Source organism: Luteimonas rhizosphaericola, assembly GCF_029888045.1.
In the GTDB taxonomy this organism is placed as follows: Bacteria; Pseudomonadota; Gammaproteobacteria; order Xanthomonadales; family Xanthomonadaceae; genus Luteimonas; species Luteimonas rhizosphaericola.
Map to the genome: position 1 here is coordinate 503,903 of NZ_JARXRN010000021.1, position 52,852 is coordinate 556,754.

General features: G+C 72.6%; 46 protein-coding genes and 1 tRNA gene (1 of these 47 only partly in view). 30 read left to right on the top strand and 17 right to left on the bottom strand.

Features of this window, described 5'->3' with window-relative positions; all coding sequences use genetic code 11:
- Window positions 1-387, top strand: the 3' portion of a protein-coding gene (locus QFW80_RS08645; RefSeq protein ID WP_280601292.1) for a DNA-formamidopyrimidine glycosylase family protein. Its footprint begins 342 nt before the window's first position; 387 of the gene's 729 nt are visible here — the last part of the coding sequence; its start codon lies beyond the left edge, outside the window; its stop codon occupies window positions 385-387.
- 136 nt (window positions 388-523) lie between these two features.
- Here QFW80_RS08645 and QFW80_RS08650 read toward each other — a convergent pair.
- The 4 genes from QFW80_RS08650 to dtd form a co-directional block, all read right to left on the bottom strand.
- Window positions 524-599: transfer RNA gene (locus QFW80_RS08650), tRNA-Ile, on the bottom strand.
- Between the two features lie 224 nt (window positions 600-823).
- Window positions 824-1,204, bottom strand: coding sequence for a hypothetical protein (locus tag QFW80_RS08655; protein WP_280601293.1), 381 nt, complete (start codon window positions 1,202-1,204; stop codon window positions 824-826).
- A 203-nt stretch (window positions 1,205-1,407) separates the two neighbouring features.
- Window positions 1,408-3,276 carry an RNA polymerase sigma factor RpoD gene (gene rpoD / locus QFW80_RS08660; RefSeq protein WP_280601294.1) on the bottom strand — a complete coding sequence of 623 codons (1,869 nt, stop codon included), beginning with the start codon at window positions 3,274-3,276 and terminating at the stop codon, window positions 1,408-1,410.
- Window positions 3,277-3,444: 168 nt separating this feature from the next.
- Window positions 3,445-3,885, bottom strand: a complete 441-nt coding sequence (dtd, locus tag QFW80_RS08665; protein WP_280601296.1) for a D-aminoacyl-tRNA deacylase — start codon at window positions 3,883-3,885, stop codon at window positions 3,445-3,447.
- 215 nt (window positions 3,886-4,100) lie between these two features.
- Between dtd and QFW80_RS08670 the strand changes: the two genes are divergently transcribed.
- From QFW80_RS08670 to QFW80_RS08680, 3 genes are read left to right on the top strand one after another with little or no spacing between them, the layout of a single operon-like run.
- A complete protein-coding gene (locus QFW80_RS08670) occupies window positions 4,101-5,090 on the top strand; it encodes a lauroyl acyltransferase (RefSeq protein WP_280601298.1) in 990 nt (329 codons plus the stop codon).
- On the top strand, window positions 5,087-5,641 hold the full coding sequence (locus tag QFW80_RS08675) for a PH domain-containing protein (RefSeq protein WP_280601300.1): 555 nt from the start codon (window positions 5,087-5,089) through the stop codon (window positions 5,639-5,641). The genes QFW80_RS08670 and QFW80_RS08675 overlap by 4 nt, the downstream gene beginning before the upstream one ends.
- On the top strand, window positions 5,625-7,142 hold the full coding sequence (locus QFW80_RS08680; RefSeq protein ID WP_280601302.1) for a PH domain-containing protein: 1,518 nt from the start codon (window positions 5,625-5,627) through the stop codon (window positions 7,140-7,142). The genes QFW80_RS08675 and QFW80_RS08680 overlap by 17 nt, the downstream gene beginning before the upstream one ends.
- A gap of 19 nt (window positions 7,143-7,161) precedes the next feature.
- Here the strand turns inward: QFW80_RS08680 and QFW80_RS08685 are convergent, their stop codons facing one another.
- Window positions 7,162-8,175: a glycosyltransferase gene (locus QFW80_RS08685; RefSeq protein WP_280601304.1), complete on the bottom strand. Its 1,014-nt coding sequence runs from the start codon at window positions 8,173-8,175 to the stop codon at window positions 7,162-7,164.
- Between the two features lie 172 nt (window positions 8,176-8,347).
- On the opposite strand from QFW80_RS08685, the gene QFW80_RS08690 reads away from it, so the two are divergent.
- Complete coding sequence (locus tag QFW80_RS08690; protein ID WP_280601305.1) at window positions 8,348-9,388, top strand: glycosyltransferase family 9 protein; 1,041 nt, start codon at window positions 8,348-8,350, stop codon at window positions 9,386-9,388.
- A 5-nt stretch (window positions 9,389-9,393) separates the two neighbouring features.
- Here the strand turns inward: QFW80_RS08690 and QFW80_RS08695 are convergent, their stop codons facing one another.
- The 4 genes from QFW80_RS08695 to def all read right to left on the bottom strand — a co-directional run bounded on the left by QFW80_RS08695 (window position 9,394) and on the right by def (window position 13,315).
- Window positions 9,394-10,260 (bottom strand): glycosyltransferase family 2 protein, encoded by an 867-nt coding sequence (locus tag QFW80_RS08695; protein WP_280601307.1) that lies wholly within the window; start codon window positions 10,258-10,260, stop codon window positions 9,394-9,396.
- 136 nt (window positions 10,261-10,396) lie between these two features.
- Complete coding sequence (gene rsmB / locus QFW80_RS08700) at window positions 10,397-11,710, bottom strand: 16S rRNA (cytosine(967)-C(5))-methyltransferase RsmB (protein ID WP_280601308.1); 1,314 nt, start codon at window positions 11,708-11,710, stop codon at window positions 10,397-10,399.
- A gap of 1 nt (window position 11,711) precedes the next feature.
- Window positions 11,712-12,638 carry a methionyl-tRNA formyltransferase gene (gene fmt, locus QFW80_RS08705; RefSeq protein ID WP_280601310.1) on the bottom strand — a complete coding sequence of 309 codons (927 nt, stop codon included), beginning with the start codon at window positions 12,636-12,638 and terminating at the stop codon, window positions 11,712-11,714.
- A gap of 161 nt (window positions 12,639-12,799) precedes the next feature.
- Window positions 12,800-13,315 (bottom strand): peptide deformylase, encoded by a 516-nt coding sequence (def, locus tag QFW80_RS08710; protein ID WP_280601312.1) that lies wholly within the window; start codon window positions 13,313-13,315, stop codon window positions 12,800-12,802.
- Window positions 13,316-13,459: 144 nt separating this feature from the next.
- On the opposite strand from def, the gene QFW80_RS08715 reads away from it, so the two are divergent.
- The 11 genes from QFW80_RS08715 to QFW80_RS08765 all read left to right on the top strand — a co-directional run bounded on the left by QFW80_RS08715 (window position 13,460) and on the right by QFW80_RS08765 (window position 29,325).
- A complete protein-coding gene (locus QFW80_RS08715; protein ID WP_280601392.1) occupies window positions 13,460-14,623 on the top strand; it encodes a LysM peptidoglycan-binding domain-containing protein in 1,164 nt (387 codons plus the stop codon).
- A 93-nt stretch (window positions 14,624-14,716) separates the two neighbouring features.
- Entirely contained in the window at window positions 14,717-15,844 is a 1,128-nt protein-coding gene (gene dprA, locus QFW80_RS08720) for a DNA-processing protein DprA (protein ID WP_280601314.1), read from the top strand.
- Window positions 15,845-15,876: 32 nt separating this feature from the next.
- Window positions 15,877-16,350 (top strand): DUF494 family protein, encoded by a 474-nt coding sequence (locus QFW80_RS08725; protein ID WP_280601315.1) that lies wholly within the window; start codon window positions 15,877-15,879, stop codon window positions 16,348-16,350.
- A gap of 201 nt (window positions 16,351-16,551) precedes the next feature.
- A complete protein-coding gene (locus QFW80_RS08730; protein WP_280601316.1) occupies window positions 16,552-16,956 on the top strand; it encodes a pilin in 405 nt (134 codons plus the stop codon).
- Window positions 16,957-17,009: 53 nt separating this feature from the next.
- Window positions 17,010-17,975 (top strand): RDD family protein, encoded by a 966-nt coding sequence (locus QFW80_RS08735; protein WP_280601318.1) that lies wholly within the window; start codon window positions 17,010-17,012, stop codon window positions 17,973-17,975.
- A 178-nt stretch (window positions 17,976-18,153) separates the two neighbouring features.
- Entirely contained in the window at window positions 18,154-20,703 is a 2,550-nt protein-coding gene (locus tag QFW80_RS08740) for a DNA topoisomerase I (protein WP_280601320.1), read from the top strand.
- A gap of 317 nt (window positions 20,704-21,020) precedes the next feature.
- On the top strand, window positions 21,021-21,587 hold the full coding sequence (gene tsaC / locus QFW80_RS08745; RefSeq protein ID WP_280601322.1) for an L-threonylcarbamoyladenylate synthase type 1 TsaC: 567 nt from the start codon (window positions 21,021-21,023) through the stop codon (window positions 21,585-21,587).
- A gap of 177 nt (window positions 21,588-21,764) precedes the next feature.
- Window positions 21,765-26,222, top strand: a complete 4,458-nt coding sequence (gene gltB / locus QFW80_RS08750) for a glutamate synthase large subunit (protein ID WP_280601323.1) — start codon at window positions 21,765-21,767, stop codon at window positions 26,220-26,222.
- Between the two features lie 157 nt (window positions 26,223-26,379).
- The gene (locus tag QFW80_RS08755) at window positions 26,380-27,861 is read left to right on the top strand and encodes an FAD-dependent oxidoreductase (RefSeq protein ID WP_280601324.1); all 1,482 of its coding nucleotides are present in this window, start codon (window positions 26,380-26,382) and stop codon (window positions 27,859-27,861) included.
- Window positions 27,862-27,964: 103 nt separating this feature from the next.
- Window positions 27,965-28,666 (top strand): DUF4124 domain-containing protein, encoded by a 702-nt coding sequence (locus QFW80_RS08760; RefSeq protein ID WP_280601325.1) that lies wholly within the window; start codon window positions 27,965-27,967, stop codon window positions 28,664-28,666.
- Window positions 28,666-29,325 carry a DUF4124 domain-containing protein gene (locus tag QFW80_RS08765; protein WP_280601326.1) on the top strand — a complete coding sequence of 220 codons (660 nt, stop codon included), beginning with the start codon at window positions 28,666-28,668 and terminating at the stop codon, window positions 29,323-29,325. The genes QFW80_RS08760 and QFW80_RS08765 overlap by 1 nt, the downstream gene beginning before the upstream one ends.
- A gap of 6 nt (window positions 29,326-29,331) precedes the next feature.
- Here QFW80_RS08765 and QFW80_RS08770 read toward each other — a convergent pair whose 3' ends face one another.
- On the bottom strand, window positions 29,332-29,766 hold the full coding sequence (locus QFW80_RS08770) for a VOC family protein (RefSeq protein WP_280601327.1): 435 nt from the start codon (window positions 29,764-29,766) through the stop codon (window positions 29,332-29,334).
- Window positions 29,767-29,904: 138 nt separating this feature from the next.
- On the opposite strand from QFW80_RS08770, the gene QFW80_RS08775 reads away from it, so the two are divergent.
- The 9 genes from QFW80_RS08775 to QFW80_RS08815 all read left to right on the top strand — a co-directional run bounded on the left by QFW80_RS08775 (window position 29,905) and on the right by QFW80_RS08815 (window position 38,117).
- A complete protein-coding gene (locus QFW80_RS08775; RefSeq protein ID WP_280601329.1) occupies window positions 29,905-30,534 on the top strand; it encodes a sigma-70 family RNA polymerase sigma factor in 630 nt (209 codons plus the stop codon).
- Window positions 30,531-31,208 carry a ChrR family anti-sigma-E factor gene (locus QFW80_RS08780; RefSeq protein ID WP_280601330.1) on the top strand — a complete coding sequence of 226 codons (678 nt, stop codon included), beginning with the start codon at window positions 30,531-30,533 and terminating at the stop codon, window positions 31,206-31,208. The genes QFW80_RS08775 and QFW80_RS08780 overlap by 4 nt, the downstream gene beginning before the upstream one ends.
- 210 nt (window positions 31,209-31,418) lie before the next feature.
- A complete protein-coding gene (locus QFW80_RS08785) occupies window positions 31,419-32,351 on the top strand; it encodes an acyl-CoA desaturase (protein ID WP_425603530.1) in 933 nt (310 codons plus the stop codon).
- The gene (locus tag QFW80_RS08790; RefSeq protein WP_280601332.1) at window positions 32,348-33,637 is read left to right on the top strand and encodes an NAD(P)/FAD-dependent oxidoreductase; all 1,290 of its coding nucleotides are present in this window, start codon (window positions 32,348-32,350) and stop codon (window positions 33,635-33,637) included. Before QFW80_RS08785 ends, QFW80_RS08790 begins: the two co-directional genes overlap by 4 nt.
- Complete coding sequence (locus tag QFW80_RS08795) at window positions 33,634-34,398, top strand: DUF1365 domain-containing protein (RefSeq protein WP_280601334.1); 765 nt, start codon at window positions 33,634-33,636, stop codon at window positions 34,396-34,398. Before QFW80_RS08790 ends, QFW80_RS08795 begins: the two co-directional genes overlap by 4 nt.
- Window positions 34,395-35,666, top strand: a complete 1,272-nt coding sequence (locus QFW80_RS08800) for a cyclopropane-fatty-acyl-phospholipid synthase family protein (RefSeq protein WP_280601336.1) — start codon at window positions 34,395-34,397, stop codon at window positions 35,664-35,666. Before QFW80_RS08795 ends, QFW80_RS08800 begins: the two co-directional genes overlap by 4 nt.
- An 8-nt stretch (window positions 35,667-35,674) precedes the next feature.
- A complete protein-coding gene (locus QFW80_RS08805; RefSeq protein ID WP_280601396.1) occupies window positions 35,675-36,472 on the top strand; it encodes a DUF1295 domain-containing protein in 798 nt (265 codons plus the stop codon).
- A complete protein-coding gene (locus tag QFW80_RS08810; RefSeq protein WP_280601338.1) occupies window positions 36,469-37,566 on the top strand; it encodes a cyclopropane-fatty-acyl-phospholipid synthase family protein in 1,098 nt (365 codons plus the stop codon). The genes QFW80_RS08805 and QFW80_RS08810 overlap by 4 nt, the downstream gene beginning before the upstream one ends.
- Entirely contained in the window at window positions 37,563-38,117 is a 555-nt protein-coding gene (locus QFW80_RS08815; protein WP_280601339.1) for a lipocalin family protein, read from the top strand. Before QFW80_RS08810 ends, QFW80_RS08815 begins: the two co-directional genes overlap by 4 nt.
- Here QFW80_RS08815 and QFW80_RS08820 read toward each other — a convergent pair.
- Together QFW80_RS08820 and QFW80_RS08825 are read right to left on the bottom strand one after the other, a co-directional pair.
- Window positions 38,105-38,881: an SDR family oxidoreductase gene (locus QFW80_RS08820; protein ID WP_280601341.1), complete on the bottom strand. Its 777-nt coding sequence runs from the start codon at window positions 38,879-38,881 to the stop codon at window positions 38,105-38,107. The two genes, QFW80_RS08815 and QFW80_RS08820, sit on opposite strands and share 13 nt — an antisense overlap.
- Before the next feature lie 119 nt (window positions 38,882-39,000).
- Complete coding sequence (locus QFW80_RS08825; RefSeq protein WP_280601342.1) at window positions 39,001-40,050, bottom strand: LacI family DNA-binding transcriptional regulator; 1,050 nt, start codon at window positions 40,048-40,050, stop codon at window positions 39,001-39,003.
- Window positions 40,051-40,256: 206 nt separating this feature from the next.
- Between QFW80_RS08825 and QFW80_RS08830 the strand changes: the two genes are divergently transcribed.
- Window positions 40,257-41,282 carry a sugar kinase gene (locus QFW80_RS08830; protein WP_280601344.1) on the top strand — a complete coding sequence of 342 codons (1,026 nt, stop codon included), beginning with the start codon at window positions 40,257-40,259 and terminating at the stop codon, window positions 41,280-41,282.
- A gap of 205 nt (window positions 41,283-41,487) precedes the next feature.
- Here QFW80_RS08830 and sppA read toward each other — a convergent pair whose 3' ends face one another.
- Window positions 41,488-43,374, bottom strand: a complete 1,887-nt coding sequence (gene sppA, locus QFW80_RS08835) for a signal peptide peptidase SppA (RefSeq protein ID WP_280601345.1) — start codon at window positions 43,372-43,374, stop codon at window positions 41,488-41,490.
- A 54-nt stretch (window positions 43,375-43,428) separates the two neighbouring features.
- Window positions 43,429-44,820: an MATE family efflux transporter gene (locus tag QFW80_RS08840; protein ID WP_280601347.1), complete on the bottom strand. Its 1,392-nt coding sequence runs from the start codon at window positions 44,818-44,820 to the stop codon at window positions 43,429-43,431.
- 139 nt (window positions 44,821-44,959) lie between these two features.
- On the opposite strand from QFW80_RS08840, the gene QFW80_RS08845 reads away from it, so the two are divergent.
- Window positions 44,960-46,171: a DUF3667 domain-containing protein gene (locus QFW80_RS08845; protein WP_280601349.1), complete on the top strand. Its 1,212-nt coding sequence runs from the start codon at window positions 44,960-44,962 to the stop codon at window positions 46,169-46,171.
- Between the two features lie 19 nt (window positions 46,172-46,190).
- Complete coding sequence (locus QFW80_RS08850) at window positions 46,191-46,496, top strand: DUF4286 family protein (protein WP_280601351.1); 306 nt, start codon at window positions 46,191-46,193, stop codon at window positions 46,494-46,496.
- 62 nt (window positions 46,497-46,558) lie between these two features.
- On the opposite strand, the gene QFW80_RS08855 is transcribed toward QFW80_RS08850, so the two are convergent.
- Together QFW80_RS08855 and QFW80_RS08860 are read right to left on the bottom strand one after the other, a co-directional pair.
- A complete protein-coding gene (locus QFW80_RS08855; protein ID WP_280601353.1) occupies window positions 46,559-47,158 on the bottom strand; it encodes a DUF3106 domain-containing protein in 600 nt (199 codons plus the stop codon).
- Window positions 47,145-48,065 (bottom strand): hypothetical protein, encoded by a 921-nt coding sequence (locus QFW80_RS08860; protein WP_280601354.1) that lies wholly within the window; start codon window positions 48,063-48,065, stop codon window positions 47,145-47,147. Before QFW80_RS08860 ends, QFW80_RS08855 begins: the two co-directional genes overlap by 14 nt.
- 453 nt (window positions 48,066-48,518) lie before the next feature.
- On the opposite strand from QFW80_RS08860, the gene QFW80_RS08865 reads away from it, so the two are divergent.
- Window positions 48,519-50,735 (top strand): primosomal protein N', encoded by a 2,217-nt coding sequence (locus tag QFW80_RS08865; RefSeq protein ID WP_280601356.1) that lies wholly within the window; start codon window positions 48,519-48,521, stop codon window positions 50,733-50,735.
- On the opposite strand, the gene QFW80_RS08870 is transcribed toward QFW80_RS08865, so the two are convergent.
- Window positions 50,729-51,499, bottom strand: a complete 771-nt coding sequence (locus tag QFW80_RS08870) for an NYN domain-containing protein (RefSeq protein ID WP_280601357.1) — start codon at window positions 51,497-51,499, stop codon at window positions 50,729-50,731. The two genes, QFW80_RS08865 and QFW80_RS08870, sit on opposite strands and share 7 nt — an antisense overlap.
- Window positions 51,500-51,718: 219 nt before the next feature.
- Here QFW80_RS08870 and tal point away from each other — a divergent pair, with 219 nt between their 5' ends.
- On the top strand, window positions 51,719-52,666 hold the full coding sequence (gene tal, locus QFW80_RS08875) for a transaldolase (RefSeq protein WP_280601359.1): 948 nt from the start codon (window positions 51,719-51,721) through the stop codon (window positions 52,664-52,666).
- Window positions 52,667-52,852: the final 186 nt, after the last annotated feature.

A 52,852-nucleotide genomic window follows, 5' to 3' on the forward strand; every position in this document is an offset into this window, starting at 1 on the left:
GTGCTGTCTCCGGATTGGAACCCGGGGCTGGCACGCAGAACGCTCAAGCACGCTCTTGATGTCCTGGCCTGCGACGCGCTGCTCGACCAGGACGTGTTCGCCGGCGTCGGTAACATCATCAAGAACGAGGTGCTATTCCGTATCCGCGTCCATCCGTTGACGCCGGTTGGCGAGCTGCCGCCGCGCAAGCTCGGACAGCTCGTCGCGCAGGCGCGCGAGTACAGCGTCGACTTCCTGGAATGGAAACGCCAGGGCGTCCTGCGCCGGCACTGGCAGGTCCACCGGCAACGCAACTGCCCCTCCTGTGGCGGACGCCTGGAGAAGGCCAGGCTGGGCGAGCGGGAGCGCTGGGCGTACTTCTGCCCGCATTGCCAGCCGGGCGGCTGACGCGCGCAGCGCTGCGCGGAACAAGCCATGCCGGGCGGTCCAGACGCACACTCCAGCGTGCAGCAGGCCTGACCTGCAGCGAGAACGAGTGGAGGGCGAGCCGGCGGTCCCGCGGAGCGGCACCGTCGACGGGAGATGGTGGGCCCACCAGGATTCGAACCTGGAACCAAGGGATTATGAGTCCCCTGCTCTGACCGTTGAGCTATAGGCCCCGCGCGGGGCCCATTATCGCCGCGGACGGTGCGGCCGCGCAGTGGCGGTGTCCGGCGCGGCGGTCGTGACACTCGGGAGAAGCGGCGCAAACCCGTGGCTGTCAGGCCGCGCAGCGATCCGCAACGCAAGATCGCGCAGCCGCAGCCGTTCGACGAGGTACCGGCTACGACCGCGCGACACGAGCCGGGCGGCGCGGGGCCGCCCGGTCCGTCGGGGTGACGACTTACATGCCGTCGGTGTTGTTGTCGCCGTCGGCGGCCGCATTGGCCTCCTCGGCGGCGTCCTGCGCCTGCTCGGCGGCGTCGGCGGCCTTCTCGGCGGCGTCGGCCAGATCCTCGCGACCGGTCGCGTCGTCGCCCGAACCCACCTGGCCGGCGATCTGCGAGGTCGCGTCGGCGGCGGCATCGGCGGCGCCCGCGGCAGCCTCGGCGGCCTGCGTGGCAGCCACGTCGCCGGTCGCGGCGGCGTTGGCGGCGGCCTGCTGCGCCTCGGCGGCCGAATCGGCGGCTTCCTGGGCGGAATTGGCGGCCTGGTCGGTGTTGGAGCAGGCGCTCAGGCCGGCGGCCAGGGCAAGGGCAAGCAGGGTCTTGGCAGTCGTCGTCATCGAAAAATTCTCCTGGTTCGGGCGCACGGTGCGCCGTCGGGACGCAACTCTGCCGCGACCGATGTGGGCGCCGTGCGAACGCCGCGCCAAGGCGGCGTGTAGCGTTCAGGTCGGCGCCGCACAGCGAAAAGCCCCGGCGCGCGGGGCGTGCCGGGGCTTTTCGAGGGCGGGACGGGCGTTCGCGATGCCCGGCATCCGCACCGTCAGTCGATGTCGAGGAACGAACGCAGCTGTTCGGAGCGGCTGGGGTGGCGCAGCTTGCGCAGCGCCTTGGCCTCGATCTGGCGGATCCGCTCGCGGGTGACGTCGAACTGCTTGCCCACTTCCTCGAGGGTGTGGTCGGTGTTCATGTCGATGCCGAAGCGCATGCGCAGCACCTTGGCCTCGCGCGGGGTCAGCCCCGCCAGCACGTCGCGCACGGTCTCGGACAGGTTGATGTTGGTGGTGGCCTCGATCGGGGACTCGACGTTGGTGTCCTCGATGAAGTCGCCCAGGTGCGAATCCTCGTCGTCGCCGATCGGGGTCTCCATGGAGATCGGTTCCTTGGCGATCTTCATGACCTTGCGGATCTTGTCCTCGGGCATGTCCATCTCCTTGGCCAGCTCCTCGGGCGTGGCCTCGCGGCCGTACTGCTGGAGCATCTGCCGGGAAATGCGGTTGAGCTTGTTGATCGTCTCGATCATGTGCACCGGGATGCGGATGGTGCGCGCCTGGTCGGCGATCGAGCGGGTGATCGCCTGGCGGATCCACCACGTGGCGTAGGTCGAGAACTTGTAGCCGCGGCGGTACTCGAACTTGTCCACCGCCTTCATCAGGCCGATGTTGCCCTCCTGGATCAGGTCCAGGAACTGCAGGCCGCGATTGGTGTACTTCTTCGCGATCGAGATCACCAGGCGCAGGTTGGCCTCGACCATCTCCTTCTTGGCCTTGCGCGCCTTGGCCTCGCCATAGGCCATCGCGCGGTTGATCTCCTTCAGGTCGGCGAGCGTGACCATCATCGCCTTCTCGACGGAGATGGTGGCTTCCTGCTCGGCGATGATCTGGTCCTTCACCTCGCGCATGCCGGAGGACCACTTCTGCTTGCGCTTGAGCACGTCGTCCACCCAGCCCAGGTTGGTCTGGTTGCCTTCCCAGGCGCGGATGAAGTCCTTGCGCGGCATCTTCGCCACGCGCGTGGACAGGTCGAGGATGCGGCGCTCGTGGTCCTTGATCTCGCCCACCACGTCGCGCAGCTTCTTGACCAGCACGTCGGTCAGCGGCAGCGGCAGCTTGAAGGTGGTGAAGATCGCGGCCATCTCCTCGCGCAGCTTCAGCACCGGCTTGGCCTCGGCGCCGTTCTTGGCGTAGGACTTCTGGAACTTGGCGTACAGCGCGCCTAGCGCTTCCATGCGGCGGCCGACCTCGGCAGGATCCGGGCCGGTGGGGCCGGCGTCCTCGGAGTCGCCGTCGTCGTCGCCGTCGTCGTCGCTGTCGTCGCTGTCGCTGTCGTCGGCGGCGGAGACGTCGCTGTCGGCCGACGCGGCCGCGTCGTCGCCGGACTCGTCCAGGTCGTTGAAGCCGACCACGATCTCGGCCAGACGCTTCTTGCCCGCCTTGTGCAGGTCGTAGTCCTCGAGCAGCAGCTGCACCGACCACGGGAAGCTGGCCAGCGAGGACAGCATTTGGTTCAGGCCTTCCTCGATGCGCTTGGCGATCGCGATCTCGCCCTCGCGGGTGAGCAGCTCCACCGTACCCATCTCGCGCATGTACATGCGCACCGGGTCGGTGGTGCGGCCGCCCTCGCTGTCGAGCGCGGTCAGGGTGGCGGCGGCTTCCTCGGCGGCGGTGTCGTCGACGTCGCGGTTGCCGGTGGAGTCGCCCGTGAGCAGCAGCGACTCGACGTCGGGCGCGATCTCGTGCACCTCGATGCCCATGCCGTTGATCATGCCGATGATGTCCTCGATCTGCTCCGGATCGACGAGATCGTCGGGGAGGTGATCGTTGACTTCGGCGTAGGTCAGGTAGCCCTGCTCCAGCCCCTTGGAGATCAGGAGCTTGATGTCGGACTGTTCGGCTGGACGTTCGTTCGCCATGAGGCGCGCACCGGGGAGAAAAGTGAACCCGTAATTATACCATCGCCCCCGGTCCGGGTCCCGGCCGGGGGCATGCGGCCCGGGCTTCTCCACCGGGGCTGGAGACCATATGGGGGCCCGCGGTGCGGTTTCCACCCGGCCCCGCGGATCGGCGCCGGGGAGGCCCGGTCAGGCGCGCAGCAGGAACGTCACCGGCCCGTCGTTGGCCAGCCGCACCACCATGTGGGCGCCGAAGCGGCCACTGGCGACCGGTCCGGCATGGCGGGTCCGGCATTCAGCCAGGAGTCGGTCGAACACGCGCTCCGCCTGCTCCGGCGCCGCCGCGGTGCTGAAGCCCGGGCGCATGCCCGAGCGCGTGTCCGCCGCCAGGGTGAACTGGCTGACCAGCAGCAGCCCGCCCCCGGTGTCGGACAGGGAGCGGTTCATTCGGCCGGCCTCGTCGGCGAAGACGCGGTAGCCCAGCAGGCGCGTGACCATGCGGCCCACCTGCGCCTCGCCGTCGCCGGGCTCCACCCCGACCAGGGCCAGCAGGCCGGCATCGATGCGGCCGACCACCGCGTCGTCGACCGTGACGCTGGCATCGCTGACGCGCTGGATGAGGCTGAGCATGGAATCGGGCCGGACCGCGTGGTGGACAGCGCAGGAGCCTAGCCCGGTTTCGCCTGCCGGCACACCGGGCCCGCCGCCCACCGGCGCCCGGATCGCCGCGCCTGCCCCCCCGCGGTCTCTCGCGCCGTGAGTCGGGAGGTGGGCTGCCGGATGACTGCACGCGCCGCGCCCGCCTCCCGGCGGTGGCGGGTCAGCGGTGATCGGTGGCCGCGAGGATGACGCCCGCGATCCGCGGAGTCCCCGGCAGGACCGGCTGCGCGCAAGGCGCCCTCGCTACACTGCAACCGATGACCGATGCGCTCGCCCGCCTGCTGCATGCCCTCGCTGCCCTGGCCGGCCGCCTGCCCTGGCCGGTGCTGCGCCGGCTCGCCGATGCGCTGGCCTGGGGCTGGCTGCGGACCGGTGCGCGCGAGAGCGTGGTCGCCCTGCGCAACCTCGAACTGGCCTACCCGGACTGGACGCCGGCCGAGCGCGACGCCTGCCGCCGCGCCATCCTGCGCGCGACCGCGCTGCAGACGCTCGACACGCTGCGCCTGTGGACCCGGCCGCACGCCGAAAACCTGGAGCGGCTGCGGGAGATCGATGGCGAAGCGCTGTTCGACGCGGCGCTGGCCTCCGGCCGCGGGTTGATCGTGGCCGCGCCCCATTTCGGCAACTGGGAGCTGCTCAACCAGTGGCTGGCGGCGAAGACGCCGCTGGCGATCCTGTACAAGCCGCCGGAATCGGCGATCGGCGAAGCCTTCCTGCGCCGGGTGCGCGCCGATACGGATGCCACGCGCGTCACCCAGGTGCGGGCCGAGGGCGCCGGCGTGCGCCAGCTGTACAAGCGCCTGCAGGCCGGCGGCGTGGTCGGCATCCTGCCCGACCAGCAGCCCAAGGGCGGCGACGGCGAGTTCGCGCCGTTCTTCGGCGTGCCGTCGCTGACCATGACCCTGCTCGGGCGCCTGGCCGCGCGCAGCGGCGCCACGGTGCTGTTCGCCTGGTGCGAGCGGCTCGGCGACGGGCCCGACTACGCGCTGCGCATCCAAGCCGCGTCGCCCGGGATCGCCGATCCCGACCCGGCCGTCGCCACCGCCGCGCTCAATGCCGACGTCGAACGCATTGCACGGCGCGACCCGGCCCAGTACCAGTGGACGTACAAGCGGTTCAAGGCGCGCCCGCCCGGCAGCACCACGCATCCCTACGCGGACCTGGAAGGCCGATGACCGGACCCGAGCCCGTCCCGCCCCCGGCACCCGATCCAGCCGCAGCCGACTCGGTCGACCCGGCGGGCGCGTCGATCGGCGACGGCTGGCGTCCGCTGCCGCTGCGCGCACGCTGGCTGTTCGTGCTCGGGAACCTGTTCGGCCTGGGCGCCCTGGCGATCGGCCTGCTGGTGCCGATCGGGCTGTTGCTGCGCGACACGCCGTTCGCGCTGCCGCTGGCGCTCGCGGTGCTGGTGGCGCTGCCGGCCTGGGGCGCGTGGCTGGCGGTGCGGCAGTACGCGTGCACCCGCTGGCGCCTGGACGCCCACGGCTACACCCTGCGCCGCGGCCGGCTGTGGCAGCGCGAGACCTTCGTGCCGCGCAGCCGGGTGCAGCACCTGGACCTGCAGCGCGGACCGCTCGAACGCCGCTTCGGCCTGGCGACCCTGGTCGTCCACACCGCCGGCACGCGCCACAACGCGGTGTCCACGACCGGCCTGGGCGAGGACGACGCCGAGTGGTTGCGCGACCAGCTGGCGCAGTGGATCGAGGCCGATGACGACGACGCCTGATCCGGGCGCCGCCGGCGACGATCGCCGCCTGCATCCCTGGTCGTGGCTGTTCGTGCTGATCGGCTCGGTGCGCCAGTTCCTGGTGCCGCTGCTGGTGCTGGTGATCTTCGGCGGCCGCCGCGAGGACGGCGTGCAGCTGGCCGTGGCCGGGGTGGCGGTCGCGGTGCTGGCGCTGCTGGCGGTGTGGCGCTACTTCACCTACCGCTACCGGATCGAGGGCGACAGCCTGTTCATCCGCAGCGGCCTGCTCGAACGCAGCCTGCGCCAGGTGCCGTTCTCGCGCATCCACAACGTCGAACTGCGGCAGACGCTGCTGCACCGGCTGTTCGGCGTGGCCGAAGTGACGCTCGAATCGGCCGGCGGCAGCAAGCCCGAGGCGCAGATGCGCGTGCTGCGCATGGGCGAGGCGCTGGCGCTCGAGCGCCTGATCCGCCACCGCGGACACGCCGCCGGCGACGCGACGGCGCAGGCGCCCGAGGAGGACGCGCAGACGCTCCTGGCGCTGCCCACCGCCGAGATCGTGCGCCTGGGGCTGGTGTCCAACCGCGGCATGATCGTGGTCGGCGCCGCACTGGCGCTGGCCTCGCAGGTGATGCAGGACAACCTGTTCCGGCGCGCGTTCGACTTCGTGCGCGGCGAGGCGTCCGGCTACGTCGCCAGCTTCGACTGCGGCGGCCCGTCGCTGGCGCTCGCGGCGATCGCCCTGGTGCTGCTCGCGCTGGCCCTGCTGCGCGTGTTCTCGGTGCTGCTGGCGCTGGTGCGCTACCACGGCTTCCGCCTGCAGGCGCACGGGCGCCGGCTGACGGTGGAGCGCGGGCTGCTGGCGCGCGTGCGCAGCAGCGTCTCGCGCCGGCGCATCCAGGCCTGGACGCTGCGCGAAAGCGTGTTGCATCGCCTGTTCCGGCGCCGCTCGCTGGCGATCGACACCGCCGGCGCGCAGCTGCAGGGCGGCGAAGGCGGGCAGTCGCGCGAACCGCCCGAGCTCGCGCCGATCGCGACCCCGGCTGCGTGCGACGCGCTGCTGCAGGACCTGCTCGCCGACGCCGCCTGGCCGCCACGCGACTGGCAGCCGCTGCATCCGCGCGCGTGGCTGCGGCTGTGGCTGGGCGACCTCGTGGTCGCGGCGCTGCTGGCGGCGGCCCTGTGCTGGCATTTCGGCGCGTGGGGCCTGCTCGGCCTGCTGTGGCTGCCCTGGGGCGGGTGGCTGGCGCTGCGGCATGCGCGCTTCGCCGGCTGGCATGTCGACGCACGCCTGGTGGCGGTCCGCGAGGGCTGGTGGTCGCGGCACTGGCGCTTCGCCGAGATCGACAAGCTGCAGGCGCTGCAGCTGCGCCAGTCGCCGCTCGATCGCCGCTTCGGCATGGCCTCGGTATGGCTCGACACCGCCGGCGCCGGCGCCGCATCGCCGCCGCTGCGCGTGCGCCACCTGCCCGAGGCGCAGGCGCGCATGCTGTACGTCGACCTGGGCCGCGAGATCGCGCGACGCCGGCTGCGCTGGTGAGCGCGTGCCCGGGTCGTAGTCAGTCCCGGGCGAAGCTTCGGTAGAACGCGTCCAGTTCGCGCACCTTGTGCTCGACCCGCATCGACGCCAGCGCGTAGTCCCGGCGCGGCGCGCGCGCCGTGCCGGCCTGACGGAGCGCGTCGGCCATGGCGCCCACGTCGCCAGCGGCGACCAGCGGGGTGCCGATTAGCCCGGCGAGGTGGCGCGCGCCGCCGGTGGCGGTCGCGACCACGGGCAGCCGCGCCTGCATCGCCTCCAGCATCACCAGGCCGAAGGGCTCCTCGCGCGACGGACTGACGAAGCAGTCGAACGCGGCCAGCCAGTCCTCGGGCGTTTCGACGAAGCCCGGCAGGGCCACGCCGGTGCCGGCGCGCGCGCGCAGCGCCTCCAGCTCGCGGCCGCCGCCCACGATCGCCAGGCGCGCGCCGGGCACGGCGGCGGTCGCGAACGCCTCGAGCAGGACGTCCATGCCCTTGCTGGATTCCATCCGGCCCAGCGCGCCGAACAGATACTCGTCCGGGCCGACGCCGATCGCGCGGCGGATGCGCTCACGCGCCCCGGGCGCGGCATCGCGCGGCAGCACCCAGTTGTCGATCTGCACCGAGCGCGCGCGCAGCGGCGCGGGGATGCCGGGCAACTGCCACGGGGCGATCGCGACCAACCCGTCCAGGTGCGCGTGCTGTTCCGGGACGTAGTCGATATGCAGCGTCGCCAGGCGCGGGATCCCGCGCACGCCGCGCAGCGCGCGCGAGGCCGAACCCAGGTGCGCATGGGCGATGTCCGGCCGCAGCCGGCGCACCAGGGCGCGCGCATGCACGATCGCCGGCCAGCGGTCCACCAGGTCGTGTGTCAGCACCACCTCCACCCGCGGGTCGACGCGGTGCGCGATCGCGTCGGCGCGCGCCTGCGCCGCCTTGCGCCGGAGGATGAGCGTGACCCGATGCCCCATCGCCGCCTGCGCCGCGGTGAGCTCGAGCACGTGCCGTTCGGTGCCCGCGAAACGTTTCGTCAACAGCAGGTGGGCGATGTGCATGCATCGGCGGGCGCGGGCGGGACGGCCATTCTCCCGCATCGGCGCGGGCGGTCCACCGGCCCCGGGCGCGCGTTCAACCGCCGCTGGGGTACGCTGGCGCGCCCCGCCAGGACCCGCCGCCGATGCCGCACCTCCGCCCCCGCCGACGCCGCGCCCGCGCGAGGGCGGGCGCATGAGCGCACCCCCGCTCATCGTCCGCTGCGGCGCGTTCGGCGACATGGTGATGCTGACCACGCTGATGCGGGTGGTGTCGGCGCGCTACGGCAGTCCGGTCGACGTGGTGAGCTCGGGCGGATGGACGCCGCCGGTGCTCCAGCGCGAACCGACGCTGGGCCACCTGCAGATGGTGACCAGCCGCAAGACGCCCTACCTGCTGTGCCCGAGCCAGTGGGCCCTGGTGCGCTGGCTGCGCGCGCGCGGCCGCGGCCCGGTCTACCTCGGCGACACCGACCCCGAGATGCGCGCCCTGCTCGCGCGCGGCGGCGTGCGCGAGGAGGACATCGTCGCCCGCGATCCCGCGGGCGAAGACGCGCCGGTCCTGTGGCCCGACCGCTGGCTGGCCATGGGCATGCGCGACCCGGTCGCGCGCTATCCGGTGCGCGACGTCGACCCCGTTCCGCTGCGTCTGCCGCGCCTGGTGGTGCGCGACGAGGAACGCGCCGAGGCGGCGGAATGGCTGTCCTCGCGCGGGCTCGCCGGACCGCTGGTGCTGCTGCAGCCGGGCAACAAGCGCACCCACAAGCGCGGACGCCTGCTGACCGCCGACCATCCCAAGCACTGGGATGCGGCGAACTGGGCGGCGCTGGCGCAGGCGGTACTGGCCGACCTGCCCGACGCGCACGTGCTGCTGTGCGGCTCCCCGCCCGAGCACCCGCTGCTGGAGGACATCCATGCGGCGGCCGGGCGCCACCCACGCGTGCTCAACGCTGCCCGCGACCTGCCGATCCCGCGCCTGCTGGCGCTGCTGGAACGCGCGCACAGCATGGTCTCGGTGGACACCGGGCCGGCGCACGCGGCGGCCGCACTCGGCTGCCCGCTGGTGGTGCTGTTCGGCGCCGCGTCGCCGGACAAGTGGCGGCCGATCGGGCCGGGGCCGATCGCGGTCCTGGGCGGCACGCGCGGGCCCGCCAGCCGCGTCGCCGACCTGTCTCCGCCGGAGGTGATCGCCGCCTGGCGCAGCCTGCCCGCACGCGAGGCGCCGGCGCGCGGCTGATCGGCTCAGCGCGACGCCGCTGCGCTGGACGCGAGGGGCCGGGCGTCGTCGTTCGCCGCCCGCTTGACGATGCCGTGTGGCGTCCAGACGCGGCGCTGCGCGCGGGTCTCGGCCCGGATGGCGAGATTGGCGCGGATCGACTCGTCGGTGCGATAGCCGCGCGCGTGGTCCAGGTGCACGCAGATCGCGCGGTGGCGGATCTGCCTGCCGCGCACGCCGGCGTTCTCCAGCCGCTCCCCGAGCTCGCGATCGGGCCCGCCGTACTTCATGCGCTCGTCGTAGCCGTTGACCGCGATCAGGTCCGACTTCCATGCCGACGAGTTGCAGTTGTTGAACGTGGCGCCCGCGGTGGTGATGGCATCGAGCATGCGCGCGGCCACCGGGCCGGCGCCCAGCTTGCGCCGGTTCGACCCGCTCAGACGGCCCGCCGCCGCCAGCCAGGCGGGATCGAAGCAGCGGCCGCTGGCGATGTCGTCGGCGTCGATGCGGGTGCTGGTGTCCATGTCGAGCTTGCAGTAGCCGCCGGACAGGAACCGTCCCGGTTCGGCCAGCCGTGCATGGGTGGCGACGAAATCGCGCCGCGGGATGCAGTCGCCGTCGGTGAACAGCACGTAGCCGTGCGTCGCCAGCGGGATGGCCCGGTTGAGGATCTCCTGGCGGCGGTAGCCCTGGTCCTCGTGCCAGACATGCCGCAGGGGCACCGGAAACGCCGCCGCGGTGCGCGCGACCAGGTCGGCCGTCGCCGGGCCGGATCCGTCGTCGGCCACGATCACTTCGAACGCAGGATGGGTCTGCAGGGCGTACCCGGCGAGCACCTTCTCCAGCCAGGCCTCGGCGTTGTAGGTACTGACGATCACCGTGATGGGCAGCATGCGGGCCTCGGGCGGGCACGGTTGCAACGGGACCGGCGGCGCCGGCGTCGCGCGCATGGTCGTGCGGGACGGATTGCGTCCGTGTGACGACGGCTGCGACCGGCCGTGACGACTCCCGACCCGGCGTTCCGGCGGCTTAGCCGGGCGCGTGCCCGAGCGCGGCGTAGAAGAACCCGTCCATCCCCTGTTCGCCCGGCAGCCGCTGGCGGCCGTGGCCGGTGTCGCGACCGAACGTGTCGTCGAGGGGCAGCGCGACCGCGTCGGGCGTGCGCGCCAGGAAGCCGGCCACCTGGTCCTCGTTCTCCGCGGCGAGGATCGAGCAGGTGGCGTAGACCAGCCGCCCGCCGGGCGCGAGCAGGGGCCACAGTGCATCGAGCAGGCGCGCCTGCAGCGCGACCAGCGCGGCGACGTCGGACGGGCGGCGGTGCAGCAGCACGTCCGGCTGCCGGCGGACGATGCCGGTCGCCGAGCACGGCGCGTCGAGCAGGATCGCGACGAACGGCACGCCGTCCCACCAGGTCGCCGTCGCGGCGGCATCCGCGGCGCGCAGGTCCGCGTCCTGGCCCACGCCCAGGCGCGCATGGGTCTCGGCCACCCGCCGCAGGCGCCGGGGGTCGAGGTCGATCGCGGTCATCCGCAGCGAGGGATCGCGTTCGAGCAGGTGCGCGGACTTGCCGCCGGGCGCGGCGCAGGCGTCTAGCACGCGCGCGCCCGGCGTCGGCGACAGCACGTCGGCCACGCGCTGCGCGGCCGCGTCCTGCACCGACGCATCGCCCGCGGCGAACCCGGGCAAGGTGGCGGGCGCGACGGGCGCGTCGATGCGCAGCGCGTCGGGCAGTCCGTCGCAGGCCTGCGCGTCGACCCCGGCCTCGCGCAGCCGCGCCGCATAGCCGTCGACGCTCTCCCGCCGGCGGTTGACGCGCAGCCAGGTGGGCGCCTGCGCGGCGCCGGCGGCGAAGATCTCCGTGGCGGTCGCATCGCCCCAGTCGGCGCGCACCTGCGCGCGCAGCCACTCCGGCCACGCAGCATCGGGCGGAGCGGCCGGCAGTCCGTCGCGCTGGGCGCGGCGCAGCAGCGCGTTGACCAGGCCGGCCTGGTGCTGGCGTCCGCTGGCGCGCGCGGCTTCCACGGTCGCGGCGAGCGCGGCGTGCGCCGGCAGCGCGAGCGGATCGAGCTGGGCGAAGCCCGCGTACAGCAGGGCGCGCAGCGACGCGTCCCGGCGCGGCAGCGGCCGCGGCATCCACGCCGCGAGCGCGGCCTCGTAGCGCGGGCGATGGCGCAGCGCGGCGAAGCAGATCGCTTCGACCAGGGCGCGGTCGCGGGGATCGGACAGCCCGGGCAGCGCCGTCGCCAGCTCGGCCTTCAGCGAGCGTCCGCGATGCAGAACCGCGTCGAGCACGCCGGCCGCGCAGACGCGTACCGCGACGCCGGGCGGCAACGGGCCGGCCATGTCAGCTGCGTCCCGTGCGCAGGTCGCTGCGCGCGTTGAGGTAGTCGGCCGCGGTCACCACCTTGCCCCCCGCGCGCTGCAGCGCGCGGATCCGCAATGCGCCGTCGCCGCAGGCCACGTCGATGCCGTCGCGGCCGGCATGCAGCACGCTGCCCGGCACCATCGCGTGCGCCAGCGGCAGCGCGACCGCGCCGTGGACGCGCACGCGCTCGCCGGCGAGCTCGGCCTCGGCCACCGGCCACGGATCGAACGCGCGCACCTTGCGCGCCAGTTCGTCTGCCGGGCGTGACCAGTCCAGCCGGGCCTCGGCCTTGTCGAGCTTGCGGGCGTAGGTGACGCCGGCCGCGGGTTGCGGCCGCGGCGCCGGACGCATGCCCACGCGCAGCAGCGCCAGGCCGTCGGCCAGCACCTGGGCGCCGAGGTCGGCCAGGCGCGCGTGCAGCTGGCCGCCGGTTTCCTGCGGGCCGATCGGGGTCGACTGCGACAGCAGCACCGGACCGGTGTCCAGGCCCTGCTCCATCTGCATCAGGCATACGCCGGTCTCGGCATCGCCGGCCTCGATCGCACGCTGGATCGGCGCCGCGCCGCGCCAGCGCGGCAACAGCGAGGCGTGCACGTTCCAGCAGCCCAGGACGGGCGTCGCCAGGATCCTGGGCGGCAGCAGCAGACCGTAGGCCACGACGATCATCAGGTCCGGCTGCAGCGCGAGCAGCGCGCGGCGCGCCTCGACCGTGCGCAGCGTCTGCGGTTGCAGCACCGGCAGCCCCAGCCGCTGCGCCTCCTGCTTCACCGGCGAGGCGGCCAGCCCGCGACCGCGTCCGGCGGGCCGGTCGGGCTGGGTGTAGACCGCGACCACCTCGCCGCGCGACGCGGCGACGCGCAGCGAGGGGACGGCGAATTCGGGGGTACCGGCGAAGACGAGGCGCATGGGAGGGGGTCGGTAGGCAAGCGGTGTGGGAGGGGCCGGGGCGCGCGCGCTTGCGCGGCGAGGTCCGGTCAGCGGCTGCGGATACGCCGGCGCCGCATCCGCAGGCCGTAGGCCCGCAGGTCGCGGAACGGGGCGTCGGCGAAGCGGCGCGTGCTGCGTGCCTAGTCCCGCCCCTTCCTCAGTTTGTCCAGCTTCTTGATCGCGCGGTCGCGCTTGAGCGCCGAGAGGTGATCGATGAACAGCTTGCCGTCGAGATGGTCGACCTCGTGCTGCACGCAGGTGGCGAGCAGGCCGTCGACGCGCAGCTCGAACGGCTTGCCGTGGCGGTCGAGCGCCTCGACCACGATGCCGTCGGGGCGGGTCACGTCGGCGAACACGCCCGGGATCGACAGGCAGCCCTCCTGGTGCAGGCGCAGGTCCACCGAGCGTTCGCGGATCACCGGGTTGATGAAGGCCAGCGGCTGCTCGCGTCCTTCGGTGACGTCGATCACCATGAAGCGCTGGTGGGTGTCGACCTGGGTCGCGGCCAGGCCGATGCCCGGCGCCTCGTACATCGTCTCGAACATGTCGTCGAGCAGGCGCTGGAACGCGGGGTCGTGCAGCTGGTCGACGTCCACCGGCCGGGCGACGGTGCGCAGCCGGGGATGGGGATACTCGAGGATCGGGAGCAGGGACATGGGCGCAAAGGGAGGCGGCGGTCACAACCGCGCGGAACGGCCTGTCATTGTAGCCCCGGGCGGCTTGCAACCGGTCGCCCCTTGTAGGCTATAGTGCCGGCGCTGCACGGGGAAATCTTCAAGGGGAGCAATTAGATGGCCCGCATGCTTGAGCGCCTTTCTCAGGGGCTTCGTACGACGTGCGTCGTCGCATTGATGACGGTGGCCACCTACGCCACCGCCCAGACCATGCGTGGCGACCATCCCGACACCTATGTCGTGCAGCGCGGGGATACGCTGTGGGACATCGCCGGCAAGTTCCTGCAGCGTCCATGGCTGTGGCCGGAAATCTGGCAGGCCAACCCGCAGATCAGCAATCCGCACCTGATCTACCCGGGCGACGTCATCAGCCTGGCCTACCTCAACCGCGTGACCGCCACGCCGGGCCCGCGCGAGGACGTCCGGCCGATCGACGCGATCCCGCTGTCGGACATCGAGGCCTTCCTCAAGGACCTGCGCGTGGTCGACCAGTTCGAGCACCTGCCCTACGTGGTCGGCCTCGAGGAAGACCGCCTGCGCACCACCCAGGGCCAGGTCGCCTACATCCGCGGCCTGCCCGAGGCGACCGCCGGCCAGCGCTACGCCGTCGTCCGGCCCACGGTGCGCTACACGCACCTGGACCGCAGCGGCCTGTGCTGTGACCTGTTCCACAAGGACGACCTCGACTTCCGCGGCAAGCGCACCGTCGACTTCCAGCAGTACTGGACCAACGTGGTCACGCCCGACAAGGGCCAGGAACTGCTGGGCTACGAACTGCAGCGCGTGAACGTGGGCACGATCACCCGCGGCGAAGTGGGCGGCATCCAGGCCAGCACCCTGCTGATCGACGAGACCGGGCGCGAGGTGCGCATCGGCGACCGCCTGATCCCGATCGACGCCCAGCCCTACGACCTGCAGTTCTTCCCGCACCCGCCGGCGCAGCAGCTCGAATACGGCCGCGCGCGCGTGCTGGCGGTGGCCGACACGCTGTCCCACGGCGGCCCGCGCGACGTGGTGGTGCTGTCGGTCGGCGCCCGCGAGGGCGTGGACAACGGCACCGTGTTCTCGATCTGGCGCGAGGGCACCAACACCGTCGACCGCGTCGAGAAGGGCCCCGACCGCGATGCAGACACCGTGTTCTACGAGAACAAGGTGCGCCTGCCCGACGAGTTCGCCGGCCACGTGATGGTGTTCCGCACCTTCGACAAGGTCAGCTACGGCCTGGTGATGAGCAGCGTCAAGCCGACCCGCATCGGCCACCACCTCAAGCACCCCGACGCGCCTTACTGAGCGGCGCACCGCGCCACGGCGCGGGGTTTTCCGACACGATCCGACGACGGCGCCCGAGGGCGCCGTCGTCGTCTGCGCGCCATGCTGGGCGGCATGACCGAAGACGATCTCGCGCTCCTGCGGCTGGTGGCTGCCGGAGGCCGCTCAGGACCGCGCCGCCGCCTGCTCGACGCCTGCGGCGGCCCGGCTTCCGCGCTGGCCGCCGGCCCGCCGGCGTGGCGCGAGGCGGGCCTGTCGGCGCTCCAGGTCCAGGCGCTGCGCACGGCCGCACCTCCCGCACATGCCTGCGACTGGCTGGCACAGCGGCGCCGACGCCTGCTCGGCTGGCACGACCCGGACTACCCGGCCCTGCTGCGGCGCATCGCCAGCCCGCCGCTGGCGCTGTTCGTGGCCGGCGACGTGGACCTGCTCTGGCATCCCTGCGTGGCGATCGTGGGCACGCGCGCGCCGACCGCCGGCGGGCGCGAGCACGCGCGCGGGTTCACGCACGCCCTGGTGCGCGCGGGGCTGGGGATCTGCAGCGGGCTGGCCGCGGGCATCGACACCGTCGCGCACACAGGCGCCCTCGCCGCCGGCGGCGCGACCGTGGCGGTGCTGGGCTGCGGGATCGACCAGCCCTACCCGGCCGCGAACGCCGGGCTGCTGGACGAGATCGCCGCACAGGGCGCGGTGGTCAGCGAGCACCTGCCCGGCACCCGCGCCCGCCGCGAGCACTTCCCCGCGCGCAACCGGATCATCGCCGGGCTGTCCCTCGGCACCCTGGTGGTGGAAGCGGCGCAGCGCTCGGGCGCCCTGATCACCGCGCGGCTGGCGGCCGACGCCGGGCGCGAGGTGTTCGCGCTGCCCGGCTCGATCCGCAACCCGATGGCCCGCGGCTGCCACCGCCTGATCCGCGACGGCGCGACCCTCATCGAGGCGCCCGGCGAGATCGTCGCCGCCCTGGCCCCGGTGGCGCAGGCGCTGGCCGACGCCTTGCGTAGCCGCTTGGCGGCCCCCATCGAGAGGGTCGAAGGCGTCGTCGCGGACGTCGCCGACACACCGTTGCCTGACGATCCCGACTACCAGCGCTTGTGGTCGGCGATCGGCCACGACCCAAGCCCTATGGATCAGCTGCTCGAACGATCCGGATTGACGACCGCGGTGGCCTCGTCCATGCTCCTGCTCATGGAGCTGGATGGCCGGGTCGTGCAGGCGCACGGCCGGTATTCCCGAAAGTCCTGACTCACCGCGCCCCCGGGCGCAGGCCGGGGGAAATGAAAGAAAGCATCCTGGACGTCCTGCTCTACCTGTTCGAACACTACTTCACCGAAGACGCGGACCTGGTCCGCGACCGCGACTCCCTCCAGGCCGGCCTGCTCCAGGCCGGGTTCAGCCCGGCGGAAATCAGCAAGGCCTTCGACTGGCTCGACGCCCTCGCCGAGCAGCGGCCGGCGGCCGGCCGGCCGCGTGCCGACGGCCCGACCCGCGTCTACTTCGGCCCCGAACTGGACAAGCTCGACGTCGAGTGCCGCGGCTTCCTCCTGTTCCTGGAGCAGCACGGCGTGCTCGACGGCGACCAGCGGGAACTGGTGCTCGACCGGGCGATGGCGCTGGACCAGGACGAACTGGACCTGGACGACCTCAAGTGGGTGGTCCTGATGGTGCTGTTCAACCAGCCCGGCAGCGAGGCTGCCTACGCCTGGATGGAGACCCAGATGTTCGCGGACGAGCCCGAGCCGGTGCACTAGCCGGCCGCGGCCGCTCCCGCCCGGACGTCCGTCCGGGCCCGTGCCGGCGGCGTCCGGCGGGTTCTCCATCCACGTCCGCACGGGACCGCACGCGTGACCTCCTCCGCCCCGGGCGCGGCTCCACCGCCGCTGCCCCCCAGATCCCGCCCACCCGCGCGCCCAACCGGCCGCTCGCGCAGGCGCGGCTGCCTGATCGCGCTGGTGGTCGCGGCCGGCCTGACCGTGCCGCTGGTCGGGATCGTGGCCGCGATCGCGATCCCGGCCTACCAGGACTACCTCGCGCGCAGCCGGGTCGCGCAGACGCTCGCCGCCACCGCGGCGCTGCAGCCGGCCGTGGTGGCCTTCGTCGAGGCGCAGGGCCGCTGCCCGGGCAATGGCGATCCGGGGTTCGAGCCGGCCGAGGCCTATGCAGGACCGGGGGTCGCCGCGATCGTGTTCGGCGAGAGCGACGCCCGGGTCTGCGCGATCGAACTGCTGCTGCAGGACGATCGCCACGAGGAGGTCGACGGCCACCGGCTGTGGCTCGAATACGATGTCGCGGGGGGCGACTGGCGCTGCAGCGCCGAGGTCGAGGCCCGCTACCTGCCCGCGCCCTGTCGCGGCTGATCCGCGCCGCGGGGAGCGGCGCCCACTACTGCAGCAAGCAAGGGGGAGACACGATGTCAATGTGGTACTACGCCGATCGCGAGCATGCCCGACAGGGCCCGGTGGAGCCGGCCGAACTGGTGCGCCTGCGCCTGCAGGGACGGCTGGACTGGGACAGCCTGGTCTGGCGGGAGGGCATGGCCGAATGGCAGCCGATGCGGGACTTCGCGGGCGAACTGGCGCAGGCCGACGACCACGGCATGGGGACCGCATCGGCTCCGCCCGCCGCGCCGGCCGGGGCCGGCGCGCCGAACGCCGACCGGGCAGCCACCGACGAAGGGGTGCTCGCGGGTTGGGCGCCCGCCGCCGAAACCGCCGAGCCCGCGTCGCCCTATGCGCCCCCGCGCGCCCCGGTATCCGCCGACCCGGCCGTGATCGCGGGGGGCGAGGTGGTGCAGGCCGGGTTCTGGAAGCGCTTCGCGGCCATGGTGATCGACGGCCTGGTGACGGCGGCCGCCTCCTGGGCCGTGCAGATCCCGCTGTTCCTGCTCGCCGGGGCCGGGGCCGGCAGCCAGCTGCTGTCGACGGGCGGGTCGCTCGGGATCCTCATGGCGTCCTACGGCATCGGCTTCGTGATCCCGCTGTTCTATTTCGCCTGGATGCATTCCTCGTCCAGCCAGGCCTCGCTGGGCAAGCTGGCGGTGGGGATCAAGGTCGCCGGCGGATCGGGCGAGCGGATCAGCTTCGCCCGCGCACTCGGACGCTACGCGGCCTACTTCCTGACCGTGGTGTTCAGTTTCGGCCTGGGGGCGCTGGTGTCGGCGCTGACGGTCGGCCTGGGCCAGCGCAAGCAGGCCCTGCACGACATGATGTGCGACACCCTGGTGGTCGACCGCTGGGCCTTCACCGACCGCCCGGACCTGCAGCGGCGCGAGCTCGGGGTGGTGACCTGGGTGGTGCTGGTGATCGGCCTGGGGCTGCTGGGACTGATGCTGATCGGAATCGTGGCGGCGATCGCAATTCCGGCCATGACCGGCTGACCGCCGGCGGCCGCCGCTGACGCGCTTGCTTGACACGGCTGCACGCGGCGTGATTCCACTATAAATAGCGCCGCACCTGAACGGCGCCGACCGAACGCCCGGGCCACTCCCGGGCGTCGTAGTCTTCGCATCCCCCCGAACGGCGTGGCCGGAAGCCGCGCCCGGAACCCTATCCCCGATGGCCAAGAACCTCCTCATCGTCGAGTCGCCCGCCAAGGCCAAGACGATCAACAAGTACCTCGGCAAGGACTTCCAGGTCCTGGCCTCGTATGGCCACGTCCGCGACCTGGTGCCCAAGGAGGGCGCCGTCGACCCCGACAACGGCTTCGCGATGCGCTACGAGCTGATCGAGCGCAACGAGAAGCACGTCGAGGCGATCGCCAAGGCCGCGCGCGCGGCCGACGGCATCTGGCTGGCCACCGACCCGGACCGCGAGGGCGAGGCGATCAGCTGGCACATCGCCGAGATCCTGCGCGAACGCGGCCTGCTCGAAGGCAAGGCGCTGCAGCGGGTGGTGTTCACCGAGATCACGCCGCGCGCGATCAAGGAAGCGATGGGCCACCCGCGCCACATCGCGGGCGAGCTGGTCGACGCCCAGCAGGCGCGCCGCGCGCTGGACTACCTGGTCGGCTTCAACCTCTCGCCGGTGCTGTGGCGCAAGATCAAGGCGGGCCTGTCCGCCGGACGCGTGCAGTCCCCGGCGCTGCGCATGATCGTCGAGCGCGAAGAGGAGATCGAGGCGTTCAAGGCGCGCGAGTACTGGACCATCGAGGCCGAGTGCGCGCATCCCTCCCAGGCCTTCGGCGCCAAGCTGGTCAAGCTCGACGGGCAGAAGTTCGAGCAGTTCACCATCACCGACGGCGAGACCGCCGAGGACGCGCGCTCGCGCATCGCCGCCGCGGCGCAGGGCGCGCTGCACGTCACCGACGTGGCCAGCAAGGAGCGCAAGCGCCGGCCGTCGCCGCCGTTCACCACCTCGACCCTGCAGCAGGAGGCCGCGCGCAAGCTCGGCTTCACCACGCGCCGGACCATGCAGGTCGCGCAGAAGCTGTACGAGGGCGTGGCGATCGGCGAGGAAGGCACGGTCGGCCTGATCACCTACATGCGTACCGACTCGGTGAACCTGTCGCAGGACGCGCTGGGCGAGATCCGCGACGTGATCGCACGCGATTTCGGCACGTCGTCCGTGCCGGACAAGCCCAACGTCTACCAGACCAAGTCCAAGAACGCGCAGGAAGCGCACGAGGCGGTGCGCCCGACCTCGGCGCTGCGCACGCCGGCGCAGGTGGCGCGGTTCCTCTCCGACGACGAGCGCCGGCTGTACGAGCTGGTGTGGAAGCGCGCGGTCGCCTCGCAGATGATCCCGGCCACGCTCAACACCGTGACCGTGGACCTGGCCGCGGGGTCCGATCACGGGTTCCGCGCCTCCGGTACCACGGTGGTGGTTCCGGGCTTCCTGGCGGTGTACGAGGAAGGCAAGGACAGCAAGGGCAAGGAGGACGAGGACGAGGGCCGCAAGCTGCCGGCGATGAAGCTCGGCGACCGCATCCCGCTCGACCGCATCCACGCCGACCAGCACTTCACCCAGCCGCCGCCGCGCTTCACCGAGGCCTCGCTGGTGAAGGCGCTGGAGGAGTACGGCATCGGCCGCCCCTCCACCTACGCCTCGATCATCCAGACCCTCACCGGCAAGCAGTACGCGGTGCTGGAAGGACGCGCGTTCAAGCCCACCGACGTGGGCCGCGCGGTGTCCAAGTTCCTCAGCAACCACTTCACCAAGTACGTCGACTACGACTTCACCGCCAACCTCGAGGACGAGCTCGATGCGGTGAGCCGCGGCGAAGAGGAGTGGGTGCCGCTGATGGAGAAGTTCTGGGGCCCGTTCAAGGAACAGGTCGACGACAAGAAGGCCACGCTCGACAAGGCCGACGCGGGCAGCATCCGCGTACTGGGCGACGATCCCAGGAGCGGGCGTCCGGTCAGCGCGCGCATCGGCAGGTTCGGCCCGCTGGTGCAGATCGGCACCGTCGAGGACGAGGAGAAGCCGAAGTTCGCATCGCTGCGGCCGGGCCAGAGCATCTATTCGATCAGCCTGGACGAGGCACTGGAACTGTTCAAGCTGCCGCGCGTGCTCGGCCAGGACAAGGGCGAGGACGTGAGCGTGGGCATCGGCCGGTTCGGCCCGTTCGCGCGCCGCGGCAGCACCTACGCCTCGCTCACCAAGGAGGACGACCCCTACAAGATCGACCTGGCGCGGGCGGTGTTCCTGATCGAGGAGAAGGAGGAGATCGCGCGCAACCGCGTGATCAAGGAATTCCCCGGCAGCGACATCCAGGTGCTCAACGGCCGCTTTGGTCCGTACATCAGCGACGGCCGTCTCAACGGCAAGATCCCGAAGGATCGCGAGCCCGCGTCGCTGAGCCTGGACGAAGTGACGAAACTGCTGGAGGAGACCGGCAAGCCGGCGCGCCGCGGCTTCGGCGCGAAGAAGGCGGCGAAGAAGACGGCCACGAAGAAGGCACCCGCGGCCAAGGCGCCGACGAAGAAGGCGGCGACGAAGAAGACCGCGAAGAAGGCCGCGACGAAATCCGCGGCGAAGAAGGCCCCGGGCAAGGGCGCGCGCCCGCTGTCGGCCGATCTCGAGCCGGCGCGGCCGCTGGTGACCGCCGCGCGCTTCGAGCCGGGCAAGAAGCGGGTGATCAAGAAGTCCGACAGCGCGCCGTTCTGAGGCGCGCGGCCGCGTCGCGGCGCCGGTGACGACGAGGTCGCCGGCCATGCAGGGGCGCGTCTCCTCCGCCGCCGGGGACGCGTCCTTCCAAAGGCTGCTGACGAGCATCGGCGCCGGTGCCGGTGCCGGTGCCGGTGCCGGTGCCGCTGCCGCTGCCGCTGCCGCTGCCGCATTCCAGCGTATGCGCAGTGCGCGCAGTCGATCAGGTCGACCGGTCGCCAGGCCGCCGATCGGATCGTCGCTGGCGTCGGCTGCAGCGGGCGTGCACGCCGCGCCGCACACTCCCCGGTCGATCCGACGTTCGCTAAGCTGGCCCGATGCACGAGCCCACGACCGCGGACATCGACCAGGCCGTCGCCCTCCTGCGCGGCGGCGGCATCCTCGCCTATCCCACCGAAGGCGTCTGGGGCCTGGGCTGCGACCCGTTCGATGAAACCGCGGTCCTGCGTCTGCTGGCATTGAAACAGCGCACCGTCGACAAGGGCCTGATCCTGGTCGCGGCCGCCCCCGACCAGCTGGAGGGGCTGGTCGACTGGTCGACGCTGCCGGCGCCCCGGCGGGCCGACGTGCTGGCCAGCTGGCCCGGACCGAATACCTGGATCCTGCCGGTGACCCCGCGCGTGCCGCAGTGGATCCGGGGCGCTCACGACGGCGTCGCGGTCCGGGTCAGCGCGCATCCCGGCGTCGTCGCGCTGTGCGCCGGCTTTGGCGCCCCGCTGGTCTCGACCAGCGCCAACGTCGCCGGCGATCCGGCTCCCACCTCGCGCGCCGAGCTCGCCCCGGCGATTGCCGCCGGCGTCGACCTGACCGTTGCCGGGGAAACCTCCGGGCGGGGCATCCCGAGCACCGTGCGCGATGCGCGAACAGGTCGCCAACTCCGCTGAAAACACCCGGTTTTCGGCGGGTTTTGCTTTCAACGGCAACTAACCGGAAGGCGCCGTTGCCGCGTCGCACAATTTGTGATCTAGTCGACCCGTGGATGCGCCGCCGGGTGCTGTGTCACGACGCCCCGGCTCCGATTCCCACGCCACCTGCCACCTGACCCAACGACGACGACGACGATGCGGGCACTCCCGGATCGGGGGCTCCACGACCCCCGCGATGAACACGACAGCTGCGGTTTCGGCCTGATCGCCAGGATCGAGGGCGACCCGGAGCGGGCGATCGTGGACATCGCGCTCGAAGCCCTGTCGCGCATGGCGCATCGTGGCGGGGTGAACGCCGACGGGCTGTCGGGCGACGGCTGCGGCGTGCTGATCCACGGCGCCGAGGGCTTCGTGCGCACGTTGGCGCACGCGTCGGGCTTCCCGCTGCACGCCGGCCCGGTGGCCGCCGGCATGGTGTTCCTGCCGCACGATGCGGCGCACGCGACGCGCTGCCGCGACGAACTCGGCCGCCAGCTCGCGCAGGTGGGCGTGCGCGTCGCCGGCTGGCGCGAAGTGCCGCTGGACCTGGACGCCTGCGGCAAGCTGGCGCGCTCCTCGGTGCCGCGGATCGAGCAGGTGTTCGTCGAGAGCGACGAGACCGCGACCGACGCGCTCGAGCGCGCGCTGTTCCTGGCCCGCCGCCGCAGCGAGGAAGCGCTGCGCGAGGTCGAGGACTTCTACGTCGTCGGGCTGTCGCCGCGCCTGCTCGGCTACAAGGGCATGGTGCTGCCGAGCCACCTGCGTCAGCTGTTCCCCGACCTGTCGCACCCGGCGCTGGCCGCGCGCGCGGTGGTGTTCCACCAGCGCTTCTCGACCAACACCCTGCCGCGCTGGCCGCTGGCGCATCCGTTCCGGCGCCTGGCGCACAACGGCGAGATCAACAGCATCGAGGGCAACCGCCGCTGGGCGCAGGCGCGCAAGCGCGTGTGGCGCTCGCCGGTGCTGGACGTGTCGGAGTTCGAATCCACCGTGACCATGCACGGCTCGGACTCGCAGTCGCTCGACAACATGCTCGAATGGCTGCTGCTCGGCGGCATGGACCTGCTGCAGGCGATGCGGATCCTGATCCCGCCGGCGACCCAGTCGCTGGAATACAAGGACACCGACCTCGCCGCGTTCTACGAGTACTACTCGATCAATTCCGAGCCGTGGGACGGCCCGGCCGGCGTGGTGATGTGCGACGGCCGCTTCGCCGCCTGCACGCTCGACCGCAACGGCCTGCGCCCGGCCCGCTGGACGCTGTCGAAGGACGGCGTGTTCGTGATCGCCTCCGAGGCCGGCGTGTGGGACCTGGCGCCGGAGGACGTGGTCGCCAAGGGCAAGCTCGGGCCGGGCGAGATGATCGCGATCGATCTCGAGGCCGGACGCCTGCTCGACAACGACGCCATCGACGACGTCAACCGCGCCCGCGCGCCGTACAAGCAGTGGCTCAAGCGCGGCATGAGCTGGCTGCACACCGAACTGATCGACCCGGCGCTGACCGATGCGCCGTTCACGCCCGAGACCCTGCTCGCGTTCCAGAAGCTGTTCCAGCTCTCGCGCGAGGAGCAGGAGGCGGTGCTGCGCCCGCTGGCCGAGACCGAGCAGGAAGGCATCGGCTCGATGGGCGACGACGTGCCGATGGCCGCCATCAGCCAGCGCGTGCGCCCGCTGTACGACTGCTTCCGCCAGGCCTTCGCCCAGGTCACCAACCCGCCGATCGACCCGATCCGCGAGGACTGCGTGATGACGCTCTCCACCCAGATCGGGCGCGAGGGCAACCTGTTCCTGGACCAGGCGGAGAACGTCCACCACGTGATGCTCAACTCGCCGGTGCTGTCGCAGCGCAAGCTGCACCAGCTGCTGGCGCTGCCGCGCTTCGCCGCCGCGCACCGCTACATCGACCTGTACTTCGACCAGCGCACCTCGCTGCGCACCGCCCTCGACCGGCTGTGCGCCGAGGCCGAGGCCGCGGTGCGCGACGGCGTCGAGCTGCTGATCCTGAGCGACCGCCGCCCGCGCCGCGGCCACGCCGCCGTGCACGCGCTGCTGGCCACCGGCGCGGTGCACCTGCACCTGGTGCGCAAGGGCCTGCGCTGCGACGCCAACCTGATCGTCGAGACCGGCACCGCGCGCGATCCGCACCACTTCGCCTGCCTGATCGGCTTCGGCGCGACGGCCGTGTATCCGTTCCTGGCCTACCAGACCCTGGCCGCGCTCGCGCGCCGCGGCCTGCTCGGCGGCAAGACCAGCAACGAGCCGCTGCAGGTGGGCCGCAGCTACCGCCGCGGGATCAAGAAGGGCCTGCTCAAGATCCTGTCGAAGATGGGCATCGGCAGCATCGCCAGCTACCGCGGCGCGCAGCTGTTCGAGATCGTGGGGCTGGACGAGGACGTGGTGTCGCTGTGCTTCGAGGGCACGCCCTCGCGCATCCGCGGCGCCGGCTTCGCGCGCCTGGAGCGCGACGCCTGGACGCTCGCCGAACACGGCTGGGACGACACCGCCCTGCCCGAGCCGGGCGGCCTGATGCGCTACGTCCACGGCGGCGAGTACCACCAGTACAACCCCGACGTGGTGACCAGCCTGCAGCGCGCGGTGCTGACCGGCGACCGCGCGGACTGGAAGGTCTACGCCGACCACGTCGACACCCGGCCGCCGGCGGCGCTGCGCGACCTGCTTCGGCCCAGGGCCCTGGGCGCGCCGGTGCCGATCGACGAGGTCGAGCCGGTATCGTCGATCGTGCGCCGCTTCGATTCGGCCGCGATGAGCCTGGGCGCGCTCTCGCCCGAGGCGCACGAGGCGCTCGCGATCGCCATGAACCGTCTGGGCGGGCGCAGCAATTCCGGCGAAGGCGGCGAGGATCCGGCCCGCTACGGCACCGACAAGCGCAGCAAGATCAAGCAGATCGCCTCGGGCCGTTTCGGCGTCACGCCCGAATACCTGATCAATGCCGAGGTGCTGCAGATCAAGGTCGCGCAGGGCGCCAAGCCCGGCGAAGGCGGCCAGCTGCCCGGCAGCAAGGTCAATCCGCTGATCGCGCGGCTGCGCTACGCCAAGCCCGGCATCGGACTGATCTCGCCGCCGCCGCACCACGACATCTATTCGATCGAGGATCTCGCCCAGCTGATCTTCGACCTGCGCCAGATCAATCCCGAGGCGCTGATCTCGGTCAAGCTGGTCGCGCATGCCGGCGTGGGCACGATCGCCGCGGGCGTGGTCAAGGCCGGCGCGGACCTGATCACGATCTCCGGCCACGACGGCGGCACCGGCGCCAGCCCGCTGGGTTCGATCCGCTATGCCGGCGCGCCGTGGGAACTAGGCCTGTCGGAGGCGCGCCAGGCGCTGCAGGCCAACGAGCTGCGCGAACGCGTGCTGCTGCAGACCGACGGCGGCCTGAAGACCGGGCTGGACGTGGTCAAGGCGGCGATGCTGGGCGCCGACAGCTTCGGCTTCGGCACCGCGCCGATGATCGCGCTGGGCTGCAAGTACCTGCGCATCTGCCACCTCAACAACTGCGCCACCGGCGTGGCCACCCAGGACGAGCGCCTGCGTTCGGCGCACTTCACCGGCCTGCCCGAGCGGGTCGAGAACTTCTTCCGCAACATCGCCCAGGACGTGCGCGAGCTGCTGGCTTCGCTCGGCGCGCGCTCGCTGGACGAGATCGTCGGCCGCACCGAGCTGCTCGAGCAGCACCTGCGCCACACCCGCGAGGAGGTCGACATCGACCTGTCGCGGCTGCTGGCGCGCGACCCCGCGCAGGCGAGCGCGTACTGTGGCGCCCCGGCGCTGCAGGCGCCGCCCGGCGGGCTGGCGGCACGGCTGGAAGCGGACCTGGCGAGCGTGGTCGAACGCGCGGGCGGCGGCGAGTACGCCTACTCCGTCGCCAATACCGACCGCAGCATCGGCACCCGCCTGTCCGGGCTGATCGCACGCCACCACGGCAATACCGGCATGGCCGCGCGACCGCTGACGCTGCGCCTGACCGGCAGCGCCGGGCAGAGCTTCGGCGCCTTCAACGCCGGCGGCCTGCACCTGCTGCTGGAGGGCGAGGCCAACGACTACGTCGGCAAGGGCATGGCCGGCGGCTGCATCGTGCTCTCGCCACCGCGGGGCAGCGCGTTCGAGTCGCGCCACGCGCCGATCCTCGGCAACACCTGCCTGTACGGCGCCACCGGCGGCGAGCTGTACGCGGCCGGCCGCGCCGGCGAGCGCTTCGCGGTGCGCAACTCGGGCGCGGTCGCGGTGGTGGAAGGCGCGGGCGACCACTGCTGCGAGTACATGACCGGCGGCACCGTGGTCGTGCTCGGCCGCACCGGGCTGAACTTCGGCGCCGGCTTCACCGGCGGCCTGGCCTACGTGCTCGACCTGGATCGCGATTTCGTCGACCGCTACAACCACGAACTGATCGACATCGTGCGCATCTCGCCCGAAGGCTTCGACAACTACCGCCAGCACCTGACCGACCTGCTCGAGGCGCATGCGCGCCTGACCGACAGCGCGTGGAGCGCGCGCCTGGTCGACGAGTTCCGCGACTTCGTCGGCAAGTTCTGGCTGGTCAAGCCCAAGGCCGCGAGCCTGGAGGCGCTGGCCAACGAGCTGCGGAGGGCGGCATGATGGGTACGGCTTTCGCGCTCCGCGCCAAACCCCCCACGATTCGCTTCGCGAACCGCGGGCCCCGCTTCGCACACCCGATCCCCGCCCCTTCGGGGCGCCCCCTTACCAAGGGGGCTTTGCTGCGATCGCGTCGCCGGCAGGCGGAGGTACACGCGCCATGAGCAAGAAGCAGGTGTTCCAGTTCCTCGACGTGCCGCGCGAGATGCCGCGCAAGGTGCCGCTGCAGCTGCGCACCGACGGCGACTGGAACGAGCTGTACGGCAAGTTCGGCCAGCCGGAGGCCGCCTACCAGTCCGGCCGCTGCCTGGACTGCGGCAACCCGTACTGCGAGGCCAAGTGCCCGGTGCACAACTACATCCCCAACTGGCTGCAGCTGGTGGAGGAAGGCCGCATCCTCGAGGCCGCGGCGCTGTGCCACGAGACCAACCCGCTGCCGGAGATGTGCGGGCGCGTCTGTCCGCAGGATCGCCTCTGCGAAGGCGCGTGCACGCTCAACGCGGGCTTCGGCGCGGTCACCATCGGCGCAGTCGAGAAGTACATCGTCGACACCGCGTTCGAGCAGGGCTGGCGCCCGGACCTGTCCAAGGTGGTGCCGACCGGGCGCCACGTCGCGATCGTCGGCGCCGGCCCCGCGGGGCTGGCCTGCGCCGACCGGCTGCTGCGCGCCGGCATCTCCGCCACCGTGTTCGACCGCTACGAGCAGATCGGCGGCCTGCTGCAGTTCGGCATCCCCAGCTTCAAGCTCGACAAGTCGGTGATCGCGACCCGGCGCGAGGTGCTCGAGGACATGGGCGTGCGCTTCCGGCTCGGGGTCGAGATCGGCCGCGACGTCGCCCTGGGCACGCTGCTCAACGACTACGACGCGGTGTTCCTCGGGCTGGGCGCCTACCGCTACACCGATGGCGGCCTCGCCGGTCAGGACCTGGGCGGCGTGCTGCCGGCGCTGCCGTTCCTGGTGCAGAACGGGCGCATCGTCACCGGGCGCGAGCCGCAGGGCCGGCCAATCGCCGGCTGGGAAGACCGGCTCGACCTGCCTGACCTGGCCGGCAAGCGCGTGGTCGTGCTCGGCGGCGGCGACACCGGCATGGACTGCGTGCGCTCGGCGGTGCGGCTGGGCGCGGCGAGCGTCACCTGCGCCTACCGCCGCGACGAGGCCAACATGCCCGGCTCGGCGCGCGAGGTCGCGAACGCGCGCGAGGAAGGCGTGCGCTTCCTGTTCAACCGCCAGCCGCTGGCGATCGAATCGGCCGACGGGCGCCGGGCCTCGGGCGTGCGCGTGGTCGAGACCCGGCTCGGCGAGCCCGATGCCAACGGCCGCCGCAGCGCGGTCGCCATCGCCGGCAGCGAGTCCGTGATCGAGGCCGACGTGGTGATCATCGCCTTCGGCTTCTCGCCGCGGCTGCCCGACTGGCTGGCCAATGCCGGCGTGCAGGCGCGCGAGAACGGCCGCATCATCGCCGGCGGCGGCGAGCGGCTGCCCTACCAGACCGCGCATCCGCGGCTGTTCGCCGGCGGCGACTGCGTGCGCGGCGCGGACCTGGTGGTGACGGCGGTGCAGGAGGGCCGCGACGCGGCGGTGGCGATCGCGCGCATGCTGCGTGCCACGGCCGGGGTGGAATCGGCGCTGGACGCGGCCTGAGCGGCGCGTTCCGTTGCCGCCGCCCGGGCCACGGGCTTGAATCCGTCCTGAGCAGAGTTTCATGCGGTTTGCCCCGTCGTGCCCGCGGCGGCAAGATGGGGCCATGCGTCCACCGACCGTCGCCTGCCTGCTGATCCTGCTGCCCGTCGCCGGCGCGTCGCGTGCCGCCGAGCCGGTGACCGTGTATCGCTGCACCGATGCGCAGGGCCACGTGACCCTCGGCGACGTGCCCTGCCCGCAGGGCTCCACCCAGCAGACGCTGGCGATGCAGCGGCCGGTCGACGCCCCCCCGCCACCCCCGCGTGCGGAACCGTCGCCACCCGCGGACGAGGCGCTGCCTGTGAAGCAGGTGGTGGTGGCCCACACCCCGCGCCCGATGTACGAGTGCACCACGCCCGACGGCGAGCGCTACACCAGCGACGATGGCGACGGCAATCCGCGCTGGGTGCCGCTGTGGACGCTGGGGTATCGCGGCAGCCATGGCCCCACGTCCGACGCCAGTCGCCGCGGTACGCGCGAAGCCGGCTCGGTCTGGAGTCGCGTCGGTGCGCCGCCGCCCGAGCGACGCGGGGATCTGGCCAGACCGCCGCGACCGCCTCATGGCACACGCACGTATGGGGCAGGCACGTGGATCCACGACACCTGCCACGCCCTGCCCCAGGGCGAGGTCTGCGCGCGGCTGGTCGATCGGCGTGAGGAGATCCGGCAGCGCTTCTTCAACGCCCAGGAAAGCGAACGCGACACGCTGCGGCGCGAGGAGCGGGGCATCAACGAACGTCTCGCCGCCGATTGCGGGAGGCGCTGATGGGCTGGCGCCTCCTCGCCGCGGGCGGCCTGGCCCTGCTGGTCGCCGTTGGCGCCGCGCCCGCCCAGGATGCGAACACGATCTACCGCTGCACGGCGGCCGACGGCGAGGTCACGATCCAGAACGGCACCCCCTGCCCGGCTGGCGCGCGCCAGGAGATCCGCCAGGTCGACGCCCTGCCTTCGCGTCCGCCACCGGCGGCGTCCGGCGGGCTGACCGTGGTCGAGGAGCCGGCGTACACGCCGCCGCCGCTGTCCGACTTCGTGCAGGTCGCCGGGCCGCAGGACGAACCGATCACCGGCCCGCCGCGTCCGGACCTGCCGCCCGCCGCGACGCTCGCCGCCGCCGACCGCCTGCCCCCGCCGCCGATCTACCGCTGCGAGACCTGGGACAACGACAGCTACGTCAGCGAGGATCCCGCGCCCAAGCCACGCTGCGTGCGCCTGGACACCGCCGGCGTCGGCGCCGCCTGCGAGAACAAGTACGACATGTGCGCGCGCATCGGCGATCGGGACGCCTGCGGCGGCTGGAAGCAGCGCCAGCGCGAGATCGAATCCGGCTGGCGCCACGCGCGCGGGCCGGACAAGCCGGCGCTGCAGGACGAATTCGCGCGGGTCACGAAGATCCTGACCGATTCCACCTGCGCGCTGCCGCCCTGAGCGCGCTCAGGCGTCGAAGCTGATGTGCACCGACGCCGCGCTGCGCTGCGCGGGCCCGTGGTACACCGCCTCGACGTTGTTGCCGTCGGGATCGAGTACGAACGCGGCGTAATAGCCTGGGTGGTAGGGCCGCTCGCCCGGCGCGCCGTGGTCGCGCCCGCCATGCGCCAGCGCGGCGGCGTGGAAGGCCTCCACCTGCGCCCGGTCGCGCGCCTGGAACGCGAAGTGGTGACGGCCGGTGAGTTCGCCCGCCGCCGCCTCGCTGTCGGCGCTGGAGACGAACAGCTCGTCGGCCCAGAACCAGTCCTCGCCGCCCCCGCCCATGGGGATGCCGAGGGCGCCGAGCACGGCCTCGTAGAAGCGGCGGCTGGCGGCGACGTCGCGCACCACCAGGTGCAGGTGGTCGATCAGCCGTCCGCGGTGGATCTGCTGGGTTTCCATGGCGTGCTCCAGTGGGGCGGCCATCATCCTAGCCCCCGCGCCGCCCGGGATGAAACCGGCGGGCCGGTGCATCCGCTGGCCCGCCTGGCGCGTATGAGCCCGGGTCTATACGCCGTCCGAACATCCGCCTCGCCTACGATGACCGCCCAACCCACCGACAGGACCGCATCGCCGTTCGAGGCGAGCCGCGCCGTGGCCACCACCGTGCAACCGCTGCGCGAGGCCCGTGACTGGTCCCCCGACATGGACGCGGTGGCGCGCTGGCGCGACCGCGACTGCTTCATGCGGATCTACGACCACTTCATGCCCAGGGTCTGCCTGTACCTGCGCGGGCTGGGGACGCCGGACGCGGTGGCCGAGGAACTCGCCCAGGACGCCCTGCTCAAGCTGTGGCTGCGCGCCCACCTCTACGACGCCGCGCGCAGCAGCCTGTCGACCTGGCTGTTCCGCATCGCCCGCAACCTCTACATCGACCGTGTGCGCCGCGAACCGGGCTGGATGCAGGCGCAGGAGGCAGTGGCGCTGGCCGCGACCGAAGACGGGCTCGCGATCCCGTCGTCGGCCGAGTCCTACGTCGACCAGGCCCAGCTCAAGCGCCGCATCGACGCGCTGTCCTCGGTACAGGCGCGGCTGATCCGCATGTCGTACTTCGAGGCCAAGAGCCACCAGGAGATCGCGGCCGCGCTCGGGATGCCGCTCGGCACGGTGAAGTCGCACCTGCGCCGCGCCTTCCTGCGGCTGCAGAGCGAGATCGAGGGCCAGCGATGAGCCCGTGCCACCATCTCGACCCGTCGACCGTGGTCAGCTACGCGGCCGGCGCGCTCCCGCCCGAGGTCAGCGCGGTGGTCGCGACGCATCTGGACGGCTGCGCGGCCTGCCGCAGGCGCATCGACGAAGCCGAGCACGTCGGCGGCCTGCTGGTCGAACAGCAGCAGCCCGCCGCCGCCCTGCTGCCGCACGCCGCGCAATTGCGCGAGCGGATGCTGGCGCGGCTGGAGACGGCCGGTGGGGTGGACGACGCCCGGGAGCAGGCGCCGGCCGCGCCGCCCGCTCCGCGCCGCGACCCCGACCGCCTGCCGACGCCGCTGCACCCCTACTTCGGCAGCTCGTACCGCGCACTGCGCTGGCGCTGGATGGCGCCGGGCGTGCATCTCATCCGCGCGCCCCAGAGCGCCAACCTGCTGCTGCTGAAGATCGCGCCCGGCAAGAGTCTGCCGCTGCACAGCCACGGCGCCTCGGAGGTCACGCAGATCCTGCAGGGCGCCTACGACGACGCGCTCGGCCACTTCGCGCCCGGCGACATCGCCGACCTCGACAGCGACATCGAGCACCAGCCGGTCACCGCGCCGGGCGTCCCCTGCATCTGCGTGTCCGCGCTCGATGCGCCGCTGGAATTCCGCGGCTGGCTGGCGCGCAAGCTCCAGCCCTTGTTCAGGCTCTGACGCTCTGCGGCGCGGTCGCAGGCTTGCGCCGCGCCGTCCTCGACGCTGACGAGCCGGTGACGTGCGTCCGACGCGTCGGTCGCACCGGTGCATCCGTTCGGCGTCGATCGCGCGTATGCATCGTATCCATCGCCCAAGGGATCCACCGTGCAGCCTCGTGACCCGGCGCGCCACCGCGACCCATTGCCACGACGCGATCGTGTCGCCGCCCTGCGCCGCTGGTTCGATACCTCCGCCCACGCCGGAGCCGGTCATGTCGGGGCCGGTGCAGACCACCCGGGCGACGACGAGCGCATCGACTGGCTGCGCGCGCTGCCCTTCCTGGGCATGCACCTGGCCTGCCTGGGCGTGTTCTGGGTCGGCGTGTCGTGCTTCGCCGTCGCCGTGGCCGCAGCACTGTACGCGCTGCGGATGTTCGCGATCACCGCGTTCTACCACCGCTATTTTTCGCACCGCACCTTCCGCACCTCGCGTCCGCTGCAGTTCCTCTTCGCCCTGATCGGCGCGTCCAGCGTGCAGCGCGGGCCGCTGTGGTGGGCCGCGCACCATCGCAACCACCATCGCCACGCCGACGCCCCGGCCGACCCGCACTCGCCGCGCCACGGCTTCTGGCGCAGCCACGTCGGCTGGTTCCTGACCCGCGCGGGCTTCCGCACCGACTGGAGTCGCATCCCGGACCTGGCGCGCTACCCCGAGCTGCGCTGGCTCGACCGCTACGACACCCTGGTGCCGGTCGCGCTGGCGGTGGCGCTGTACCTGCTCGGCGCCGCGCTGCAGCGCTGGGCGCCTGGGCTCGGCACCAGCGGACCGCAGTTGCTGGTGTGGGGCTTCTTCGTGTCGACGGTGGTGCTGTTCCACGCCACGGTGACGATCAACTCGCTCGCGCACCGCTTCGGCAGCCGCCGCTTCGACACCCGCGACGACAGCCGCAACAACGCCTGGCTGGCGCTGCTGACCTTCGGCGAGGGCTGGCACAACAACCATCATTTCTTCCCGGGCTCGGCGCGGCAGGGCTTCCGCTGGTGGGAACTGGACCTGACCTGGTACGGCCTGCGCCTGATGTCGGCGCTCGGCCTGGTCTCCGGCCTCAAGCCGGTGCCGGCCTGGGTGCATGCGCATGCGCGCGACGGAGCCGGCCGATGAGCCGGCGCATCGCGGTGGTCGGCTCCGGCATCGCCGGGCTGGCGAGCGCGTGGTGGCTGTCGCAGCGCCACGAGGTGACGCTGTTCGAGCGCTGCGACCGCCTCGGCGGGCATACCCACACCCACGACATCGAGCTCAATGGGCGTGCGTACGCGGTGGATACCGGCTTCATCGTGTTCAACGCCCTGCACTACCCGCTGCTGACCGCGCTGTTCGACGAGCTCGGCGTGGAAAGCCAGCCAACCACGATGAGCTTCTCGGTGCACGACGAAGCCAGCGGGCTTGAGTACAACGCGACTTCGCTCGACACGCTGTTCTGCCAGCGCCGCAACCTGGCCTCGCCCGCCTTCTGGCGGATGCTGCTCGACCTGCGCCGGTTCTACCGCGAGGCACCGGCACTGCTGCACGGCGACGACGAGGGGCCGACCCTCGGCGACTACCTCGCGCGGGGCGGCTACGGCCGGCTGTTCGTCGAGCACCACCTGGTGCCGATGGCCTGCGCGCTGTGGTCGTCGCCAGTCGCCAGCGTGCTGGACTTCCCGGCCCGCTACCTGGTGCAGTTCATGGCCAACCACCAGATGCTGCAGGTGCAAGGCCGCGCGCCATGGCGGGTGGTCCGCGGCGGTTCCTCGCGCTACATCGATGCGCTGCGCGCGCGGTGGCGGGTGCGGGTGCGCACCGGCGATCCGGTGCACGCCGTGCACCGCGGCGACGACGGCGTCGACGTCGACAGCGCCTCCGGCCGCCACCGCTTCGACGACGTCGTGCTCGCCTGCCACAGTGACCAGGCGCTGGCGCTGCTGCCCGACGCCGACGCCCGCGAGCGCGCGGTGCTGGGCACGATCCGCTACCAGGCCAACGACGTGGTGCTGCACACCGACGAGCGCCTGCTGCCGCGCCACCGCAAGGCCTGGGCCGCGTGGAACGCGCACGTGCCGGCCGCGCCGGGCGCCGCGTGCACGGTCAGCTACTGGATGAACCTGCTGCAGGGACTGCAGGCACCGCGCCCGCTGGTGGTGACGCTGAACCGCAGCGAGGCGATCCGCCCCGACCGCGTGCTGCGCAGGATGGAGTACGCCCATCCCGTGTACGACCACGCGATGGTGCGCGCGCAGGCGCGCAGGCACGAGATCCAGGGCCGCCGCCGCACCTGGTTCGCCGGCGCCTACTGGGGCTGGGGCTTCCACGAGGACGGCATCCGCAGCGCACGCGAACTGGTCGACGCCTACGAGGCCGCACGGCTTCACGAGGCGAATCCGGCCGTGCTCGACGGGGTGGCGGCATGAGCGCCAGCGCGATCTACACCGGTCGCGTCCGCCACCGCCGGCACCTGCCGCGGGCGCACGCGTTCGAATACGGCGTCGCGCAGCTGCTGCTCGACCTCGACGAGGTCGATGCCGTGTTCGAGCGGCGCTGGCTGTGGTCGGTGGATCGTCGCAACCTCGCCGAATTCCGCCGCAGCGACTACCTCGGCGATCCCGAGCGGCCGCTGTCCGACGCGGTCCGCGACTGCGTGGCGGAGGGCACGGGCGAGCGTCCCGGCGGGCCGGTGCGCCTGCTCACCCACCTGCGCTACGGCGGCCACGTCTTCAACCCGGTCAGCTTCTACTACTGCCACGGCGACGACGGGCGCCTGCACAGCATCGTCGCCGAGATCACCAACACGCCGTGGAAGGAGCGCCACCCCTACGTGCTGCCGCTGTCGCAGGCGCGCATCAACGGCCGCTGCTGGCACTGGGATTTCGACAAGCGCTTCCACGTCTCGCCGTTCCTGCCGATGGACTGCCGCTACGACTGGCGCTTCACCCCGCCCGGCGACGACCTGCACGTGCACATGCAGGTCTGGCGCGAGGATGCGCTGCAGTTCGACGCCGGGGTGGCGATGGCGCGCCGGCCGCTGGACGGTCCCGGCCTGGCGCGGGTGCTGGCGCGCTACCCGCTGATGACGCTGCAGGTGGTCGCCGGCATCCACTGGCAGGCGCTGCGGCTGTGGCTCAAGCGTACCCCCGTGTTCGACCATCCCGCCTCGCGCAGGACTCCTGCATGAACCGCATCGCCGACACCCTGCCCTCGACCGCCGCCTCGCCCTTGGACCGGCTGCTGCGTCGCCGCCTGCTCGACACGCTGGCGGGGCTGCAGGGCGGCGCGATCGTGCTGTCCGATGCCTGCGGCACCACCGTCGTCGGCGATGCCGCCGCCGCGGGTCCGCGCATCGACGTGCATGTCGACGACATGCGCTTCTACCGCCTGGCCGCGGCCAGCGGCAGCGTCGGCGCCGGCGAGGCCTACATCGAGGGCTACTGGCGCTGCAGCGACCTGGTCGCGCTGGTGCGCCTGCTGGTGCGCAACCGCGACCTGCTCGACGCGATGGAAGGCGGGCTGGCGCGGCTCGGCGGCGCGGCGCTGCGGCTGTGGCACGCCGCGCGCCGCAACACCCGCACCGGCAGCCGCCGCAACATCGCGGCGCACTACGACCTCGGCAACGAGTTCTTCGCGCTGTTCCTGTCGCCGGACCTGATGTACTCCTCCGCGCTGTACGCCGCCGAAGACGACACGCTCGAGGCGGCCTCGACGCGCAAGCTGGAGCGGATCTGCCGGTGGCTGCAGCTGCAGCCGGGCGACCGCGTGGTCGAGATCGGCACCGGCTGGGGCGGGTTCGCCCTGTACGCGGCGCGCCACCACGGTTGCCACGTCACCACCACCACCATCTCGCGCGAACAGCACGCCCTCGCGCAGCAGCGCGTGGCCGAGGCCGGGCTGCAGGACCGCGTCACCGTGCTGCTGCAGGATTACCGCGACATGGAGGGCCGCTACGACAAGCTGGTGTCGATCGAGATGATCGAGGCGGTGGGCGCGCGCTACCTGCCGACCTACCTCGGCAAGGTCGGCGAACTGCTGCAGCCGGACGGGCTGGCGCTGCTGCAGGCGATCACCATCGAGGACCACCGCTACCACCAGGCGCTGGCCAGCGTGGACTACATCAAGCGCTTCGTGTTCCCCGGCAGCTTCATCCCGTCGATCGACGCGATCGTGCAGGCCAAGACCCGAGTCGGCGACCTGCAGCTGCTGGTGCAACACGACTTCGGCCCGTCCTACGCGCTTACCCTGCAGGCCTGGCGGCAGCGTTTCCTGGCGCAGCTGCCGGCCGTACGCGTGCAGGGCTTCGACGAGCGCTTCATCCGGCTGTGGGAGTTCTACCTCGCCTACTGCGAGGGCGGCTTCCGCGAGCGCTCGATCGGGGTGTCGCACCTGCTGATGGCGCGCCCCGGCTACCGGCCGGCGGCGGGCGGGATCGCGATGGAAGGTCCGGCGTGAACGCGCCGTTGGCCACCGTGCTGCTGGTGTTCGCGTTCGCAGCGGCGATGATGGCGCTCGGCTGGCGCTGGCAGCGGCGGCACACGAACATCGGCATCGTCGACGTGCTGTGGGCCTGCGGGGTCGGCATCGCGGCGGCGGTCGCCGCCTTGCTGGGCGAAGGCGCGGTGGTGCCGCGCGCCCTGCTCGCGTCGCTCGGCGCAGCCTGGGGCCTGCGCCTGGCCGCGCACCTGTGGCAGCGCGTGCGCAGCGAGCCGGAGGACGGCCGCTATCGCCACCTGCGTGCGCACTGGGACGGGCACCAGGGCAGGATCTTCGGCTTCTTCCAGTTCCAGGCGCTGCTGGTCGTGCTGTTCGCGCTGCCGTTCGTCGCGGTCGCGGCCAACCCGCGCGACGATGCCTGGGGCTGGTGGCTGGCGGCGGTGGCGGTGTGGATCGGGAGCGTGGCCGGCGAGGCGATCGCCGACCGGCAACTGGCGCGGTTCCGCGCCGACCCGGCGAACCGCGGCCGGACCTGTCGCGAGGGGCTGTGGCGCTATTCGCGCCATCCGAACTATTTCTTCGAATGGCTGCACTGGTTCGCCTACGTGCTGCTCGCGGTCGGCTCGCCGCTGTGGTGGCTGGCGCTGTCCGGCCCGGTGGTGATGTTCGTGTTCCTGCGCTGGATCAGCGGCATCCCGTTCACCGAACAGCAGGCGCTGCGCACCCGCGGCGACGACTACCGCGCCTACCAGCGCAGCACGCCGATGCTGTTCCCGTGGTTCCCGTCCGACGATGCGCCACGCACCGAGGAGCATTCCCGATGACTAGCCAGGTCCAGTCCCTGCCCACCGCGCCGCCCGACTACTCGCCCGAGCTCGCCGGACTCGCCGAACGCGGCCTGCTGCCGGACGCGCTGCTGCGCCTCGGCATCCGCCGGCGGTGCGCGCAGCGGCTGCGCGACGAGTGCGCAGGCGGCCTGGAGGCGCAGTCGGCGCGCTTCGCCGCGCTGGTCGACGAGCTGCGCACGAGCCCGGTGGCGCTGCACGTCGACGCGGCCAACCGCCAGCACTACGAGGTGCCGCCGGCGTTCTTCGAGCTCTGCCTCGGCAAGCGGCTGAAGTACAGCAGCGCCTGGTACCCCACCGGCGGCGAGACCCTCGACGAGGCCGAGGACGCGATGCTGGCGCTGTACGGCGAGCGCGCCGGGCTGGCCGACGGCCAGTCGATCCTGGAACTTGGCTGCGGCTGGGGCTCGCTGACCCTGTGGATGGCCGAGCGCTACCCGGGCGCGCGGATCACCGCGGTCTCGAACTCGCGCGGCCAGCGCGAATACATCCTGGCGCGCGCGGCCGAGCGCGGCCTGCGCAACATCGCCATCGTCACCGGCGACGTCAACCACGTCGAGCTGCCGCGCGAAGCCTTCGATCGCTGCGTGTCGATCGAGATGTTCGAGCACATGCGCAACTACGGCACGCTGATGTCGCACATCGCCGCCAGCCTGCGGCCCGGCGGCAAGCTGTTCGTGCACATCTTCGCCCACCGCACGCTGATGTACCCCTTTGAAACCGAGGGCGAGGACAACTGGATGGGCCGGCATTTCTTCACCGGCGGGCTGATGCCGGCCGCCGACACCCTGCTCCATTTCCAGGACGACCTGCGGCTGTCGCGGCGCTGGCTGCTCGACGGCACCCATTACCGCAACACCGCCAACCACTGGCTGCGCAACCAGGACGCCAACCGCGACGCCTGCATGGCGGTGCTGCGCGAGGCCTATGGCGCCGCGGCGGCGCCACTGTGGTTCCAGCGCTGGCGCATGTTCTGGATGGCGTGCGCGGAACTGTTCGGCTACCGCGACGGCCGCGAATGGGGCGTCGCGCACTACCTCTTCGATCGCCGCAACCCGGGAGACCCGCGATGAACGCAACCCGCTGGATCGTGTCCGGCCTCGCCCTCGCCCTGCTCGCCGCCTGCGCCACCCGCCCGCCGGCCATCCCGCCGGTGGCCGAGGTCGACGTGCCGCGCTTCATGGGCGACTGGTACGTGATCGCGCACATCCCCACACGTCCCGAGCGCGACGCGTACGACGCGGTCGAGACCTACGCCTTGCGCGACGACGGCCGGATCCAGACCACGTTCCGCTACCGCGACGGCGGCTTCGACGCGCCGGTGGAGACCATGCATCCGGTGGGCACCGTGCGCGAGCACGGCAACGGCGCCATCTGGGGCATGCAGTTCTTCTGGCCGATCCAGGCCGAGTACGTGATCGTCGACCTCGACCCCGACTACCAGCGCACCATCGTCGGCCGCAGCAAGCGCGACTACGTCTGGTTCATGGCGCGCACGCCGACCGTCAGCGACGCGCAGTACGAGGCCGCCCTCCGCCGCATCGGCGACCTCGGCTACGACGTCTCCAAGGTCCGGCGCGTGCCGCAGTCCGGCAACCCGCTGCCGCCGGCTCAGAACCCGTAACGCAGGAACCCGCCGTCCACGGCGATGCACTCGCCGGTGATATAGGCCGCGGCCGGCAGGCACAGGAACGCGACCGCGGCGGCGACCTCCTCCGGCTCGCCGACCCGGCCCATCGGTGTGCGCAGCAGCACCTCGTCCAGGTAGTCGGGGTCGGACAGCTTGTCCGAGGTGCGGCGCGTGCGGATGTACCAGGGCGCGACCGCGTTCACCCGTACGCCGTCCTCGGCCCACTCGACCGCGAGGTTGCGCGTCATCTGGTGCATGGCCGCCTTGCTCATGCCGTAGGGCGCGCCGCTGCGCACGTGGGTGATGCCCGATACGCTGCCGACGTTGACGATGCACGAAGCCGCGTGCTGGGTGAGCAGGGGGTGCGCGTAGCGGCAGAGTTCGAACGCGCTGAACACGTTGACCTCGAAGATCTCGCGCCACTCGTCCTCTTCGTAGTCGTTGGCACCGCGGGTGAGGTTGCCGCCGGCGTTGTTGACGAGGATGTTCAGGCCCTCGCCCTGGTCCTCGACCCAGTCCAGCACCTCGCGCCGCTGCTCGTCGTCGGAGACGTCGCCGATGAAGGCGCGGATGTCGCCGGCGGGAAACTCGTCGGCCAGTTCGTCGCGCGCGGCCTCGAGCGCGTCGCCGTTGCGCGCGACCACCAGCACCGTGGCGCCGAAGCCGAGCAGTTCGCGCGCGATCGCGCGGCCGATGCCGGCGCTGCCGCCGGTCACCAGCGCGAGTTGTCTATCCAGGCGCCAGCGGTGTGGATCCATCGTCGCATCCGGGCTCGCAAGGAACCCAAGCATAGCGCCAGCGGCAGCGGCGTCGGACATCTCGCGCCATCCGGCAGGCACCGGACCCGGCGGCGCCTGCGGCGACGTGCCAGAGCCTGCTACGCGGGGGGGCCGCAGGAGTCTCGCACCACCAGGTGCGGGCGCACGCTCAGCCTCACGCCGGAGGCCGTGCTGTTCTGCAGCAGCAGGGCGGCCGCCATCCGGCCCGTGTCGCGTGTGTCGCGCCGGACCGTGGTCAGCGGCGGCCACAGGCGGGTGGCCAGCGGGCTGTCGTCGTAGCCCACCACCGAGAGCTGCTGCGGGATCCGCACGCCTGCGCGCACTGCGACCCGATAGACGCCCGCCGCCATCTCGTCGTTGCCGCAGAAGATCGCCGTCGGCGGTGCCGGCAGCGCGAGCAGCCTCTCGGCGGCGGCCACGCCCGATTCGAAGGTGTAGCCGCCCTCCGCGAGGCGCTCGGGCGGGATCTCGATGCCGCGCCGCCTCAGCGCGCCGATGAAGCCCTCGCTGCGTTCCATCGCCGACCGGTACGTCGCCGGGCCGGTGATCATCGCCAGCTCGCGGTGGCCCAGGGTCTGCAGGTAGTCGGCCACTTCGGCGCCGCCGTCGCGATCGTGGGTGACGACCATGCGCTCGGGGGAATCGAGCGCCACCGCGGCGATGCGCGCGTACCGGCAGCCGAGTTCGTCGAGCATGTCCGCGAGCGCCTGGTCCTCGGACACGCGCGGCACCAGCATCACGCCGTGCAGCTTCTGCAGCTGGACGAACCTGCGCACGCCGTCGATGTAGCCGGGGCTGCGGCTGTCGCACGGATGCACGATCAGCTCGAAGCCCGAATCGCGCAGCGCGTCGAGCGCGCCGTACTGGATGTCGACGATGTACTGGGCAGTCGGATTGTCGTAGATCATCCCGATCAGGAACGAACGCCGGAACGCCAGCCCGCGCGCCATCGGATCGGGCACGTAGCCGACCTCGCGCATCAGCGTCTCGACCTTCTCGCGGGTGTCCGCACGCACCAGCGGGGACTGGTTGATCACCCGGGAGACGGTCTTCTTCGACACACCGGCCAGCCGGGCGATGTCGTTGATGGTGGCGGCCCTGCCCCGAAGCTCGGCCCTGGCGTCGTGTGTCCCGCGCGGTCGCGGCATGGTGTGTCCAGCAGCGGAGTACCGGCGCCAGTCTAGCGCGGCGGCTGCGGCCCAAGGCGCCGGTGCGCGAGGGAGCGCGACGCGCGCGCACCGCCCGGCTCTCGCGTTTCGCATCCCCGGCGCGGCGCGGCATACTCGCCGGCTTCGAGGCATCCCGTTCGCGCGCGTACCACCTGCGTCACGACCCCGTCCCCTCCGGAGATCCCATGCCCGGTTCGATCGCCTGCTTCGGTGAACTGCTGCTCCGCCTCGCCGCGCCCGGGCGCGAACTGCTGCTGCAGTCTCCGTCGCTCGAGGTCCGCATCGGCGGGGCCGAGGCCAATGTCGGCGTCTCGCTCGCACAGTTCGGGCATGCCGTGTCGATGCTGGGGACGGTGGCCGACAACCCCCTCGGGCGCGCCGCGCTGGGCGAGCTGCGTCGCCATGGCGTCGATACCCGCCGCGTGCGTCTGGCCGACGGGCGCATGGGCCTGTACTTCCTGGCCACCGGCGCCGGGCACCGCCCCAGCGAGGTGCTCTACGACCGCGCCGCATCCGCCTTCGCGCTGGCGCCCGCCGCCGGCTACGACTGGACCGCGCTGCTCGGTGGCGCCGCGTGGCTGCACCTGTCCGGAATCACGCCGGCGCTCGGCGCCGCGACCGCCGCCGCGGCCGCCGACGCGGTGCGCGCCGCGGTCGCCGGCGGGGTGCGGGTCTCGTTCGACGGCAACTTCCGGCCCAGGCTGTGGGCGGCGTGGGACGGCGATCCGGCTACGCTCCTGCGCCCGCTGCTCGAGGGCGCCGAGATCGCCTTCGCCGACCATCGCGACATCGACGTGGTGCTAGGCCCGGGCACCGACGACGACGCCGACACCCACGAGCAGCGCTTCGCCCGCGCCGCGCGCCGGGCCTTCGACGCCTTCCCGCGGCTGCAGCGCATCGCCTGCACCACGCGCGCGCAGGCCAGCGTGGAGCATCACGCGCTGGGCGCGCTGATGGCCACGCGCGCGGGCGAACTGCACCGCGTGGCGCCGCTGGAACTTCCGGCGATCGTGGACCGCATCGGCGGTGGCGACGCCTTCGCCGCCGGCGTGCTGCACGGCCTGCTCGAAGGCTGGGACGACGCCGACAGCCTGCGCTTCGGCCATGCCGCCGGCTGCCTGAAGCACGCGGTGCCGGGCGACTTCAACCTGTGCGGAGTGGACGAGGTGCTGGCGCTGGTGCGCGGCGAACGGCTGGACGTGAAGCGCTGACGACGCGTCGGATCGCGTGAGGTCGGCCGCGCCGCGACGTCACCCGATCACGCGCACGTCCTGGAGATTGCCGGGGTCGCCACGGAGCGATGGTGAGTGGTGAGATGTTCGGCGCCCGGCCCTGGCGCATGGCCCGACGACGAAGTCCGCTCGGTCCATGCGCACACGCCGCCCGTGGCGCTCGGGCGCCCGCAGGCGCCCGTCCTCACAGCCCGCAGAAGCAGTGCGCCAGCACCTTGACCGGCGCGCCGTCGCGCACCTGCAGCACCCGCTCGAGCACCTTCAGGTCGCGCTCGGCCTGCGGCGCGGCGCGCGCCAGCAGGGTCCGGGCGAGGTCGGATTCGCGCAGCCAGGCCTGGCCCAGGCGGCCCTGCAGCAGGCCGGTGAACCAGCGCTCGAACGGCGTCGCCGCGCGCTCGACATAGCGCACCTGCCAGTCGCCCGGCTCGCCCAGGCGGGCGCGCGTGGCGGCATCGGCGATCGCCGCGCGCAGGCCGCCGAACTCGTCCACCAGGCCGCGCTCCTTCGCCTGGGTGCCGGTCCACACGCGACCGCGCGCGACCTGGTCGATCTGCTCGGGTGTGCGTGCGCGGCCGGCGGCCACGCGGGTGATGAAATCGCGGTAGCCCTTGTCGATGTAGGACTGGATCACCTGCCCCACTTCCGGCGCCAGCGGCCGGCTGAGGTCGAACGCGCCGGCCATGCGGGTGGTGGCGACGCCGTCGGTGTGCACGCCGATCTTCTCCAGCGCGCGCGGGAAGGTCGGCACCAGTCCGAAGATGCCGATCGAGCCGGTGATCGTGGACGGATCGGCGTAGATGCGGTCGCCGTCCATGCTGATCCAGTAGCCGCCGGAGGCGGCGACATCGCCGAACGAGACCACCACCGGCTTCTCCGCGGCCTTCAGGCCCAGGATCTCGCGCCGGATCACCTCGGAGGCGAAGGCCGAGCCGCCGGGCGAATTCACCCGCAGCACCACCGCCTTGACGTCCTCGTCCTCGCGCGCCTCGCGCAGCAGGGCCGCGGTGGATTCGCCGCCGATCACGCCGGGCGGCTGCCGCCCTTCGACGATCTCGCCCTCGGCCACCACCACCGCCACCTGCGGGCGCGGATCGGCGGCCCGCCCGGGGCCGTCGACGTGGCGCAGGTAATCGAAGAAGCCGACCTGGCGGAAGCCGCCCTCGGCGTCCTCGTCGGCCACGCCGCGCTCGGCCAGCAGGATCTCCACCTCTTCCTGCGTCTTGAGCCCGTCGACCAGCTTCTGCTCCATCGCGTAGCGCGCGGTGTCGCCAGCGACGGCGGCGATGCCTGCCGGCAGCGTGTCGATGCCCGCGGCCAGCTGCGCCGGCGTGGTCTTGCGCAGGCGCGCCACGTCGGCCAGGTAGCGCTGCCACACGTCGCCGCGCCAGAACAGGTCGGCTTCCTTGGATTCGGGCGAGGCGTCGTCGCGGATGAAGGGCTCGGCGGCGGACTTGTACTCGCCCACCTTGAACAGGTGCATGTCGATGCCGAGCTTGTCCTCCAGCCCTTCGCGGTAGAACTGGCGGTAGCCGCTCAGGCCCAGCAGCAGCACCTCGCCCTGCGGGTCGAGGTAGACCTCGTCGGCATGCGCGGCGAGCAGGTACTGCGCCTGGGTGAAGCGTTCGCCGAACGCCACCACCTGCTTGCCCGATTCACGCAGCGCGACGATCGCCTCGCCGAGTTCGCGCAGCGAGGCGAAGCCGGAGAAGGCCATCCGGTCCACGCGCAGCAGCACGCGTTCGATCTTGGCGTCGTCCTTCGCCTTCTCCAGCACGCCGAGCAGGTCGCGCAACTGCACTTCCGCCGGGCCCTGGCCGAAGCTGGCCTGGAACGAGCGGCTGACCGGGTCGGAGGTGTACTGCTCGACCAGCTGCGCCTCGGGCGCGATCACCAGCGTCGAACGCGCCTCGACCGGGGCCACGCCCTGGCGGCCGCCGACCAGCACCACCAGCACCAGCAGCAGCAGGAAGAAGAACAGCAGGTTGAAGACCAGCCGGCGGACGAAGTTCATGCCGTCCCAGACGCCGACGATGGCGCGCAGCAGCGGGCCGCGCGTGGAAGGTTGACTCATGTGGACGAATGCTCCTGTGCCATGGGACCAGAGTAACCGCCGGCCCCGACGATTTCATGCCCCGTTGGTCACCTGCACCGGCGGCACGGCCGGCAGCGCGGTGGGCCGGCTACTGCGGACGAAGCGCAGCGCCATCAGCACCGCGGCCACCGTCAGCCCGGCGATCAGCCCCAGCCACATCCCGCGCGGGCCCCAGCCCAGCCCGAGGCCCAGCCCGGCGCCCAGCGGCATGCCCACGCCCCAGTAGGCGAAGGCGGCGATGAACATCGGGACCCGCGTGTCCTTCAGGCCGCGCAGTGCCCCGGCCGACAGCACCTGGATGCCGTCGGGGAACTGGAACGCCGCGGCCAGCAGCAGCAGCGAACCGGCCAGCGAGGCCACCGCCAGGTCGCGGGTGTAGATCGCCGCGATCGCCTCGTTCGCGCCCAGCAGCACCGCCGCCGACAGCGCCTGGGTCGCCAGCACGAGCGCCAGGCCCGCCAGCGCGGCGCGCCGCACGCCGTGCGACCCGCGCCCGGCGCCGATCGCGTGCCCGACGCGCACCGTGGTCGCCTCTGCCAGCCCGAACGGGATCATGAAGCACAGGCTGGCGACGTTGATCGCGATCTGGTGCGCGGCCACCTCCAGCTCGCCGATGCGCCCGATCAGCAGCGCGGTGACGATGAACAGCCCGCCTTCCATCGCCACCGTCACGCCGATCGGCAGCCCGGTGCGCAGCAGCGAGGCGATCTGCAGCCACTGCGGTGGATCGAACCGCTCGAACAGGCGCAGTTCCGCGAACCGCCGGGCGCGCGCCAGGTACGCCACGAACCCCAGCACCTGGAGCCACATCATGATCGCCGACGCCAGCCCGAGCCCCGCCGCGCCGTGCTCGGGGAAACCGAACGCGCCGAAGGTCAGCGCATAGCCCAGCGGCAGCAGCACCAGCAGGCCACCGAAGCCGAACGCGAGCGTGGGCAGGGTCCAGTGCAGGCCGTCGCACAGGTAGCGCAGGCAGAAATATAGCGTCAGCGCGGGGATGCCCCAGCGGATGCCGTGCAGGAACGCGGCCGCGGTCGGCCGCACTTCCGGCGCGATGCCCATCGGCGCCAGCGCGTGGACCGACAGGGTCAGCAGCACGAACAGCAGCAGGCCCAGCGCCAGCGCCAGCCACAGCGCCTGCCGGAACAGCGGCCCGATCTCCGCCCGCCGGCCGGCGCCGTCGAGCTGCGAGACCGAGGGCGGCAGCGCCATCAGCGTGCCCATCGGCACCATCATCGGCAGCCAGAACAGCGCCGTGCCGACCGCCACCCCGGCCAGCGTGTTGGTGCCGTGGCGGCCGGCGATCACGTTGTCGACGAAGCCGATCAGGCCGGTGGCCAAGTGGCCGCCGACCAGCGGCGCGGCCAGCAAGGCGGTGGTGCGCACTTCGCCGCGGAAGCGCGTCGGGGAGACGGGCGGGGACATGGAACAACCGGATCCAGCGCGACTGCGGCCGGCAGCGATCGGATGTCGCGCGCTGGCGCCGGGTCGGCGGCGACCGGTATTTTAGGCGCGTGCCCGCGCCATCGCACACTGCCTTCCCTCGAACCACCGTCGAGCGCCGATGACCACATCCTCCGCCCCGCCCCCGCTGCCGGCCGCCGCCACCCGTGGCGACTGCGCCAACTGCGGCACGCCGCTGCTGGGCGAGCACTGCTACGCCTGCGGCCAACCGGTGAAGGGGCTGGTGCGGCACTTCTCCAGCCTCGTGGGCGACGTGCTCGACAGCGTGTTCGAATGGGACTCGCGCACGCCACGCACGCTGTGGCCGCTGCTGGCGCGGCCCGGCTACCTGTCGCTGGAGTACTTCGCCGGGCGCCGCATCCGCTACGTCAGCCCGTTCCGGCTGTTCTTCTTCATCGCCATCGTCACCTTCTTCATCGGCAAGCTGGTGATCAGCTTCGGCAACGAGAACCCGGTGCAGCTCGGCGGCGACAGCGCGATCGAGACCGCGCGCAGCGTGGCTGAGGTGGAAACCGCGCGCGACCGGGCGCTGGCCGAGCTCGCCGCAGAGCGCGCCGAACTGGCGCCCAAGATCGCCGCGGCCGAGGACGATGCGCGGGTTCCGAACGTGGGCACGATCACCGGACTGCGCACCGCCGATGCCGCGCTGCAGGCGGCCGAAACCGCGATCCGCGCCCAGGCCGACGAGCGCATCGCCGCCTTCCGCACCGCGGAGGAAACCGGCGGGCCGCCGCCGGTGCCGCGGGTCAACCGGCTCACCTTCGGCCCCGACGACTGGGACCCGGTGACCAACCCGATCGTCGTGGGCTGGCTGCCCGGGTTCGCCAACGACTGGCTCAACCGCCAGGTCGGCCGCGCCGAGAAGAACGTGCAGCGCCTGCAGGAGGATCCGGACCTGCTCAAGGACTCGCTGCTCGGCGCGGTGCCCTCGACCCTGTTCGTGCTGCTGCCGCTGTTCGCGCTCATGCTCAAGATCGCCTACGTGTTCAAGCGGCGGCTGTACATGGAGCACCTGATCGTGGCGCTGCACAGCCACGCCTTCATGTGCCTGGCGCTGCTCCTGGTGTTCGTGGCCATGGCGCTGGAACGCTGGCTGGCCCCGGACGGCGGCGGAATCGGCATCGTATTCAAGGTGCTGGAGGCGGCGCTGTGGACATGGATGCCGATCTACCTGCTGCTGATGCAGAAGCGCGTCTATCGCCAGGGATGGACCATGACCCTGATCAAGTACGGCGTGATCGGCCTGTCCTATTCGATCCTGCTCAGCCTCGGCGCGGCGTTCACCACGGTCGCCAGCGTGGTGTGGCTGTAGACAGGTGGAGGAGCCGGACATGGTGCTGTACGAAGTGAGCGCGCGGATCGATCGCGGGGTCGCCGACGATGTCCTGGCCTGGCTGCCGGGCCACGTGCAGCGGATCCTCGCCCTACCGGGGTTCGTCGGCGCGGAGATCTTCGAGATCGTCGAGACCCCGCCCGACGCCAGCCAGCTGCTGATATGCGTCCACTACCGGCTCCGCGACCAGGCAGCGCTGGACGCCTACCTGCGCGAGCACGCCGCGCGCATGCGCGCGGAAGCAGGCGACCGCTTCGGCGAGCGCATGCGCGCCTCGCGCCGGGTGCTGCGCGCCGTCGGCTGATCCCGGCGGCCGGCGCGCGGCGCGCAGGCATCGGCGCCGCGCACCCCAGCGCGACGCGATGATCAGGGCGACACGCGCCGCCGCAACCAGGCTGCGCGCTGTCCCGGCGGCTGCGCCATCAGGGCCGCGCGCAGGTCTGCTCGCTCCTGCGGCGGCGTGCGCTGCGCCAGCACGCCGAGGTCGGCGCGTGCCTGCGCCGGCAGCGCACGCAGGGCGTCGAGCAGCGCCTCGCGTTCGTCCGTGCCGACCTGGGCGAACAGCGCGTGCAGTTGCGGCCAGTCGGCGCCGAGTACCGGCCCGAGCAGCCAGCCGCGGCGCATGCCGGCATCCAGCGCATCGAAGCGCGCGCGCAGCGCCTGCTGCTCGGCCACGGGCAGGGCGAGGTAGGCGTCGCGCGCGGCGCGCATGCGCGCACGCTCGTCCACGGGCAGGTCGCGCCAGGCCAGCCAGGCCTCGCGGCGCTCGCGACGCATCGGTTCGGGCAGGGCCTCCCAGGCCTCGGCGCGGCGCTCCAGCGCGGCGCGGTCGGCCGGCGACAGCGCCGCGATCCGCTGCGGGCCGGCGCCGGTCGCGGGCTGGCCCTGCGCGCCCGCCGACAGCACCAGCGCCAGCACCAGCGCCAGCCGTGCGGGGGCGCGTGCGCATTCCTCAGCGCGGTGCATCGACCGGCTCCGCATCGACGGACGGAGCGCCGTCCGCGCGCGCCCCGTCTTCCAGCGCCTGCACCAGCCACGCATCGAAGGCGGGATCGGCATCGTCGGCGAACCCGCCAGTGGCCTGGGCCAGCAGCAGGTCGAGGTCGCGGTGGCTGGCCAGCGCGTCGGCAGGCGCGAAGCGGGCGGCCGGCGGCTGGGCCGGCGGCAGCGGTTCGACCCGGATCCCGTCCACGCCCGGCGCGACCGGCTGGGCCAGCCAGGGTCCCCACCAGGTGGCGCCCAGCGCGGCCGCGGTCAGGACCGCGACGGCCAGCGTCGCCGGCCACACCCAGCCCGCCCGCCGCCGCGCGCCCGTTGCCCCGTCCGGCACCGGCCGCACCGGCGGACGCGGCCGCAGGCCGTCGCGCAGCATCCCCACCGTCTCCAGCCGCTCCTGCGGCAGCGCGCGCACCGCCTGCTGCGCGGCCGCGGACAGCGCGCGCCAGGCCTCCGGATCGGGGCTGCCGTCCTCGCGATGCGGCAGCGCGCGCTGCAGGGCCAGGCGGTAGGTCGGCCGCGCGATGCCCAGCACCGCGGCGGCTTCGGCTTCGGCCAGTCCCGCGACCAGCCGCAGCAGCAGTGCGGCCCGCGGCCCGACCCCGAGCGCGGCGACGGCCGCTGGCGCGGTGCCGGCACCGGTCGGAGCCGCCTGGCGCAGTTGCGGCGCGGCCAGCAGCATCGCCCAGAACCGGCGCGGCCATTCCGCGAACACGATCCCGCCGGCGCGTTCGCGGAACCCGCGCAGCGTGGCCGCCAGGGCCGCGTCGCCGGCCTCCGGGTCCCCGCCCTGCCATTCGGCGAACACCGCGCCGCGTCGTTCGACGCCGCGCAGGAAAGCGGACAGGGCGGCATTGGCCGCGGAGGGATCGTTCAAGGCGCCAGGTCGTCGTTGCCGGGCCCGGGGGCGGCCCGCTGCGGCCATGATACGGCGCTGCCGATGGCGCCCGGGGGCTTGACGGGCGTCTCACTGCCTGATCCACCCCGGCGTTTGCGGGCCAACGTTGTGCACATGCGTCGTCGAACCGTCATACGCGCCGGCCGTGGAGCCGGCTTGACGATTGTGAAGGGTTTGTTTCACGCATAAATTGCTGATCTGCAAAGGAAATAGGGAATTGGCGCTTTTTTCGCCAAGCCACCCTTTCACACGCTCCCCGGGGCCAAAAACACGCTGCGGGCGCGCTCGTGCACAGGGTTATCCACACAAATTGTGGATAAGGGGAAATTCCTTCCCCGCCATCCACTTGCGCGCGGAAGGTCCAGCGTCGCGGAAGTGGAGGCGCGCAAGTCCGGGCGCGGCGGCCGGCCCCGGGATGGATAGACTTCCGCGGTGTCCGAGCCCGCCGATGCCGTCCTCCAGGTCGCCCTGCCGCTGCCATTGCCGCGGCTGTTCGACTATGCCGCCCCGGACCCGGCTGCCGGCGACATCGGCGGTCGGGTCCGCGTGCCGTTCGGACCGCGCGAGCTGGTGGGAGTGGTGGCCGCGATCGGCGCCGCCGATCCGGGCGCGCCCGAGCTGCGGCCGATCCTCGCCCGCCTCGACCCCGCGCCGCTGCTGCGCGGCGAACTGCTCGAATCGCTGCACTGGCTGGCGCGCTACACCCACGCGCCGCTGGGCGAGGTGCTGGCCACCGCCCTGCCCGCAGCCCTGCGTCGCGGCGAGTCCCTGCCCGACACCCATGCCTGGGCGTGGCGGCTGACCGAATCGGGCGCGACCGCGCTCGCCGGCCTGCGGACCGGGTCGCGCCCGCGCCGGCTGGCCGAGCTGCTGCGCGAGGCCCCCCGCGACGAGGACGCGCTCGACGCGCTGATGGACGGCTGGCATTCCGCGGCGCGCTCGCTCCGCCAGCGCGGGTTCGTCGAGCGGATCGCAGTGCCGGCCTCGCAGCTCGCGCCGGCGCCGCAGGCCGGGCCGGTGCCGAGCGCCGAACAGCAGGCGGCGATCGACGCGATCGCGTCGCAGGCCGGCTTCGCCCCGATGCTGCTCGACGGCGTGACCGGCAGCGGCAAGACCGAGGTCTACCTGCACGCGATCGCCCACTGCCTCGCGCGCGGACGCCAGGCGCTGGTGCTGGTGCCGGAGATCGGGCTCACCCCGCAACTGCTGCAGCGCTTCCGTGCGCGCCTGGGCGTGCCGGTGCACGCCACCCACTCCGGCCTCAACGACGGCGAGCGCGCCCGCACCTGGGCGGCGGCGTTCCGCGGCGAGGCGCGGGTGGTCGTGGGCACCCGCTCGGCGGTGTTCACGCCCCTGCCCGACGCCGGCCTGATCGTGGTCGACGAGGAGCATGACGGCAGCTACAAGCAGCAGGACGGCATCCGCTACCACGCCCGCGACTTCGCCCTGGTGCGCGCCAAGGCGCTCGGCGTGCCGGTGCTGCTGGGCAGCGCGACGCCGTCGCTGGAGACGCTGCACAACGCCACGTCCGGCCGCTACGGCTACCTGCGCCTGTCGCAGCGCGCCGGCGACGCGCGACCACCGGCGGTGCGCGTGGTCGACGTGCGCAAGCGGCCGCTGGAGGCGGGCCTGTCGGCGCAGATGCTGGAGGCGATCGCCACCGCGCTCGCCGATGGCGGCCAGGTGCTGGTGTTCCGCAACCGCCGCGGCTACGCGCCGGTGCTGCTGTGCCACGACTGCGGCTGGAGCGCACAGTGCCCGCGCTGCGGCACGCCCGAGGTGGGGCGGCCGATGACGGTGCACGCGCACGGCCGGCGCCTGCAGTGCCACCACTGCGGCCACCGCCGGCCCTCGCCGCCGGCCTGCCCGGACTGCGCCAGCCTCGCGCTGCAGCCGCAGGGCGTGGGCACCGAGCGCATCGAGGAAGTGCTGGCGGCGCGCTTCGACGGCGTGCCGGTGCTGCGCATCGACCGCGGCAGCACCCAGCGGCGCGACGCGATGCAGCGACTGCTCGGCGAACTCGGCACGCGGCCCGGGATCCTGATCGGCACCCAGATGCTGGCCAAGGGCCACGACCTGCCGGGGCTCACCCTGGTGTGCGTGGTGGGCATCGACGAGGGGCTGCATTCGGCCGACTTCCGCGCCCACGAGAAGCTGGCGCAGCTGCTGATCCAGGTCGCCGGCCGCGCCGGCCGGGCGCAACGGCCGGGTCAGGTGCTGCTGCAGACCCATCATCCCGACCACCCGCTGCTCGCCACCCTGATCGACGGTGGCTACCACGCCTTCGCCGCGGAGGAGCTGGAACAGCGCGCGGCGGCCGGCTTCCCGCCGTTCGCGCACTTGGCCCTGCTGCGCGCGGAAGCCAAACATGCGGGGCCACCGCTGGCGTTCCTGCAGGCGGCGCGGATGGCGCTGGAGGCGGTGCGCGACCCGGCCGCGGGCGACGATGCATCGCCGGCGCTCAGCGGCCCGATGCCGGCGCCGATGCCGCGGCGCGCCGGCATGCACCGCGCCCAGCTGCTCTTGTCGGCGGGCGCGCGGCGCACCCTGCACGCCGCGCTGCACGCCGCCCTGCCCGCGATCCACGCCCTGCCCGAGGCACGCAAGGTGCGCTGGTCGCTGGACGTGGACCCGGTCGACCTCTACTGAGCCGCCTTGGCGGTCTTCGTACCGCGCTTGCGCGTGCGACCCGAGCGCGCCTTCGGCTTCTCGCGGATGCGCACCGTCTGGCCCTCGCGCTGGACCTCGAACAGGCCCGCCGCGTCGATCAGCGCGCTCAGGCTGCGATAGCCGTAGTTGCGCGGATCGAACGAGCCCTGGTTGCCGAGGTGGCTACCCACGCCCGACAGGTTGGCCCAGCCCTCGTCGTCGGCCACCGCCACCACCGCGCCACGCAGCAGGTGCGCCAGCGCCGCGTCGCCCCGCAGCTCGCCCGAGGTGCGTGGACGCGCCTGGTCGCCGGACACGTCGCCATCCTCGCCCAGTTTCTCCAGGAACAGGAAGGTCGAGCAGGCCTTCACGAACGGCAGCGGGGTCTGCTTCTGGCCGAAGCCGTAGACCGCGTAGCCGTCGTTGCGCACGCGCATCACCAGCGGGGTGAAGTCGGCGTCGCTGGAGACGATGGCGAAGCCGTCCAGGTTGCGCGCGTACAGCAGGTCCATGGCGTCGATCACCATCGCCATGTCGGAGGCGTTCTTGCCGGTCGAGTAGTTGAACTGCTGGATCGGCCGGATCGCGTACTCGTGCAGCACCTTCTCCCAGCCGGCCAGGTTCTGGCTCTTCCAGTTCCCGTAGGCCCGGCGCACGTTGACCACGCCATGGCGCGCGACCTCGTTGAGGATCGCGTCGATCTTCGACGCCGGCGCGTTGTCCGCGTCGATCAGCAGCGCGATGCGCCGGTCGGCGTCCGCCATGTCAGTTCCCCTGCAGTTGCGATGCGCGCAGGGTAGCGCGTCGCAGCGCGCGACGCGGGCCGCACCGATGCATCGACGGCCGTCCGCCCGTGCGGGGGGGCATCGGCACGCACCGCTGCGGATCGCCGGCGACGCGACGGTACGTGCTGAAACCGTTGCGGCAGCGCCACGGCGGATGCGCGACAATGGGGCTTTCCCACGCAACCCCGTGATCCCGACATGCCGACCCAGCTCGAACAGCTCCGCGCCCTGTCCACCGTCGTCGCCGACACCGGCGACATCGAGGCCATCGCCCGCTTCAAGCCGATGGACGCGACCACCAACCCCTCGCTGCTGCTCAAGGCCGCCTCGCTGCCGGCCTACGGCACGCACCTGGCGGAGGCGGTGGCGGGCGCGACCGGCAGCGGCGAGGCGCGCGTGGCCGACGCCGGCGACCGGCTGTCGGTGGCGATCGGCGGCGAGATCCTCAAGCTGATTCCCGGCCGCGTCTCGACCGAGGTCGACGCACGCCTGAGCTTCGACACCGAAGCCACCGTGGCCAAGGCGCACCGGCTGGTGGAGCTGTACGACCAGGCCGGCATCGGCCGCGACCGCCTGCTGATCAAGATCGCCTCCACCTGGGAAGGCATCCGCGCCGCCGAGCGCCTGGAGCGCGAAGGCATCCACTGCAACCTCACGCTGCTGTTCTCCTTCGCCCAGGCGGTGGCCTGCGCCGAGGCCGGCGTGTTCCTGATCTCGCCCTTCGTCGGCCGCATCCTCGACTGGCACCTGGCCAACGGCATGGACAAGCCGGCCACGCCGCAGGACGACCCCGGCGTGCAGTCCGTCACTCGGATCTGGGAGTACTACAAGCGCCACGGCTACGACACCGTGGTGATGGGCGCGAGCTTCCGCAATACCGGCGAAGTGCTGGCGCTGGCCGGCTGCGACCGCCTGACCATCTCGCCCGACCTGCTCGCGGCGCTGGAGGCATCGGAGGAGACCGTCGAGCGTGCGCTGGTCGACAGCGGCGAGCGCGGCGACAAGCCCGGCGCGCTCGACGAGGCCGCGTTCCGCTGGCAGCACAACGAGGACGCGATGGCCACCGAGAAGCTGGCCCAGGGCATCCGCAACTTCGCCGCCGACCAGCGCAAGCTGGAAACACAGCTGGCGGCGAAGCTCGGCTGAGCCGCGATGCGACGCGCGACGGCCGGGCTGTCCGGCTGTCGTGCGTCGTGCGTCGTGCGTCGTGCGTCGGGGTGCTCGGACGCGACGTCGCATCGTGCGTGCGCCGGTCATTTCGGCCGTGGCCAACGAATACGCGCATCATCGCTCGAGGTGGCCGCTGGTACGCGACCCGGTAGGGTCGCCGGG

Coding starts and splice junctions, on each gene's coding strand:
- QFW80_RS08655 (WP_280601293.1), bottom strand. CDS start 1,204: ATGACGACGACTGCCAAGACCCTGCTTGCCCTTGCCCTGGCCGCCGGC.
- rpoD (WP_280601294.1), bottom strand. CDS start 3,276: ATGGCGAACGAACGTCCAGCCGAACAGTCCGACATCAAGCTCCTGATC.
- dtd (WP_280601296.1), bottom strand. CDS start 3,885: ATGCTCAGCCTCATCCAGCGCGTCAGCGATGCCAGCGTCACGGTCGAC.
- QFW80_RS08670 (WP_280601298.1), top strand. CDS start 4,101: ATGACGCCCGCGATCCGCGGAGTCCCCGGCAGGACCGGCTGCGCGCAA.
- QFW80_RS08675 (WP_280601300.1), top strand. CDS start 5,087: ATGACCGGACCCGAGCCCGTCCCGCCCCCGGCACCCGATCCAGCCGCA.
- QFW80_RS08680 (WP_280601302.1), top strand. CDS start 5,625: ATGACGACGACGCCTGATCCGGGCGCCGCCGGCGACGATCGCCGCCTG.
- QFW80_RS08685 (WP_280601304.1), bottom strand. CDS start 8,175: ATGCACATCGCCCACCTGCTGTTGACGAAACGTTTCGCGGGCACCGAA.
- QFW80_RS08690 (WP_280601305.1), top strand. CDS start 8,348: ATGAGCGCACCCCCGCTCATCGTCCGCTGCGGCGCGTTCGGCGACATG.
- QFW80_RS08695 (WP_280601307.1), bottom strand. CDS start 10,260: ATGCTGCCCATCACGGTGATCGTCAGTACCTACAACGCCGAGGCCTGG.
- rsmB (WP_280601308.1), bottom strand. CDS start 11,710: ATGGCCGGCCCGTTGCCGCCCGGCGTCGCGGTACGCGTCTGCGCGGCC.
- fmt (WP_280601310.1), bottom strand. CDS start 12,638: ATGCGCCTCGTCTTCGCCGGTACCCCCGAATTCGCCGTCCCCTCGCTG.
- def (WP_280601312.1), bottom strand. CDS start 13,315: ATGTCCCTGCTCCCGATCCTCGAGTATCCCCATCCCCGGCTGCGCACC.
- QFW80_RS08715 (WP_280601392.1), top strand. CDS start 13,460: ATGCTTGAGCGCCTTTCTCAGGGGCTTCGTACGACGTGCGTCGTCGCA.
- dprA (WP_280601314.1), top strand. CDS start 14,717: ATGACCGAAGACGATCTCGCGCTCCTGCGGCTGGTGGCTGCCGGAGGC.
- QFW80_RS08725 (WP_280601315.1), top strand. CDS start 15,877: ATGAAAGAAAGCATCCTGGACGTCCTGCTCTACCTGTTCGAACACTAC.
- QFW80_RS08735 (WP_280601318.1), top strand. CDS start 17,010: ATGTCAATGTGGTACTACGCCGATCGCGAGCATGCCCGACAGGGCCCG.
- QFW80_RS08740 (WP_280601320.1), top strand. CDS start 18,154: ATGGCCAAGAACCTCCTCATCGTCGAGTCGCCCGCCAAGGCCAAGACG.
- tsaC (WP_280601322.1), top strand. CDS start 21,021: ATGCACGAGCCCACGACCGCGGACATCGACCAGGCCGTCGCCCTCCTG.
- gltB (WP_280601323.1), top strand. CDS start 21,765: ATGCGGGCACTCCCGGATCGGGGGCTCCACGACCCCCGCGATGAACAC.
- QFW80_RS08755 (WP_280601324.1), top strand. CDS start 26,380: ATGAGCAAGAAGCAGGTGTTCCAGTTCCTCGACGTGCCGCGCGAGATG.
- QFW80_RS08760 (WP_280601325.1), top strand. CDS start 27,965: ATGCGTCCACCGACCGTCGCCTGCCTGCTGATCCTGCTGCCCGTCGCC.
- QFW80_RS08765 (WP_280601326.1), top strand. CDS start 28,666: ATGGGCTGGCGCCTCCTCGCCGCGGGCGGCCTGGCCCTGCTGGTCGCC.
- QFW80_RS08770 (WP_280601327.1), bottom strand. CDS start 29,766: ATGGAAACCCAGCAGATCCACCGCGGACGGCTGATCGACCACCTGCAC.
- QFW80_RS08775 (WP_280601329.1), top strand. CDS start 29,905: ATGACCGCCCAACCCACCGACAGGACCGCATCGCCGTTCGAGGCGAGC.
- QFW80_RS08780 (WP_280601330.1), top strand. CDS start 30,531: ATGAGCCCGTGCCACCATCTCGACCCGTCGACCGTGGTCAGCTACGCG.
- QFW80_RS08790 (WP_280601332.1), top strand. CDS start 32,348: ATGAGCCGGCGCATCGCGGTGGTCGGCTCCGGCATCGCCGGGCTGGCG.
- QFW80_RS08795 (WP_280601334.1), top strand. CDS start 33,634: ATGAGCGCCAGCGCGATCTACACCGGTCGCGTCCGCCACCGCCGGCAC.
- QFW80_RS08800 (WP_280601336.1), top strand. CDS start 34,395: ATGAACCGCATCGCCGACACCCTGCCCTCGACCGCCGCCTCGCCCTTG.
- QFW80_RS08810 (WP_280601338.1), top strand. CDS start 36,469: ATGACTAGCCAGGTCCAGTCCCTGCCCACCGCGCCGCCCGACTACTCG.
- QFW80_RS08815 (WP_280601339.1), top strand. CDS start 37,563: ATGAACGCAACCCGCTGGATCGTGTCCGGCCTCGCCCTCGCCCTGCTC.
- QFW80_RS08820 (WP_280601341.1), bottom strand. CDS start 38,881: ATGGATCCACACCGCTGGCGCCTGGATAGACAACTCGCGCTGGTGACC.
- QFW80_RS08825 (WP_280601342.1), bottom strand. CDS start 40,050: ATGCCGCGACCGCGCGGGACACACGACGCCAGGGCCGAGCTTCGGGGC.
- QFW80_RS08830 (WP_280601344.1), top strand. CDS start 40,257: ATGCCCGGTTCGATCGCCTGCTTCGGTGAACTGCTGCTCCGCCTCGCC.
- sppA (WP_280601345.1), bottom strand. CDS start 43,374: ATGAGTCAACCTTCCACGCGCGGCCCGCTGCTGCGCGCCATCGTCGGC.
- QFW80_RS08840 (WP_280601347.1), bottom strand. CDS start 44,820: ATGTCCCCGCCCGTCTCCCCGACGCGCTTCCGCGGCGAAGTGCGCACC.
- QFW80_RS08845 (WP_280601349.1), top strand. CDS start 44,960: ATGACCACATCCTCCGCCCCGCCCCCGCTGCCGGCCGCCGCCACCCGT.
- QFW80_RS08850 (WP_280601351.1), top strand. CDS start 46,191: ATGGTGCTGTACGAAGTGAGCGCGCGGATCGATCGCGGGGTCGCCGAC.
- QFW80_RS08855 (WP_280601353.1), bottom strand. CDS start 47,158: ATGCACCGCGCTGAGGAATGCGCACGCGCCCCCGCACGGCTGGCGCTG.
- QFW80_RS08870 (WP_280601357.1), bottom strand. CDS start 51,499: ATGGCGGACGCCGACCGGCGCATCGCGCTGCTGATCGACGCGGACAAC.
- tal (WP_280601359.1), top strand. CDS start 51,719: ATGCCGACCCAGCTCGAACAGCTCCGCGCCCTGTCCACCGTCGTCGCC.